Annotated in this window: 47 protein-coding genes (1 of these 47 cut by a window edge); 17 read left to right on the top strand and 30 right to left on the bottom strand. The window is 68.3% G+C overall.

What is annotated here, in order from left to right; genetic code table 11:
• Positions 1–312: 312 nt before the first annotated feature.
• The 4 genes from MKL20_RS17170 to MKL20_RS17155 all read right to left on the bottom strand — a co-directional run bounded on the left by MKL20_RS17170 (position 313) and on the right by MKL20_RS17155 (position 4,072).
• On the bottom strand, positions 313–1,362 hold the full coding sequence (locus MKL20_RS17170) for an HlyD family secretion protein (protein WP_244037674.1): 1,050 nt from the start codon (positions 1,360–1,362) through the stop codon (positions 313–315).
• Positions 1,363–1,557, bottom strand: coding sequence for a DUF1656 domain-containing protein (locus MKL20_RS17165; RefSeq protein ID WP_243970523.1), 195 nt, complete (start codon positions 1,555–1,557; stop codon positions 1,363–1,365).
• Between the two features lie 23 nt (positions 1,558–1,580).
• Positions 1,581–3,620: an FUSC family protein gene (locus MKL20_RS17160; protein ID WP_244037673.1), complete on the bottom strand. Its 2,040-nt coding sequence runs from the start codon at positions 3,618–3,620 to the stop codon at positions 1,581–1,583.
• 152 nt (positions 3,621–3,772) lie between these two features.
• Positions 3,773–4,072 carry a hypothetical protein gene (locus MKL20_RS17155; protein ID WP_244037672.1) on the bottom strand — a complete coding sequence of 100 codons (300 nt, stop codon included), beginning with the start codon at positions 4,070–4,072 and terminating at the stop codon, positions 3,773–3,775.
• 235 nt (positions 4,073–4,307) lie between these two features.
• Here MKL20_RS17155 and MKL20_RS17150 point away from each other — a divergent pair, with 235 nt between their 5' ends.
• A complete protein-coding gene (locus MKL20_RS17150; protein WP_243970516.1) occupies positions 4,308–4,943 on the top strand; it encodes a glutathione S-transferase N-terminal domain-containing protein in 636 nt (211 codons plus the stop codon).
• 3 nt (positions 4,944–4,946) lie between these two features.
• On the opposite strand, the gene MKL20_RS17145 is transcribed toward MKL20_RS17150, so the two are convergent.
• Positions 4,947–5,411: a DUF2147 domain-containing protein gene (locus MKL20_RS17145; protein WP_244037671.1), complete on the bottom strand. Its 465-nt coding sequence runs from the start codon at positions 5,409–5,411 to the stop codon at positions 4,947–4,949.
• 268 nt (positions 5,412–5,679) lie between these two features.
• On the opposite strand from MKL20_RS17145, the gene MKL20_RS17140 reads away from it, so the two are divergent.
• The 3 genes from MKL20_RS17140 (at position 5,680) to MKL20_RS17130 (ending at position 7,221) form a co-directional block, all read left to right on the top strand.
• Entirely contained in the window at positions 5,680–6,093 is a 414-nt protein-coding gene (locus MKL20_RS17140) for a helix-turn-helix domain-containing protein (RefSeq protein ID WP_244037670.1), read from the top strand.
• A 170-nt stretch (positions 6,094–6,263) separates the two neighbouring features.
• Positions 6,264–6,686 (top strand): nucleoside-diphosphate kinase, encoded by a 423-nt coding sequence (gene ndk, locus MKL20_RS17135; RefSeq protein ID WP_244037669.1) that lies wholly within the window; start codon positions 6,264–6,266, stop codon positions 6,684–6,686.
• 169 nt (positions 6,687–6,855) lie between these two features.
• On the top strand, positions 6,856–7,221 hold the full coding sequence (locus tag MKL20_RS17130; RefSeq protein ID WP_243970512.1) for a hypothetical protein: 366 nt from the start codon (positions 6,856–6,858) through the stop codon (positions 7,219–7,221).
• 58 nt (positions 7,222–7,279) lie between these two features.
• On the opposite strand, the gene purN is transcribed toward MKL20_RS17130, so the two are convergent.
• Positions 7,280–7,930, bottom strand: coding sequence for a phosphoribosylglycinamide formyltransferase (purN, locus tag MKL20_RS17125; RefSeq protein WP_244037668.1), 651 nt, complete (start codon positions 7,928–7,930; stop codon positions 7,280–7,282).
• Positions 7,930–8,997, bottom strand: coding sequence for a phosphoribosylformylglycinamidine cyclo-ligase (gene purM / locus MKL20_RS17120; protein ID WP_243970508.1), 1,068 nt, complete (start codon positions 8,995–8,997; stop codon positions 7,930–7,932). Before purM ends, purN begins: the two co-directional genes overlap by 1 nt.
• Before the next feature lie 156 nt (positions 8,998–9,153).
• On the opposite strand from purM, the gene MKL20_RS17115 reads away from it, so the two are divergent.
• The 5 genes from MKL20_RS17115 to MKL20_RS17095 all read left to right on the top strand — a co-directional run bounded on the left by MKL20_RS17115 (position 9,154) and on the right by MKL20_RS17095 (position 18,145).
• Complete coding sequence (locus MKL20_RS17115) at positions 9,154–10,284, top strand: AI-2E family transporter (protein ID WP_244037667.1); 1,131 nt, start codon at positions 9,154–9,156, stop codon at positions 10,282–10,284.
• A 20-nt stretch (positions 10,285–10,304) separates the two neighbouring features.
• A complete protein-coding gene (locus MKL20_RS17110) occupies positions 10,305–11,015 on the top strand; it encodes a hypothetical protein (RefSeq protein WP_243970503.1) in 711 nt (236 codons plus the stop codon).
• Positions 11,016–11,106: 91 nt separating this feature from the next.
• Positions 11,107–13,668: an RNA degradosome polyphosphate kinase gene (locus tag MKL20_RS17105; RefSeq protein ID WP_244037666.1), complete on the top strand. Its 2,562-nt coding sequence runs from the start codon at positions 11,107–11,109 to the stop codon at positions 13,666–13,668.
• Between the two features lie 270 nt (positions 13,669–13,938).
• Positions 13,939–15,492, top strand: a complete 1,554-nt coding sequence (locus MKL20_RS17100; protein WP_244037665.1) for a Ppx/GppA family phosphatase — start codon at positions 13,939–13,941, stop codon at positions 15,490–15,492.
• Positions 15,493–16,048: 556 nt separating this feature from the next.
• Positions 16,049–18,145, top strand: a complete 2,097-nt coding sequence (locus MKL20_RS17095) for a methyl-accepting chemotaxis protein (RefSeq protein WP_244037664.1) — start codon at positions 16,049–16,051, stop codon at positions 18,143–18,145.
• 56 nt (positions 18,146–18,201) lie between these two features.
• On the opposite strand, the gene MKL20_RS17090 is transcribed toward MKL20_RS17095, so the two are convergent.
• Positions 18,202–20,529, bottom strand: coding sequence for an NADP-dependent malic enzyme (locus MKL20_RS17090; RefSeq protein ID WP_279594807.1), 2,328 nt, complete (start codon positions 20,527–20,529; stop codon positions 18,202–18,204).
• Between the two features lie 78 nt (positions 20,530–20,607).
• Between MKL20_RS17090 and MKL20_RS17085 the strand changes: the two genes are divergently transcribed.
• Complete coding sequence (locus MKL20_RS17085) at positions 20,608–21,285, top strand: CatB-related O-acetyltransferase (protein WP_279594818.1); 678 nt, start codon at positions 20,608–20,610, stop codon at positions 21,283–21,285.
• The gene (locus MKL20_RS17080; protein WP_007564388.1) at positions 21,282–21,536 is read left to right on the top strand and encodes a DUF3297 family protein; all 255 of its coding nucleotides are present in this window, start codon (positions 21,282–21,284) and stop codon (positions 21,534–21,536) included. Before MKL20_RS17085 ends, MKL20_RS17080 begins: the two co-directional genes overlap by 4 nt.
• Positions 21,537–21,549: 13 nt before the next feature.
• On the opposite strand, the gene MKL20_RS17075 is transcribed toward MKL20_RS17080, so the two are convergent.
• From MKL20_RS17075 to aspS, 6 genes are all read right to left on the bottom strand, one after another.
• A complete protein-coding gene (locus MKL20_RS17075) occupies positions 21,550–21,945 on the bottom strand; it encodes a hypothetical protein (RefSeq protein WP_244037662.1) in 396 nt (131 codons plus the stop codon).
• 284 nt (positions 21,946–22,229) lie between these two features.
• Entirely contained in the window at positions 22,230–23,291 is a 1,062-nt protein-coding gene (locus tag MKL20_RS17070; RefSeq protein ID WP_244037661.1) for a hypothetical protein, read from the bottom strand.
• 63 nt (positions 23,292–23,354) lie between these two features.
• Positions 23,355–23,693: a hypothetical protein gene (locus MKL20_RS17065; protein ID WP_244037660.1), complete on the bottom strand. Its 339-nt coding sequence runs from the start codon at positions 23,691–23,693 to the stop codon at positions 23,355–23,357.
• Positions 23,690–24,766: an acyltransferase family protein gene (locus tag MKL20_RS17060; protein ID WP_244037659.1), complete on the bottom strand. Its 1,077-nt coding sequence runs from the start codon at positions 24,764–24,766 to the stop codon at positions 23,690–23,692. The genes MKL20_RS17065 and MKL20_RS17060 overlap by 4 nt, the downstream gene beginning before the upstream one ends.
• On the bottom strand, positions 24,766–25,635 hold the full coding sequence (locus MKL20_RS17055) for a glycosyltransferase family 2 protein (protein WP_244037658.1): 870 nt from the start codon (positions 25,633–25,635) through the stop codon (positions 24,766–24,768). The genes MKL20_RS17060 and MKL20_RS17055 overlap by 1 nt, the downstream gene beginning before the upstream one ends.
• Before the next feature lie 22 nt (positions 25,636–25,657).
• Positions 25,658–27,502 (bottom strand): aspartate--tRNA ligase, encoded by a 1,845-nt coding sequence (gene aspS, locus MKL20_RS17050; protein WP_244037657.1) that lies wholly within the window; start codon positions 27,500–27,502, stop codon positions 25,658–25,660.
• Positions 27,503–27,779: 277 nt separating this feature from the next.
• Between aspS and MKL20_RS33265 the strand changes: the two genes are divergently transcribed.
• The 6 genes from MKL20_RS33265 to xoxJ all read left to right on the top strand — a co-directional run bounded on the left by MKL20_RS33265 (position 27,780) and on the right by xoxJ (position 34,007).
• Positions 27,780–28,049: a hypothetical protein gene (locus MKL20_RS33265; RefSeq protein ID WP_409568161.1), complete on the top strand. Its 270-nt coding sequence runs from the start codon at positions 27,780–27,782 to the stop codon at positions 28,047–28,049.
• A gap of 75 nt (positions 28,050–28,124) precedes the next feature.
• Complete coding sequence (rnd, locus tag MKL20_RS17040; RefSeq protein WP_244037656.1) at positions 28,125–29,312, top strand: ribonuclease D; 1,188 nt, start codon at positions 28,125–28,127, stop codon at positions 29,310–29,312.
• A 220-nt stretch (positions 29,313–29,532) separates the two neighbouring features.
• Entirely contained in the window at positions 29,533–29,820 is a 288-nt protein-coding gene (locus tag MKL20_RS17035; RefSeq protein ID WP_244037655.1) for a hypothetical protein, read from the top strand.
• Between the two features lie 792 nt (positions 29,821–30,612).
• On the top strand, positions 30,613–32,418 hold the full coding sequence (gene xoxF1, locus MKL20_RS17030) for a lanthanide-dependent methanol dehydrogenase XoxF1 (protein WP_243970476.1): 1,806 nt from the start codon (positions 30,613–30,615) through the stop codon (positions 32,416–32,418).
• 132 nt (positions 32,419–32,550) lie between these two features.
• Complete coding sequence (locus MKL20_RS17025; protein WP_279594806.1) at positions 32,551–33,162, top strand: c-type cytochrome, methanol metabolism-related; 612 nt, start codon at positions 32,551–32,553, stop codon at positions 33,160–33,162.
• Positions 33,162–34,007, top strand: a complete 846-nt coding sequence (xoxJ, locus tag MKL20_RS17020) for a rare earth element methanol dehydrogenase accessory protein XoxJ (protein ID WP_244037654.1) — start codon at positions 33,162–33,164, stop codon at positions 34,005–34,007. The genes MKL20_RS17025 and xoxJ overlap by 1 nt, the downstream gene beginning before the upstream one ends.
• Before the next feature lie 118 nt (positions 34,008–34,125).
• Here the strand turns inward: xoxJ and folK are convergent, their stop codons facing one another.
• The 16 genes from folK to MKL20_RS16940 form a co-directional block, all read right to left on the bottom strand.
• The gene (folK, locus tag MKL20_RS17015) at positions 34,126–34,596 is read right to left on the bottom strand and encodes a 2-amino-4-hydroxy-6-hydroxymethyldihydropteridine diphosphokinase (RefSeq protein WP_244037653.1); all 471 of its coding nucleotides are present in this window, start codon (positions 34,594–34,596) and stop codon (positions 34,126–34,128) included.
• A complete protein-coding gene (gene folB / locus MKL20_RS17010) occupies positions 34,593–34,976 on the bottom strand; it encodes a dihydroneopterin aldolase (protein ID WP_244037652.1) in 384 nt (127 codons plus the stop codon). The genes folK and folB overlap by 4 nt, the downstream gene beginning before the upstream one ends.
• Positions 34,973–35,809, bottom strand: coding sequence for a dihydropteroate synthase (gene folP / locus MKL20_RS17005; protein ID WP_244037651.1), 837 nt, complete (start codon positions 35,807–35,809; stop codon positions 34,973–34,975). Before folP ends, folB begins: the two co-directional genes overlap by 4 nt.
• Positions 35,810–35,948: 139 nt before the next feature.
• A complete protein-coding gene (locus MKL20_RS17000; protein ID WP_244037650.1) occupies positions 35,949–36,311 on the bottom strand; it encodes a hypothetical protein in 363 nt (120 codons plus the stop codon).
• Positions 36,292–36,960 (bottom strand): hypothetical protein, encoded by a 669-nt coding sequence (locus MKL20_RS16995; RefSeq protein WP_279594816.1) that lies wholly within the window; start codon positions 36,958–36,960, stop codon positions 36,292–36,294. Before MKL20_RS16995 ends, MKL20_RS17000 begins: the two co-directional genes overlap by 20 nt.
• 41 nt (positions 36,961–37,001) lie before the next feature.
• Positions 37,002–38,147: a pyrroloquinoline quinone biosynthesis protein PqqE gene (pqqE, locus tag MKL20_RS16990; protein ID WP_244037648.1), complete on the bottom strand. Its 1,146-nt coding sequence runs from the start codon at positions 38,145–38,147 to the stop codon at positions 37,002–37,004.
• Positions 38,144–39,241 carry a pyrroloquinoline-quinone synthase PqqC gene (pqqC, locus tag MKL20_RS16985; protein WP_244037647.1) on the bottom strand — a complete coding sequence of 366 codons (1,098 nt, stop codon included), beginning with the start codon at positions 39,239–39,241 and terminating at the stop codon, positions 38,144–38,146. The genes pqqE and pqqC overlap by 4 nt, the downstream gene beginning before the upstream one ends.
• A 181-nt stretch (positions 39,242–39,422) precedes the next feature.
• Positions 39,423–40,322 (bottom strand): pyrroloquinoline quinone biosynthesis protein PqqB, encoded by a 900-nt coding sequence (gene pqqB / locus MKL20_RS16980; protein WP_244037646.1) that lies wholly within the window; start codon positions 40,320–40,322, stop codon positions 39,423–39,425.
• 49 nt (positions 40,323–40,371) lie between these two features.
• Positions 40,372–40,461 carry a pyrroloquinoline quinone precursor peptide PqqA gene (gene pqqA / locus MKL20_RS16975; RefSeq protein ID WP_007564431.1) on the bottom strand — a complete coding sequence of 30 codons (90 nt, stop codon included), beginning with the start codon at positions 40,459–40,461 and terminating at the stop codon, positions 40,372–40,374.
• A 221-nt stretch (positions 40,462–40,682) separates the two neighbouring features.
• Positions 40,683–41,387: a response regulator transcription factor gene (locus MKL20_RS16970; RefSeq protein WP_244037645.1), complete on the bottom strand. Its 705-nt coding sequence runs from the start codon at positions 41,385–41,387 to the stop codon at positions 40,683–40,685.
• Positions 41,384–43,018, bottom strand: coding sequence for a sensor histidine kinase (locus tag MKL20_RS16965; RefSeq protein ID WP_244037644.1), 1,635 nt, complete (start codon positions 43,016–43,018; stop codon positions 41,384–41,386). The genes MKL20_RS16970 and MKL20_RS16965 overlap by 4 nt, the downstream gene beginning before the upstream one ends.
• Before the next feature lie 46 nt (positions 43,019–43,064).
• Positions 43,065–43,271: a hypothetical protein gene (locus MKL20_RS16960; protein ID WP_244037643.1), complete on the bottom strand. Its 207-nt coding sequence runs from the start codon at positions 43,269–43,271 to the stop codon at positions 43,065–43,067.
• 84 nt (positions 43,272–43,355) lie between these two features.
• Positions 43,356–44,150 carry a formylmethanofuran dehydrogenase subunit C gene (locus MKL20_RS16955; RefSeq protein ID WP_244037642.1) on the bottom strand — a complete coding sequence of 265 codons (795 nt, stop codon included), beginning with the start codon at positions 44,148–44,150 and terminating at the stop codon, positions 43,356–43,358.
• A 3-nt stretch (positions 44,151–44,153) separates the two neighbouring features.
• Positions 44,154–45,101: a formylmethanofuran--tetrahydromethanopterin N-formyltransferase gene (fhcD, locus tag MKL20_RS16950; RefSeq protein ID WP_244037641.1), complete on the bottom strand. Its 948-nt coding sequence runs from the start codon at positions 45,099–45,101 to the stop codon at positions 44,154–44,156.
• Between the two features lie 264 nt (positions 45,102–45,365).
• Positions 45,366–46,997, bottom strand: coding sequence for a formylmethanofuran dehydrogenase subunit A (locus tag MKL20_RS16945; protein ID WP_244037640.1), 1,632 nt, complete (start codon positions 46,995–46,997; stop codon positions 45,366–45,368).
• Positions 46,991–47,701, bottom strand: the 3' portion of a protein-coding gene (locus MKL20_RS16940; protein WP_244037639.1) for a formyltransferase. It continues 369 nt past the right edge of the window; only the last 711 of its 1,080 coding nucleotides appear in the window; its start codon lies off the right edge, out of view; its stop codon occupies positions 46,991–46,993. The genes MKL20_RS16945 and MKL20_RS16940 overlap by 7 nt, the downstream gene beginning before the upstream one ends.

Raw genomic sequence — 47,701 nt, 5'->3', positions numbered from 1 at the left:
CCAGGCCCGCGGCAAGACCCACAAGCAGGCCCTCATCGCCTGCGCCCGAAAGCTGCTCATCTACGCCAACACCGTCCTCGGCCGCGGCACGCCATGGCGTGCCGCGGCCGAGCCCGCATAACGGTTGCTCAGGATGAGGGGGTTGGGTTGGATGATCGTCGCTCAGGGCCGGACCGAGGTTTTTGTCGGCTCAGCCTACCGTGTTTCAAGGCAGCGCCGTGTACCGCGGATCGGAACCAGGACGATGCACTAGACCATTGATTTTGCATCATCTTATTCCGAAAACCGGAGCCCGCCCTTCGGGATGACGTTCTAACGCGCCTTGGTCTGGTCGCCTGTCGGCGAGCTCGAGAAGGCGAAGAGGCGCTGTCGCAGATCCGTGAACCACACCGGCATCGGTGCTCGCCCGTCGCCCACCACCACGGTCGCGGTCATGCCGGCTACGAGCGGCACGTCGTCCGGCTTGTGGTCGATGCGGACGCGCACGGGGACGCGCTGGGCCAGCCGCACCCAGGTGTAGACGGGGTTCACGTCCGGCAGCCCCTGCGTGCTCGCAGCGGCGTTGGCCGTCGAGATGCCGAGCGTGATGCTCTCCACCGTCCCGGTTAGGTGCGGCCCGTAGCCCATCAGCTTGATGTCGGCCGAGGCGCCGACATGGATGTTGGCCATCTTGGTCTCCTCGAAATAGCCGTCGATCCAGAACGAATCCGTGTCGACGATGCTGATGTTCGAGGTGCCGGTGCGGGCATAATCGCCGATCCGCATCAGGAGGTTGGTCACCCGGCCGTTGACCGTGGACTTCACCTGGGTCCGCTCAAGGTTGACCTTGGCCTGCCGCAGTTGCGCCTGCGCGCTCTCCAGCGACGCCTCGGCGATCTTGGCGGTCCCGGCGAATTGCTGCTTCTCCTCGATCGAGGTCGAGACGGTGGTGAGCGCCTGGCGCCGGGCCGATTGCGCGTTCTTCACCTGCAGATCGGCTTCGCGGTTCTTCACCTCGGCATCGGCCGAGGTGACCGCGACCTCGAAATCGACCGGGTCGATCACGTAGAGCAGGTCGCCTTTGTGGACGAGTTGGTTGTCCTGGACGCGCAGGTCGACGATCTGCCCGGAGACCTGCGGAGCGATGTTGGCGACCTGCACGCGAACGCTGCCGTCCCGGGTCCAGGGCGCGGCGACGTAGAACTCCCAGACGAACACCGCCGCCACGAAGGCGAAGAGCAGGATCAAGCCGGTGGCGGCCAGGCGAAAGACCTTGGCTGCGCGGCCCCGGCGTGCCGTGAGCGGCGGCGGATTGGCCCGGCTCTGCGTCTCCTCGCGGGAAACGGCCTTGGGATCGTCCTCGTCGGCGGTGGTGGCGGGCATCTAGATGAACGCGATCAGGAGGGCGAGGACGCAGACGTAGATGCCGGCCTCGGCGAGCGGGGCGTTGGCGACGTAACGGCTGAAGCGGATTTGGGCGAAGACCCGGCGCAGGATCAGGAGGATCACGAAGGCGGCGAGCGCATAGGCGACGAACGAAGAGATCAGCACCCCGCCGATGTGAATGTCTTGGTACATGCCGACCCGAACCAACCCCTGCGTTAGAACAATGCGATGTCGAGTCGGCGCAAGAATCGCCGATGGCGTGCGATGGTCCGCGCCGCCGTCACCAGATCGCTGGCCGCCCGCGCCGTGGTGAGCCGCACATCCCGGTCCTGCCGCGAGGCTGCCCGGATGAGATCCCGGGCGCCGGTCTCGAGGGCCCGGTCGTCTCCCTCGGCCAGGGCAGCTCGGCCCCGCTGGATCGCCTCTCGCAGCGGGTCGATCGACCAGAGCCGGCGCAATTCGGCATGGGCACGGGCCGCCGCAGCCTCGAGCCGGGCCAGCGCGAAGGCGTGCGAGAGACTCGCCCGGCGCACTGCGCCGCTGCCCGAGCTGTAGCCGGCGAACTGGAACAGGCGGTCGGCGTTCAGGCTGGTGCGGGTGGTCGCGTCGCCGCCTTGGCCGACCAGGGCATCGGCCAGGGCGTGCCGGGCCGAATCGAGCGCGTAGACCCGCTGCCGTTCGGCCGTCACCGGCAGCAGCAGGCGGACCACGATCGACAGGATGATGGCGGCGACCACCACCAGGAAGGCATTCAGCAGGAAGGTTTGCGCGTCGTAGCTCTGCGGGTTGGCCGGACCGAGGAGCACGGGGAAGAACACGATCAGGATGAAGCCGATGCCGAAGGTCTTCGGATTCAGCGACAGGAAGCAGCCGAAGAAGATCACCGGCGCCATCACGATGGCCAGCATCGGGAAACCCTGGACCCCGTCGAGGAACACGAACCGGGCGATGCCCGCGAAAGTCGCGGCCAGGGTCATCCCGATCATTACGCCGTTGGAGAACTTTTTCGGGTCGGGCGTCACCGAGGACAGGGCCGCGGTGGCGGCGACCTGCACGAGCGCGAAGGACGCCTGCGGCAAGCCGAGCGCCACGAAGGCCGCTGCGGTAACCGCGAAGCCGACCGCCACCCGCAGGGCGCCGCGCAGCGCCACCGGGAAGTCGCGATGTGTCGGCAGGTTCGCGTCGCGCAGGGGCTGATGGCCGTCGGCCACCGCCCGGATCCCGTCCTGCGCGAAGGTCGCCGCACAGACGACGTCGAGGGCGCGCTGGAGCACCACGACCTCGTCGAGGGGCCGATCGCCGTCGCGGATCGCGGCATCGACCAGGTCGCGCATCCGCGCGTCGTCCGCGTCGAGCGAATCCGGGTCGGGGTCCTCGACGACGCGACGGCAGATCTGGAGCGCCTCCTCCACCGCGGCGCTGCGGGTGCGCAGGCAGGCGGCGGCTGCCGCGACCGCGCGGATCGCCGCCGCCAGGACGTAGAGCGCAGCGATGCAGCTGCGCGCGCCGGCGGCCCGCCAAGGGCCGTCGTCGAGTTCGCCGGCGATGGCGCTGGCATCGGCCCGCATCGGCGCGACGGTGCGGATCAGCGCGGCAGTGCGGGATGCGCCGAGATCGCCCTTGTCCAGGGTCTCGCGCGCATACGCGCGGGTGTCGTCCCAGGCCTTGCCGAGCTGGGGCAGCAGCGTCCGCCACGTGCTCGGAGAGGCGAGGGCATCGTTGATGAAGGTGATCACGAGGATGCCGAGCACGATCACGGCCACCCGGGAGACCGCGGCGTCGAAGGTGCCCTGCGGCTCGTCGATCTGGCCCAGCGCAATGATGGCCACCGTGTAGCCCGACAGCATCGCCCCGTAGGCCCGCGTATCCTGGAGGTACTGTGCGGTGAATACGCACAGGCCCATCCAGACCGTGAACGAGACCAGCAGCAGGACCCGGTCCTGCCCGAACAGCGCCATGAACACGATCGACACGGCGGCGCCGATCAACGTTCCAAGCAGGCGGTAGACGGCCTTCGAGATCGCTTGACCGCGCTTCGGCTGAGCCAGGATCGCCACGCAGGTCGCCGCCGACGAGGCGCTGTCGAGCTGCAGCCAGAAGGCGGCAGCGAGCGCCAGCATCATGGCGATCCAGATCCGCAGGGCGAAGGCCCAGGCGGCAGGCTTGGGCACCCAGGCGTCCAAGAAGCCGATCAGACGGTCGATGACAGAGGCAGAGGACCGATGCGCGTCTGTGGTGGCCGAGGCGTCAGCCATGCCGTGGGCGAACCCGTGCAATCCGGCCTGGACCTCGCACGCAAGCCGTAGACGGCCAGGACGCCTGCCGATCCGTCATATCCGCGCCGATTCCCGCTCGCGCCTGTTCCAGCTTCGGAAACGAACGAGAAGCGCGACGGTTCGCCTCAAAGTCAGGCTTTGTCGCCGCCTTTCAAGCGCTTGTTGCAGCTGCTCCAGAATTGCGGCCACTTGGGACCTTGTGCAGCCTTCTGCGTATCGGTGAGCCCGCGCCATTGTGCGCCGCACGTCTTCTGCCGCTCCCGGGCAGCGCTCTGCCCGGGGCTCGGTGCCTTGGCCGCGGGCGCGGCCGGCGCGGCGGCTGGCGCCTCACCGGCGGTCGGTGCCTGCCCGGGTGTCTCCTTCGCAAGGAGCGGCTGGGCCATGAGAAGCGGCGCGGCGAACACCGCGATCCGCATAAGACGGTCGATCATCGAGAATCCCCCCGGAATCGCAACGGTTCCGGGTCGCGATCTCACCGCGCCCTCACGCTGCGCACAAGAGCGCAGCGGCATTCGCCAACAGCCGATAGTCGCCTTCTCAGAAACGCGAGGCGTGCGCGTGCGGCACCCTTGAGCGTGGCCGGGAAATCGTCTTCACTGCCGGGAGTGTCCGAGATCGGCGGGGGATCGCCGCGCCGCCGTGCGATCGGTCGAGGAGCAGATCACGATGGCAGCGGTGTCCGGGCAGCCGATCGACGTCCATACCTGGAGCACGCCGAACGGCTGGAAGATTCCAGTGATGCTCGAAGAGTGCGGGCTGCCGTACCGCGTGGTTCCGGTCAACATCGGCAAGAACGAGCAATTCGCGCCCGACTTCCTGGCGATCTCACCGAACAACAAGATCCCGGCGATCGTCGATCCGGACGGGCCGGATGGGCGGCCGATCACGGTGTTCGAATCCGGCGCGATCCTGCAATATCTCGGGCGCAAGACCGGGCAGTTCTATCCGAAGGACGAGCGTGCCCGGGTGGCGGTGGACGAGTGGCTGTTCTGGCAGGTGGCGGGGTTCGGCCCGATGCTCGGCCAGACGCACCACTTCAAGATCTACGCCCCCGAGAAGGTGCCTTACGCGATCGAGCGCTTCACCGCGGAAGCCAACCGTCTCTACGGCGTCCTGGAGCGTCGGCTGGAGGGCCGCGACTATCTCGCGGGCGATTATTCCATCGCCGACATCGCGACGCTGACCTGGGCGAAGCTCAACTTCAAGCAGGGCGTCGACATCGCCGCTCTGCCGAACGTGTCGCGCTGGCTGGAAACCGTTTTGGCGAGGCCGGCCGTCCAGCGCGGCCTCGCGGCGATCTGAGCGTCAGTTCTTGTTGGCGGCCTGCTGGTTCACGTCCGGCACTCGGGTCCAGGTCTGGGAGCCGCACAGCACCTTGAGCATGCAGCCCGAGACGCTGAGTTCGGCCTCGCTCTCGCGCTCGAGGCTGACGGTGTAAATCTTGCCCTCCTCGACGTTGTAGAGTTCGCCGGTGAACTTCTCCTCGTCGGGCTTCAGGCCGTCGATGAGCTGCAGGCCGATCACCGGGCGGCTGCGCTTCTTCGGATCGGGATTCTTCAGGTCGGTCTTCGCGGCGCCGTTCTCGGCGGTCGGCGCTTTCAGCCAGACGACCTTGCCGCAGACGAGCTTCTGACCGGGGCCGCAGCGGTCGATCCGGATCTTGGCGCGGCCATCCCCGGTGAGCCAAGTACCGGACGGATCCTTCCCGGTATCGGCGGCGGCGGCCGACAGGCCGGCGAGGAGGAGGGTGGCGCTGAGGGCGAGGCGCATGGTTCGTCTCCGAGTTTAGGGCACCGAGGGCGCCTGAGAGGTGGACGAAATCGGCTTGGGTCGAGAGAGCCGTCGCAATCAGGCGATTTTTCGGCGGTGTTGCGGCGGAGCCACGGCCGCGCTTGTTTCGCCTGTTGGCAAAAGCGCCCAACGGTGGACAACTGAGACGCGGAGACGTCGTGCACGACGCAGAACGCTGCGGTTCTCGCGATGCGGCCGCACAATGGGATGCTGGGACACGGCGCAGCGGCACAAGGAAGCCGAAGCGATGATGGACGATGCAAAGCCCGGCACCCCCGTACCGCTCGCCGACATCCTGGCCGAGTTCTCCACCGAAGATCAGGCCGAGATCCACGCCCATGCGGACCAGCTCATCCAGGAAAGCCGAACCCTCGCGCAGTTTCGGCGCGACGTGGGGCTGACGCAGGCCGAGTTGGCGCAGGCGCTGGAGACCTCTCAAGCCTACGTCGCCAAGCTCGAACGAAACCCGTCCGCCGACATGCAGGTCTCGACGATCGCCCGTATCGCGTCCGCGCTCGGCGGAGAGGTCAGGATCGTCGTCAGCCTGCCCGGAAAGCCGGATGCGACCTTCGCCATCCCGACGCCAGGCCCGCGCAAGACGGCGGGTGCCACGAAGAAGGCCTCGAAGCCGACCGCCAAAGTTCGCATCGCGACCGTCTGATCGTCCGCCCTCGTCGCGGGGCACGAGCCCGGTCCGGCCGACTGCGCGGCTTGAGGCCCGGTAGGCCGCCCGCTATAAGCCTGCCGCGGAAGCGAAATTTTCGCGCCTGAGATGCGCCCGTCACCCCGGCGCGCACCCTCCGCCTTTTCCACAGACAGACCGGACAGACCATGGCCACCGAGCGCACCTTCTCGATCCTCAAGCCCGATGCCACCCGGCGCAACCTGACCGGCGCCGTGAACGCGGCGATCGAGGAGGCGGGCCTGCGCATCGTCGGCCAGCGCCGCATCCGCCTGACCCAGGAGCAGGCCGAGAAGTTCTACGAGGTCCACAAGGAGCGCCCGTTCTTCGGCGAGCTCGTCAGCTTCATGACCTCCGGCCCCGTGGTGGTGCAGGTGCTTGAGGGCGAGAACGCTGTCGCCAAGTACCGCGAAGTCATGGGCGCCACGAACCCGGCCCAGGCCGCCGAGGGCACGATCCGCAAGCGGTTCGCCGAGTCGGTCGGCGAGAACACCGTGCACGGTTCGGACAGCGCCGAGAACGCCAAGCTCGAGATCGCGCAGTTCTTCAAGGATTCCGATATCGCCGCCTGAGGCGGAGACCCGGGTGGCGGGTCGGGCACACCGGCTCGCCATCCTGGCGCGGCGTACCCGGCGGCGCGGCAAATGCCGCCGGGTGTGTCCGGACCGTCATTGACGGATCGAAGCCCGAGAGCGACCAACGGCCAAGGTTATTCAACCTCAGCTCTGGACCGCCAAGACCATGACGATGCGCCGCCTGCCCCTGCTGATCGCGACCGGTCTGATCGCGATCGGCGCGACCGCCGCCCTCGCGGGCGGATCCTCGGCCCCGTTCCAGCAGTACGAGCCGGATCCCGCGCTCAAGACCGCCACCAAGGCCAATCTCGAAGGCCGTGTGCGCCACGCCTGCACGATCGTCCAGGCCCGCCTGACCAGCGCCCCCGAAGCCTCCCTGGAACGCCCCTGCGGCTGCTACGCCAAGCAGACCCTGCGCAGCCTCGACGAATCCGAGATCGAGGCCTACCGGGCCACCGGCTATTTCAACGATTCCGCCCGCGCCAAGGCGCTGTCTGCGCTGGACAGCTGCAAGCTGCAGCGGCCGGTCTGATCATTCCCGGGGCGCTGCCCCGGACCCTGCCGAAGGGACTTGTCCCTTCGGGATCTCCTTACAGACTGAACAGGACGCCCTCAGGCGCGGTGTCGGCGATGACGACGCGATCACCTTCGAGGCGAGCGCGTCCGCCGGCCACGAGGGCCAGCACCGCCGGGTAGAGCCGGCGTTCCTGGACGATCACCCGGTCGGCGAGGCTGTCCGGATCGTCGCCCTGGCGCACCGGGATCGCGGCCTGCGCCACGATCGGCCCGGCATCGAGCTCCGGCACCACGAAATGGACCGTGCAGCCGTGCAGCCGCACGCCGGCGTCGAGCGCCTGCTGATGCGTGTGCGTGCCCTTGAACAGGGGCAGGAGCGAGGGATGGATGTTGAGCATCCGCCCCGCCCAGCCGGCCACGAAGCCCGGCGTGAAGATCCGCATGAAGCCGGCCAGGCACACGAGATCGATATCGGCCGCCCGTAATTCGGCGTCGAGGGCGGCATCGAAGCTGGCGCGATCCGAAAAACCTTTGTGATCGATCGCCCGAGCCGGGATCCCGGCCTCGGCCGCCCGCGCGAGGCCGGCGGCGTCCGGGCGGTTCGACAGCACCAGGACGATCTCGGCCGGATAGGCCGGATCCTGCGCAGCCTCGATCAGCGCGACCATGTTCGAGCCGCGCCCCGAGATCAGGACCGCGACGCGGGTCTTCCTGGAAGTCGCCATCAGAGCGCGAGGCGTCCGCGGAAAGTCACGGGCTCAGATCCGCGCGCGGTGATCCGGCCGAGGCGCACCGGTGCCTCGCCCGCCCGGGTCAGGGCCTCGTCGACGTCGTCCACCGACTCCGCGGCGGCGATCACCACCATGCCGATCCCGCAATTGAAGGTCCGCAGCATCTCCGCCTCGGCGACGCCGCCCTCGCGGGCGAGCCAGCCGAACACCGGAGGCGGGGTGATGGCGTCGAGGTCGATGGCAATGCCGACATCGTCCGGCAGCACCCGGGGCAGGTTGTCGGGGAAACCGCCGCCGGTGATGTGGGCCAGCGCGCGGATACCGTCGGTGGCCTCCAGCGCGGCGAGGAGCGGCTTCACGTAGATCCGGGTCGGCTCCAGCAGGGCATCGCCGAGACTGCGCGACGGATCGAACGGCGCCGGGGCGTCCCAGCCGAGGCCGGTCTTGGCGACGATCCGGCGGACCAGCGAGAAGCCGTTGGAATGGACCCCGGAGGAGGGGAGCCCGAGCACCACGTCACCCGGCCGAATGCCGGGCTTCGGCAGGAGCGTGCCACGCTCGGCCGCGCCCACCGAGAAGCCGGCGAGGTCGTAATCCGAGCCGTCGTAGAGGCCCGGCATCTCGGCGGTCTCACCGCCGATCAGCGCGCAGCCCGCCTGCCGGCAGCCCTCGGCGATGCCGCGCACGATGTCGGCGCCGACGCCGGGCACCAGCTTGCCGGTGGCGTAATAATCCAAAAAGAACAGCGGCTCGGCGCCCTGAACCACGAGGTCGTTGACGCACATCGCCACGAGGTCGATGCCGATTGTGTCGTGCCGTCCGGTCTCGATGGCGATCTTGACCTTGGTCCCGACGCCGTCATTGGCCGCCACCAGGATCGGATCGCGGAATCCCGCAGCCTTCAGATCGAACAGGCCCCCGAATCCGCCGATCTCGGCATCCGCCCCCGGCCGCCGCGTCGAGCGCACCAGCGGCTTGATCGTCTCGACCATGGCATTGCCGGCGTCGATATCGACGCCCGCCTGCGCGTAGGTCAGTCCCTGTCCACCCTTGGCCGTCATGCCAGCGTCGTCCCGGTCATCATCGGGTCCGCTCTAGCGGCTTCCAGCGCGTCGCGCGAGTCGGCAGCGTCGGGGCTTGATCGCGAGGCTTGATCGGCACAAGCCCGATGCCCACTCTGCGACAGGGCGTCGTAGGCAGCGTCGGGGGGCGAGATCATGCGCGCACGGGCTGTCATCGGATTGGGCGCCCTCGTCGCGCTGAGCCTCCTCGTCTACCTGCTCCGGGAGGTGATGCTGCCCTTCGTGGCCGGCATTGCGCTCGCGTACCTGCTCGATCCCCTGGCCGACCGGCTGGAGCGCCTGGGCCTCGGCCGCCTGGCCGCGAGCCTCCTGATCCTGGCGCTATTCGTCCTGGCACTGATCGTGTCGCTGCTGATCCTGATTCCGCTGACCGCCAACCAGATGGCCGGCCTGGTCAACGCGCTGCCCGGCATGGTCTCGCGGCTCCAGGGGATCATCGCCGAACGCGCCGGCCCGGTCCTGGAGCGGGTCGGCGGCGACAACGTGCTGACCGAGCTGCAATCCTCGGTCGGCACCCTGGCGACCCAGGGCGGCGCCTGGCTCCTCGCCTTCCTCAAGTCGATCTGGTCGGGCAGCCAGGCCCTGATCTCGATCGCCTCGCTGTTGGTCGTGACCCCGGTGGTCGCCTTCTACATCCTGGTCGACTGGGATCGGATGATGGCGGCCCTGGACAGCTGGGTGCCGCCCCGGCACCGGGCCACCGTGCGCGACCTCGCCCGGCAGATCGACGGCGCGATCACCGGCTTCGTGCGCGGGCAGACCCTGGTCTGCCTGATCCTCGGCAGCTTCTACGCGGTCGGGCTCTGGCTGGTCGGGCTGAATTTCGGCGTGCTGATCGGCCTGATCGCCGGCTTCCTGACCTTCATCCCGTATGTCGGCACGCTCACCGGCTTCCTGCTCTCGGTCGGCGTCGCGCTGGTGCAGTTCTGGCCGTCCTCCGACTGGCTGCATCTCGGGCTGACGGTAGGCGTGTTCCTGGTCGGCCAGTTCCTCGAAGGCAACGTCATCGCGCCCAAGCTCGTCGGCGAATCCACCGGCCTGCACCCGGTCTGGCTGATGTTCGCGCTGCTGGCCTTCGGGACCCTGTTCGGCTTCGTCGGCCTGCTGCTCGCGGTGCCGGTGGCGGCCTCGATCGGCGTGCTCGTGCGCTTCGCCCTGGCGCGCTATCTCCAGAGCCGCCTGTACCATGCCGAGCAGCCGGTGCTGATCGACCTGAACGACGAGGCCGGTCGGACCTTGACGGCCACCGGTACCCGGTCATCCTGACCGACCCATTTGAGCAACCTATGCGCGAGAACGCACCACCCCGGCAGCTGGCCTTCGATCTGCCGCTCGATCCCCGCTACGGCCGCGAGGACTTTTTGGTCGGGCCGGCGAACGAGGCGGCCTACGCCCTGGTCGAGGCCTGGCCGGACTGGCCCGACAGCGTGCTCGTGCTGATCGGCCCCTCTGGCAGCGGCAAGAGCCACCTCGCGGCGATCTGGGCGGAGCGGGCCCATGCCTGGACGGTGACGGCGGCCGAGGTCGGGGCGGACACGGTCCAGCACCTCGTGTCGAACGGGGCTCTGGTCGTCGAGGACATCGACCGGGACGCGGGCCGGGACGAATCCGCCCTGTTCCACCTGCTCAACCGCGCCCGCGAGCTGGCCTGCCCGGTCCTGCTGACCAGCGCGGCCGGGATCGATGCGCTCGGGCTGGCGACGCCCGATCTGCGCTCGCGGCTTCGCCTCGCGCCCAGCATCGCCATCGACGCGCCGGACGATGCGCTGCTGCGCGCCGTCCTGGTCAAGCTGTTCGTGGACCGGCAATTGGTGGTCGATCTCAGCGTGATCGAGGCGCTGGCCCTGCGGATCGACCGGTCCCTCGGCCGGGCCCGCGATCTGGTCGCCGAGCTGGACCGGGACGCCCTCGGGCGTGGACGGCGGATCAGCCGACCGCTGGCGCTGGCCGTGCTACGACGCATGGGCTTCGACGACGAGGCCGACGCGGACGCATAAAATCGGTACCCGGCGGCCGTCACGAAAGCGTCGTGAAAGCTACGGGTGTAGAATGCTAAACGCGCCGCGATCGGCAGGGACAGGAATCGGAATGGAATCGACGCAGAAGCCCATGGACCGCGACGCCGCCGACGAGGCCGCGGAGCCCCGTCGGCCCGACGCGACCGATCCGGCACCGCGCCGCACCGCCGTCAGGCGCGCGCCGGCCAGGGCCACGGCTGCCAAGAGCGTCGCCGCTCCAAGCGAGACCCCGAGCACGGCGGCGGAAAGCGTGCCGGCTCCGAGCGCGCGTGCCCGGAATACGGCCGCCAAAAGCCCGATCGGCAAGAGCCCAATCGCCAAGAGCGCGATCCCCGCCAGCGCGACCGCGTCGGGCGCGACGACGGCGAGTGCGGCTGCCGCTGCCCCCGGTGCTGTTGCGGCGGCGGTCGACACCGCCGATGAATGGCCCGCCGTGCCGACCGCGCCGGCAGAGCAGCCGGCGGGTGCAGCCCGCGAGCCCGTAGTCGAGGCCGGGCGCTCGCTCCGTCATTCGCCCGAGCGGTTCGTGAACCGCGAGCTGTCCTGGCTCCAGTTCAACCGCCGGGTCTTGGAAGAGGCGTTTAACCCGAACCATCCGCTGCTGGAGCGCCTGCGCTTCCTGTCGATCTCGGCGAACAATCTCGACGAGTTCTTCATGGTCCGCGTGGCCGGCCTGATCGATCAGGTCCGGGCCGGACTGACGCTCCCGTCCCAGGACGGGCTGACGCCGTCCGAGCAGCTGAACCGGATCGGCATCGAGGTCGCGCGGCTCGCCGCCGACCAGCAGGCCCGCTGGCGCCAGCTGCGCGAGGAACTGCAAGCCTCCGAGATCGAGATCGTCGAGCCCGCGGCTCTCACCGCCGAGCAGGCCGCCTGGCTGGAAGAGTATTTCCTCAACCACGTCTCGCCGGTCCTGACGCCGCTGGCGATCGATCCGGCCCATCCGTTCCCGTTCATCCCCAATCTCGGCACCACTATCGCGCTGGCGCTGGTGCGGCCGCGCGACGGCCGCCTGCTGCGCGCCCTGATCCGCGTGCCCGGCGTCATCGACCGGTTCGTGCGCCTGCCCACCAGCGAGAGCGAGACCGCCGCGCGCCTGATCTCGATCGAGCAGGTGATCGGCCTATTCACGGGGCGGCTGTTCCCTGGCTACCTGGTCAAGAGCAGCGGCGCGTTCCGGGTGGTGCGGGATTCGGATCTCGAGATCGAGGAGGAGGCCGAGGATCTCGTCCTGCATTTCGAGACCGCGCTGAAGCAGCGCCGCCGGGGCGTCGTGATCCGGCTCGAAGTCGAAGCGGGGATGTCGGAGGATCTCCGCAGCTTCGTGGCCGACGAGCTCGAAATCTCCGCCGACGCGATCTTCCTGATCGAGGGCATGCTCGCCCTCAACGAACTGTCCCAGATCGTCGGCATCGACCGGCCGGACCTGAAGTTCAAGCCGTACAATCCCCGCTTCCCCGAGCGCATCCGCGAGAGCGGCGGCGACGTGTTCGCGGCGATCCGGCAGAAGGACTTCATCGTCCACCACCCCTACGAATCGTTCGATTCGGTCGTGCAGTTCCTGGCGCAGGCCGCCCGGGACCCGAACGTGGTGGCGATCAAGCAGACGCTCTACCGGACCTCGTCGAACTCGCCGATCGTCGCGGCGCTGGCTGAGGCCGCCGAGCTCGGCAAGTCGGTCACCGCCCTGGTCGAGCTGAAGGCGCGGTTCGACGAGGAGGCCAATATCCGCTGGGCGCGCAACCTGGAGAAGGCCGGCGCGCAGGTGGTGTTCGGCTTCGTCGAGCTGAAGACCCACGCCAAGCTGTCGCTGGTGGTCCGGCGCGAAGGCGACAAGCTCGTCACCTACTGCCATGTCGGCACCGGCAATTATCACCCGATCACGGCGCGGGTTTACACGGACCTGTCGTTCTTCACGGCGGATCCGGCGATCGCCCGGGACGTGTCGCGGATCTTCAACTTCATCACCGGCTACGCCGAGCCGGCCGAGCTGGAACGGATGTCGGTCTCGCCGCTGACGCTGAAGAACCGGCTGCTGGAGAACATCGAGGCCGAGGTCGCCCACGCCAAGGCTGGCCGGCCGGCGGCGATCTGGATCAAGTGCAACTCGCTGGTCGACGCGCAGATCATCGACGCGCTATACGATGCGTCCTCCGCGGGGGTGCAGATCGATTGCGTGGTGCGTGGCATCTGCTGCCTGCGCCCGAGCATCCCGGGGCTGTCCGAGACGATCCGCGTCAAGTCGATCGTCGGGCGCTTCCTGGAGCATGGCCGGATCTACGCCTTCGGCAACGGCGTCGGGCTGCCGCATCCGAAGGCCACCATCTACATCTCGTCGGCCGACCTGATGAGCCGTAACCTCGACCGCCGGGTCGAGGCGCTGCTGCCGATCACCAACCCGACAGTCCACCAGCAGGTCCTCGACCAGATCATGCTGGCCAATCTCCTGGACAACCGCCAGAGTTGGCGTCTGCTCGCCTCCGGCGGCTGCGAGCGGATTCAGCCCTCGGAGGGGGAGGAGCCGTTCAACGCGCACAAGTACTTCATGACGAACCCGAGTCTTTCCGGCCGCGGCAAGGCGTCGAAGAAGTCGAGCCCCCGTGCTCTGAGCCGCCGGGCGCAGCGCGGCTAAGTGCGCCGACAGATGCGCAGGAAACTCGACAGGTTTCGCAAACGTGTTGTGCAGTTCTGCGTGAGGACTCTGCGCCCGGCCGGACAGCCGGGCGGCCGAAACGTTGCCCTGCCGGTCCGATTGGGCTTAGAGCATTCGCCGACGCCAAGGATTTCGGTTCGGCCGCAAGCGCATCGCATCATCGACCTGGAGCCGAGTTCGGTTGCGGCTCCGGATTGCACGCGCGGCTTGCCGGTCCGGCCGGCCACGCCCCATCAAGGACTCGGACGTTTGGGCAGCCCTCGCGCCAACCTCACCCTCGCGCATTCCGCGGACAGGCCGTCGCGCGACCTGCGGCCGCCGGTGGCGATCATCGATATCGGCTCGAACTCGGTCCGGCTGGTCGCCTATGACGGTCTGAGCCGCGCGCCGACGCCGCTCTACAACGAGAAGGTCCTGTGCGGCCTGGGCCGCAACGTCCTGACCACCGGCCGGCTCAACGAGGACGCAGTCAACCGTGCGCTGACCGCCCTGGGCCGCTTCCGGGTGCTGTGTGAGACGATGCGCGTCGGCCGGGTGTTCGTGCTGGCGACCGCGGCGGCCCGGGACGCCGAGAACGGCCCCGACTTCCTGCGCGCAGCGGAAGCCGCCTGCGGCCAGGAGATCCAGCTCCTGTCGGGTCGCCGGGAGGCGGAATTGTCCGCCATGGGCGTGATCTCGGGCTTCCACGCGCCGAACGGCGTCGTCGGCGACATGGGTGGCGGATCCCTCGAACTGGTGGACGTGCGCGGCACCGTGGTCGGGCAGGGCGTGACCATGCCGCTCGGCGGCCTCGCTTTGCAGGACCTGTCCGGCGGATCGATCAAGAAGGCCGCCAAGATCGTGCGTGAGCACATGCGCAAGGCCGAGCCGCAGCTCGAGACCCTGCGCGGGCGGACGTTCTACGCGGTCGGCGGCACCTGGCGCGCCCTGGCGCGGCTGCACCAGGCGGCGCGCGGCTATCCCGTCCACGTGATGCACGGCTACTCTGTCGAGCCCACCGACGAGATGAGCTTCCTCCAGATCGTCGAGCAGACGGAGGTCGGGCTGCTCCCGGACTTGGATACGATCTCCGAGGCGCGGCGCCCGCTCCTGGCCTACGGCGCGGTGGTCCTCGAAGAGATCATCCGGGTCGGGCGCCCGCGGGAGATCGCGATCTCGGCCTCGGGGGTGCGGGAGGGGCTGCTGTTCGAGCAGCTCGACCGCGATACGCGCCTGATCGATCCGCTTCTCGCCTCTGCGGCGGAGTTCAACGCCCTGCGCGCCCGCTCGCCCCGCCACGGGGAGGAGTTGATCGCCTGGACGGACCGGTTCGTGGCGACGCTCGACGGCCCCGAGACGGCGGACGAGCGTCGCCTGCGCCATGCGGGCTGTCTCCTTTCGGATGTCGGCTGGCGAGCCCATCCCGATTACCGTGACGAGCAGAGCATCGCGGCGATCCAGAACGCCGCCTTCGTGGGGGTGGATCACCCCGGGCGGGCCTATCTCGCCCTGTCGGTGTCGCTGCGCCATAGCGGCGTAGCCCCGGAAAAGGCCAACCCGATTCTCCGGAGCATCGCCGGTCCGCGCCTGTTCGAGCGGGCGCGTCTCCTCGGCGCGCTGCTGCGCGTCGCCTTCCCGATCTCGGCCGGCATGGACTGCGCGCTCACACGCGCGCCGCTCGTCGTCGAGGACGGCCGCGCTACCCTGCGGATGCCGCAGGATTGGGCCGCCCTCGCCAGCGACCGGCTGCTGAACCGGGTCCGCGGTCTCGGCCGCGTGGTCGGGCTGGACGGACGGATCGAGATCGGCGGCACCGCCGACTGATTTTTTTCTGCGGACGGGGTCGATCGGCGTTTCTCACGCTTGTGGGCAAGCGCAGTCGCGGCAGCGCGTCGTCAGGCCCCCCGGACGCTGGACGCGGAGCAGCCGCATCGCCTCGGCCTGCGAAGCACCTTGCCCGCAGCGGCCGATCGCTTGCGGATTGCCGGTGCATACGCGGCATACCAGCCGTCGATGGTCAGGGGCACAGGCCTTCGTCGCCCGACATGACACGCGGCAAGGCGGGGGAGGATCGAAGTTCGCCTTCGGTCTCGCGCGACGCATCGCGTCGCGGCGGCTTCGAATGGCACAAGTCCGCGGCCGGTCCGCGGGAACATATTTAAAATTAAAAACTTTCTTTTCAAGGCACGACGCTGCTCAAACAACTCTTAAAAATAATACGCCGCCTCATCATCAACTATAGATTTACTCAATAATACCGAGTCGGATTACCGCCACCAAAAGATATTACCTCGTCAATCTCGATGAAAACCGATGCATCCCATTTCGGGTTCAGGTATCAAAACTCTCAACGGCCGCAAGTGGCCACCGGAGTTTGACCATGCGCTGGCTCGGACGAGTCTCGATCAAGACGCTTCTGTGCTTGGTGATCGGCGCGCTGGCGCTGATGTTGCTGAGCTATACGACGAGCGCGCTCATCAATGCGCGCGAGCAGGCCGGACAAGCCGATCGAGCCGTCACCCTGGCCCATGCGAGCCGGCGCCTGCTCAAGACGATCCTGCCCGTGCGGATCGAGCGCGGCTCGACCCTCGCCCTGGGCGGCCAGGAACCGGCCGGGCCGGACACGCTGTCGGTGATCGCAACGAACCGGAAGGCGATAGAAGAAAGCTTCGACAGGGCGCAGGTGCTCCTCCGCGAACAGGATGTTCCCGCGGTGACGGCGACGGTCGGGCGCCTGAACGCCGCGCACGAGGCCCTGAATGCGTTGCGTCCCCGCATCGACGCGGCCCTGCGCCTCCCGAAAGCGCAACGCGATGCGGCGCTCCTGCCCGCCACGCTCACTGCGTTCCAGGAATTCCTGGACGCGCTGACCGTCACGACAGACGCCGTCGATAGCGCCATCCCCCGGTCGGACGAGATTCTGCAGCGCTATCTGGTCCTCAAGCGTGCGGCCTGGGCGACGCGGGTCGCGATCGGGAACGTCGCCCTCCGGGTGCAAGGTTCGCTGGCGGCTGGAACGTCCTGGACGCTTCCCGAGACCGTGGCCGCCGCCGAGGAGCGGGCGCGCCTCCAGAGCGCCTGGACCAGCACCCGTGAAGCCGCGACCGACGTGTCCGACAAAGTCCAGGCCGCCTTCCGGAAGGCGAGCGCCGAGAATTTCGAGGGATCGGCCGCGGACATCTCCAAAGCCGTGTTCGATGCGCTCAGCCAACGGACGACGCCGAGCATCACCTTCCAGGACTATCGGCAACGCAACACCGGCGCGCAGGCGGCCATCGTCGATCTCGCCTACGTCTCCCTCGACGAGATGATCGCGCGCGCCGAACGCCTGGCCGGTGAGGCGCGCGGCATCCTGATCCGCAACGTCGGCGCGTTGGCGGCGGTCATCCTGCTCGTCAGCCTCGGCCTGATCGTCGTCTTCGGCGGCGTGCTGTGGCCGATCCGGACGATCTCGGCGACGATGCGGGCCTTGGCCGAGGGCGACGCGTCCGTCGAAGTCCCGGTCGGGGTGTATCGGAACGAGTTCGGCCCCATGGCGGCGGCCGTGCAGGTGTTCAAGGACAACCTGATCCGCAACCGGCAGCTCGAATCCGAAGCGACGCAGGCGCGTCTTGCCGCCGAAGCGCAGCGCAAGGCCGGCATGCGCCAGATGGCCGAGAGTTTCGAGCAGGCGGTCGGTGGCATCATCGGCCAGGTCTCGTCTTCGGCGACCGAGTTGCAGGCCACCGCCCAGACCCTGACCGCCACGGCGACCCAGACGGCGAGCCAGTCCACCACGGTGGCCGCCGCCGCCGAGGAGGCCGCCAGCAACGTCAACACGGTCGCCGCCGCCTCCGAAGAACTCGGCTCCTCGGTCCAGGAGATCGGCCGGCAGGTGGACGGGTCCGCCAAGCTCGCCCAGGGCGCGGTCGCCGAGGCCGGGCAGACCGGTGCGTTGGTGCAGGAGCTGAGCAGCGCCGTGGCGCGGATCGGCGACGTCGTCGGGTTGATTTCTTCGATCGCCGGTCAGACCAACCTGCTGGCGCTCAACGCCACCATCGAGGCGGCTCGCGCCGGGGATGCCGGCCGCGGCTTCGCGGTGGTGGCCTCGGAGGTGAAGGCTTTGGCCGAGCAGACCGCCAAGGCGACGGAAGAAATCTCGGGTCAGATCGCCCGGGTCCAGGCCTCGACCGGTCAGGCGGTGACGGCGATCGGCTCGATCACCGCACGCATCCAGGAGATCAACGGCGTGGCCACGAGCATCGCCGCGGCGGTGGAGCAGCAGGGCGCGGCGACGCAGGAGATCGTGCGCAATGTCGGTCAGGCGGCAGCCGGCACCGGCGAGGTGACCAGCAACATCACCGGCGTTGCCGAGGCGGCAGAAGCGACCGGGAAGGCGGCAAGCCAGGTGCTTGGCGCGGCCACGGACCTGTCGCGCCAGTCCGAGCATCTCACGGCCGAGGTCGCGCGCTTCCTCGACACCGTCCGGGCGGCCTGAGACCACCGCCCCGCCTGTCCCGGCAGCTTAGAACTGCCGGGACAGGCGATTTTACCTCACTCCGAGATCATGCCGACGCCGGCCTCGCCGCCGGGGAGCGGGGCCGGCTCGGATTGCGCCTCGACCACGGCCGCGGCCGTGACGTTGACGATGCCGCGGGCGGTCACCGAGGGCGTCAGGATGTGGGCGGGCTTGGCTGGGCCGATCAGCAGCGGCCCCACGGGCAGCGCATCCGCCAGGACCTTGGCGAACTGGAACGCGATGTTGGCCGCGTCGAGATTCGGGAAGATCAGCACGTTGGCCGCCCCCTTGAGGCGCGAGCCCGGCAGCACCCGGTCGCGGACCAGCTCGGAGAGGGCCGAATCCGCCTGCATCTCGCCGTCCACCATCAGCTCCGGATCGCGCGCCTGGAGGATCCCCAGCGCCTCGCGCATCTTCATCGCCGAGGGCGAATCCGACTGTCCGAAATCCGAGTGGCTGAGCAGCGCGATCTTAGGCGTGAGGCCGAAGCGGCTGACATGGCCGGCGCAAGCCTGGGCGACCTCGGCGATCTCCTCCGCGGTGGGATTCTGCCGGACATGGGTGTCGGCCAGGAAGTACGCGCCCTCGCTGGTCACGATCAGGCTCATGGCGGCGCATTGCGTGATGCCGGGGGCGAGCCCGATCACGTCGCGGATGATCCGCAGCCGGGTCTCGAACCGGCCCTCCAGGCCGCAGATCAGCGCGTCGGCCTCGCCGCGCCGCACCGCGATGGCGCCGATCACGGTGTTGTTGGTCCGCACCAGGGTGCGGGCCGCATCCGGGGTGATGCCGCGCCGGCCGGCGACGTCCAGGTAGGTCTGGACGTAGGCGCGGTAGCGGGGATCGTCCTCGGGGTCGATCAGCTCGAAGTCGCGGCCCTCCTGGATCGACAGGCCGAAGCGCTTGAGCCGCGACTCGACCACCCGCGGCCGACCGACTAGGATCGGGAACGCGACCTTGTCTTCCACGATGGCCTGGACGGCACGCAGCACCCGCTCGTCCTCGCCCTCGGCATAGATCACGCGCTTGGGCGCGGCCTTCGCCTTGGAGAACAGCGGCTTCATGATCAGGCCGGACCGGTGCACGAACCGGTCGAGGCTCTCGACATAGGCGTCGAAATCCTTGAGCGGCCGGCCGGCCACGCCGGAATCCATCGCGGCCTTGGCGACCGCCGGGGCGATGCGCACGATCAGGCGCGGGTCGAACGGGCTCGGGATCAGCGATTCCGGGCCGAACGGCCGGGCCTCGCCGTCATAGGCGCGAGCGACCACGTCGGAGGGGGTCTCGCGGGCGAGTGCCGCGATCGCCTTCACGGCGGCCAGCTTCATCGCCTCGTTGATGCTGGTCGCGCCGACATCGAGCGCGCCGCGGAAGATGTAGGGGAAGCACAGGACGTTGTTGACCTGGTTCGGGAAATCCGAGCGCCCGGTGCAGATCATCGCGTCGGGGCGCTTCGCCTGGGCGAGATCCGGCATGATCTCCGGGTAGGGATTGGCCAGAGCCATGATCAGCGGTTTGTCCGCCATCTTCTCCAGGAGCTCGGGCTTCAGCACCCCGCCGGCCGAGAGGCCGATGAACACGTCCGCCCCCGGGATCACCTCGGCCAGCGTGCGCGCCTCGGTCTCCTGGGCGTAGATGTCCTTCCAGCGGTCCATCAGCTCGGGGCGGCCCTTGTAGACCACGCCCTTGATGTCGGTCAGCGTGATGTTCTCCCGGGTCGCGCCCAGCGACACGAGCAGGTTGAGGCAGGCGAGCGCCGCCGCGCCGGCCCCGGAGGTGACGATGCGGACGTCAGAGAGGGTCTTGCCGGCGAGTTCGAGGGCGTTGAGCACGGCGGCGGCCACGATGATCGCGGTGCCGTGCTGGTCGTCGTGGAAGACCGGGATGTTCATCCGCGCCCGGCACTGCTCCTCGACCTCGAAGCACTCCGGCGCCTTGATGTCTTCCAGGTTGATGCCGCCGAAGGTCGGCTCGAGGGCACAGACCACGTCGACGAGCTTGGACACGTCGTTCTGGTCGACCTCGATGTCGAACACGTCGATCCCGGCGAACTTCTTGAACAGGACCGCCTTGCCCTCCATCACGGGTTTCGAGGCGAGCGGGCCGATATTGCCCAGGCCCAGCACCGCGGTGCCGTTGGTGAGCACCGCCACGAGGTTCTGGCGGATCGTCAGTTCGGCGGCCTGCTGCGGGTCGTCGTGGATCGCCATGCAGGCGACGCCGACGCCCGGCGTGTAGGCGAGCGCCAGGTCGCGCTGGTTGCCGAGCGGCTTGGTCGCCTGGATCTCCAGCTTCCCGGGCTGCGGCAGGCGGTGGTAGACGAGCGCCCCGGCCTTGAGGTCCTCGGACATGTTATCGGCCATCGCTCACCTTCCAGCTCGCCCGCTTTCCCGGAGACGACGCGGTCGCACACCGCGCCGGATCCCATCGTGAGGGGTCTGTTGCACCGGCTGCGCAGGGGGCGCAACCCGCATAACGAGACCCGGATCCACCTCGCCGCGCTGGCGAGGGCCTACGGTTTCTCCATAGGCTCTTATTCGTACGGGCGTCCAAAAGTGCGCTTCCCGGAGAGCGGCCGTCGCCTGACGATCGGCCGCTATTGTTCCATCGCCGACAAGGTCGAGATCCTGCTGGGCGGCGACCACCGGCTCGACTGGGCCTCGACCTACCCCTTCGCGGCGATGCGCGGGCTGTTCCCGGACGCGAGCGCGCCGGAGGATTACCATGCGTCGCGCGGTGACGTGGTGATCGGGCACGATGTCTGGCTCGGCTCCGGGTGCATGATCCTGTCGGGCGTCACAATCGGGCACGGCGCCGTGGTCGCGGCCCGGGCGGTGGTGACCCGCGACGTGCCGGCCTACGCGGTGGTCGCCGGCAACCCGGCCCGGGTGGTGCGCAGGCGCTTCGACGAGGCCACCGTGGCGGCGCTCGTGGCGACGGCTTGGTGGGACCTGCCGCACGATGCGGTGACGCGCCTCGTGCCATTGCTGCAGAGCGGGCGGATCGCCGACCTGCTCGCGGCGTTGCGCGCCGACGCGGATTCCCGTACCGGCGAGCCCTTCTCCCCCCCGGATGCCCGCGGGGCCGCACACGAAACCGACCCGAGACCCGGACGATGACCGACACGCCCCCCGACCGCCTGGCCGCGAACCCGAACAGCCCGTTCTACGACGAGAAGATGCTGGAGCGCGGCGTCGGCGTGCGGTTCAAGGGCGTCGATAAGACCAACGTCGAGGAATATTGCGTCAGCGAGGGCTGGGTCCGCCTTTCCGCCGGCAAGACCCTCGACCGGGCCGGCAACCCGATGACGGTGAAGCTGAAGGGCACCGTCGAGCCCTATTTCCGCGAGCCCGAGACCGGCGAGGCTTGAGGCGCCCTATGCCTCACAACTCCAGGGGGAACGGGGTCGGCTCCCAGTAACGCTCCAATTCCGTACCCTGGACGTTGGCGGCCTCCCAGCCGTGCAGGATGCGCGCGAGAGCAGGCCGGTCGCCGGCGTGCAGGGGCTCGGCAACGGCTTCGAGTTGCTCCCGCAACCAGCGCTGCCGCGGGACTGGATGGCCCGGTAAGTTCCGATGCCAAAGATCCTGCTGATGCCAGATCTTGCGCGCGGCATCGAGTTCACCCATCGCGATATGGACGAGCATCAGATCTTCGGGTGGTTCGTGCAGCGGACTGTATGTCTCGGGCGGGAGGGTCGCGTAGGATTCCACTGTCTCGTAGTATGACAGTTTTGGCATCGCCGTCGTCTCGATGGCTTCGATAAGGTCGGAGACCATCGTCGGATCGGACCAATGCCAGAACCTATCTGCCGACGTATTTGGCCGACTCAGATTTTCGTAAATGGTCCCTAGCGCAAGATAGTGAAATATTCTGTAGACGAAGAGCGGTGTCACCGACCATCTTGGCCAACAGCAGTTCGCATCTGAGGATCGTTCTACGAAGATACCGCAAGCCAAATGATGGACGGGCGTTTTGCATAAAAAGCGAATGCTCGTCATTTTATAACTTGGATGACGATTAATCAGATCTCGAAAAATCGGATTAACTTGGCGCGCGTTTGTCATAGCTTCGGCTTTATCATAATCATAATATACCTATAGCCTAGACCGAAACGTTTTCGAACAGCGCTTATGATATCGATAGCACGGGTAGGCCTCAAGTCGGCATTCCCCGTTTTGTGGTCGTAGACGCACACCGTCGAAAGCTGAGTTCGCTCCAGTAAGTCGAGACGCAAAGAACCTTTTGCGCCAGAATTTTGATCAACGCCCGTTGCAGGATCGTATGACGTTTCTGCAACGAAATTCGGATCTTTCCGACCATTGACGATCTTGGCGATCCGCGCATGAACCTTATTTCCGAAGTCCTGCGCGGTCTTGTAATCACCGGACGCTCGCACCTCAGCTGCGACCGAATCGGCAAGAGCCTGTACCTCCCGGTTCCGCGGGCAAATCTGGTCCAGCTCGGTCTGGCCGATTGCACCGACCCATATGGCTCGTGCGTCCTCCGCGTCTCCCAGGACGTACTCACTCGCGGGCGCAGCGAACACGGCCCTTTCGCCGTCGCGATCTCGCCCGGCAAGCACCGAGAAAAGCGTTCCCGCCGCCTCCAGGGTTCGCCAGATCCGCTGCCCGAGCTTGCCCGGCAGGCCCCGCGCCGGCTGGACGAACGCCTCGGGCTCGGCCCCGTCCGCGGTCAGCGTGCTCCGGCCCAGGATCTCGCCGGTCTCGCCGTCACGGATGGTCTGAGTCAGGCCCGAGGTCTCGAAGATTGTGCGCGTTCCGTCGGGCGCGGTGACGGTGTGCTGCGCATCCCAGTCCGCGCGGGCGTTGGCCCGGATGCGAATCGAAAGGACGCGCGACCCGTCCTCGGTCATGGCCTCCTCGGTCCGGGTCACCGCCTGGCCGCCCGAATTCACCGACATCCAACGCGCACCGCCGGACAGGGCGGAAACCCAACGGCCGCCGTCAGGCTGGCCAGCAGGAGCCCGCGGTTGATCGGGCCGGTACTTGCGGGCGAGCCTCCTCTCGACACGGATGAACGCGAGTTCGACCGCGATCCCGGCAAGCTCCGAGCGGAGCGCGGCAACGTCCCGGTCATGTCCTTGGGTGGTTGATCGCGGCATCGGCCAAGCCCCATCTAACGGACTAAAAGCCTACACACCGCGCCACAAATTGTCAATTAAATCCTATTGTTCGGTGTCGTGCTCCGCAGGGACATCGCCAGTCACCACCACGTGTCTCGCCGCGATCGCCGATAAATAATTCCGCTTGGCTGCCGCGATCAGGGCCTCGATCTGCGCGGCGCTTCGCGCTTCCCGAATGACGAGGCTGGTGGCGACCTCGGGATGGGTTCGACGCTGCCTTGGGCGTCGCGCATGGTTCGAGAGGCGGAGCGTGGCGCGCTCGCCCTGGCTTGCGAAATAGAGGCTGTCGCCGCGTTCGTTCCGGGCGACGATGGCGAAGCCCTCGGCCTCCAGAAGCCGCGCGGCTAGAGCCAGAGCGGCCGATGGGGGCAGGGTGCTCATGGTCCCGCAGGCTCGATCGTGCCGAGGCTGCGCCGGCCAAGCGCTCGCGCCTTCAGCGCCAGCGCCGGCCGCTCGATCACGTACCAGGACAGGGCCGCCACCGGCAGCGTCAGCGCGAGAGCAGGAGCGAGCAGAGCGAGGCCGGACGGGTCAGGGCACAGGGCGTGCAGGCTCTGCTGGATCGGCCAGCCGTAGAGATAGATTCCGTAGGACAGGTCGGCCTTGGGATCGAACAGGCTGCGCGCCATCGGCCCGAGCGCCAGCCACACGGAGCCGTAGGCTTCGGCCAGGAACAGCAGGGTTGGGTAGGCCGGCGTCCGGGCGAGGACGACGGCTGACACAGTCAGGCAGGCGAGGGCGGCTGCCGAAACCCGCAGGCGGTCACGCCAGAGATACAGGCACGCCCCGGCCGAAAAGATCAGCGGCAGCCGCAACGCCGTCTCCAGCCCCTTTGGCAACTCGGTGCCACGCAAAGCTATGGCGGCCGTCAGGGCGACGGCGAGCCCTGCAACGATCAGGAGCGCCGGGATCCGCCGCCGAAGGAGGCCGCAGAGGGCGGCGACCATCACGCCGAGGTAGCAAAAAACCTCGTATTTCAGGGTCCAGATCGTGCCGAGCGGCGCCCGATACGGGTTGGCCTCGAAGACACCGGGCAGGGCGGCGTTGCTCTTGAAGGTCGTCAGGGTGCCGCGCACGAACGACCAGAGGCCGGGATCGCGCAGGTATTCGGCCAGCGGCAGGCGCGACATCGCGGGCCCGAGGAGCAGGGAAACCACCAGGGTCGCCGCGACGAAGCCGGGGAGGATCCGCAAGGTCCGGGCGAGGGCGTAGTCGCGGATCCCGCGCCGGTCGCAGCTCATGGTGACCAGGAAGCCGGAGACCGCGAAGAAGCCGTTCACCGCGTGCTCGCCCAGCGTGTAGCCGGTGAGCCGGGCCAGCGGCTCGTCGCCGGCGGCGCCGGTGGCGACGCTGAAGGCGTGCGAGACGACCACCGCCAGGGCCAAAGCCAGGCGCAGGCCGGTGAACCCGTTGCGGCCGCGCTCAAGGGCGGCGGCGATCGTGGGTCCGGCCATCAGCGCAGGCCTTCGCGCGCCAGGGCGTCCTGCCCGCGCAGGAAGGCGAGGGCGCCGGAAGCGGAGCCGCCGTAGCGCTCGAGACCCGACCGGCGCAGGACCAGGGCCGAGAGCGCGGCCTTCGGCAGGTTGGTCATGAGGTGGGACACGCTCGGATCCGGCAGGCCGTATTTGCGGCTGACATAGGCCCGCGACCAGGCCTGGTGCCAGCGCGACCGGAACACGCGCCCCGGCTCCGACGCCGAGGAACGGCCGCGTCCGTGCAGCGCCTCCGCAGCGTGGACATGGACGAGGGCGCGCCCGGCATCGGCGACCCGCCGGCACAGGTCGTCGTCCTCGTAGAACAGGAAGATGTTTTCGTCGAAGCCGCCGAGGTCGAGGAACAGGGCGCGCTCGATCATCAGGCAGGCCCCGGACAGGAACGGTGCGCAGGCATCGCCCCCGGGCAGCGACAGGCGGCCGCCCGGATTGGCGAGATACGGCGCGAGCAGCGAGCGTGCCTGGTAGAAGAAGCGCCCGTCCGGCTCGACCAGCCGCGGCGCGAAGAGGCCTGCATCCGGCCAGGCCCGGGCGGCGTCCAGCAGGGCGTCGACCGACCCGGGGCGCAGGACCACGTCCGGGTTGACGATCAGGACCCGATCCGCCGTCTCGGCCGCCGCCACACCGATGTTGTTGGCGCGGCCGTAGCCCTGGTTGCGGGCGTTGCGGATCACCCGCGCGCCCGCTGCCTCGGCGACCGCCACGGAGGCGTCGCGGCTCGCGTTATCGATCACGATCGCCGGGACGTGCTGGCCGGCCAGGGCCGCGAGGCAGGCCGGCAGCACGTCGGCGCTGTCATGAGAGACGACGACCGCGACGAGGCCGACCATCGCGGATCGGCCCGTCCGGACCTTACGCCTTCTTCTCCGGCAGGTTCAGGCGGATATGCAGCTCGCGCAGCTGCTTGGGCGTCGCCTCGGAGGGGGCGCCCATCATCAGGTCCTCGGCGCGCTGGTTCATCGGGAACAGCACCACCTCGCGGATGTTCGGCTCGTTGCACAGGAGCATGACGATGCGGTCGACTCCCGGGGCGATGCCACCGTGCGGCGGGGCGCCCATGCGCAGGGCGTTCAGCATGCCGCCGAACTTCTGCTCCAGCACCTCGCGGCCGTAGCCCGCGATGGCGAAGGCCTTCTCCATCACGTCGGGGCGATGGTTCCGGATCGCGCCGGAGGACAGCTCGATGCCGTTGCAGACGATGTCATACTGGAACGCCTTGATACCCAAGATTCTTTTTGTGACTTCGCCGTCCTGGCCCTCTGTGGCCAGGGCATCGAGGTCGAGTGCCAAAAAGTCCTCGCGGTCGATGTTCGGCATCGAGAACGGGTTGTGGGAGAAGTCGATCCGCTTCTCCTCCTCGCTCCACTCGTACATCGGGAAGTCGGTGATCCAGCAGAACGCGTACTGGTCCTTGTCGCACAGGCCCAGCTCGTCCCCGATGCGGATGCGGGCCTTGCCGGCGAGCGCCGCCGCCTTGGCCTCGGTCCCTGCCGAGAAGAACACCGCGTCGCCGGCCTTCGCGCCGGTCTTTTGGGCGATCAGGGCCTGGACCTCGGCCGGGATGAACTTGGCGATCGGCCCCTTGCCGGTGAGCTGGCCGCCGTCGTCCTCGAACACCACGTAGCCGAGCCCCGGCGCGCCCTCGGAGCGGGCCCAATCGTTGAGCTTGTCGAAGAACGAGCGCGACTGCGCGGCCGCCCCCGTCGCCGGGATCGCCCGGACCACGCCGCCGGACGCGATCACACCCTTGAACGCCTTGAACGCCACGTCGTCCCGGGCGAACTCGTCGGTGACGTCGGCGATGATGAGGGGATTGCGAAGATCCGGCTTGTCGACGCCGTATTTCAGCATCGAATCCGCGAAGGTGATGCGCGGGAAGTCCTTGGTGACGCGCTTGCCCTCGGCGAACTCTTCGAACACCCCGCGCAGGACCGGCTCCACCGCCTGGAACACGTCTTCCTGAGTGACGAAGCTCATCTCGATATCGAGCTGGTAGAACTCGCCGGGCGAGCGGTCGGCCCGGGCGTCCTCGTCGCGGAAGCAGGGGGCGATCTGGAAGTAGCGGTCGAAGCCGGCGATCATCGTCAGCTGCTTGAACTGCTGCGGCGCCTGCGGGAGGGCGTAGAACTTTCCGGGATGGACCCGGGACGGCACCAGGTAATCGCGCGCGCCTTCCGGCGAGGACGCGGTCAGGATCGGGGTCTGGAATTCAAAGAAACCGCCGTCGCGCATCCGGCGGCGGAGCGCGTCGATGATCGCCCCGCGCTTCATGATGTTGGCGTGGAGCTTGTCCCGGCGCAGGTCGAGGAAGCGGTAGCGCAGCCGCGTCTCCTCCGGATATTCCAGGTCGCCGAAGACCGGCAGCGGCAATTCACCCGCCGGGCCGAGCACTTCGAGGTCATCGATATAGACCTCGACCGCCCCGGTCGGCAGCTCGGCGTTCTCGGTGCCGGCGGGCCGGGTGCGCACGCGGCCGTCGATCCGCACCACCCATTCCGAGCGCGCGACCTCGGCCGCCTTAAAGGCTGGCGAGTCGGAATCGACCACGCACTGGGTCAGCCCGTAATGGTCCCGCAGGTCGATGAACAACACGCCGCCATGGTCGCGGATGCGGTGGCACCAGCCGGAGAGCCGGACGGTCTGTCCGACATCGGACGGGCGGAGCGCCCCGCAGGTGTGGGAACGGTAACGGTGCATGACGGGCTTCTTCTCTGGGAAGGCCGGCACCATTCACGCGAGGCCCCCCAAGTCAAGCATGGGCGGCCGGAATCCGGTGGCGGATCGGGCCGCGGATCTACTGGAACGGACGGCCAATCCCCATATGATGTCCATGAGCCACAACGCTTTTTCCGTTTCCCCGGGCCGTCCCGCCCGGCCCGTCGAAAGCCCGCCCAGCGCTTGGCGCACGCTACCCCTGGATGGCCGTTTCGATCTAGTCTACGAGGATGCCAACGGGGCCTGGAGCAACCGCTCCTTGGCGGCGCGCGAACTGAAGCTCGGGCCCGGCCGGACGCTTCTGGGCGGCATCGACGCCCGCCGGGGCGGCTATCGCGGCTTCCGGGTCGACCGGATCCGCCGTCTCACCGACGGAGCCACGGGCGAGCGCATCGAGGCCGGCATCCTCGACCGGCTGCTCGCGCGTGCCGAGGCCCAGCGCCGGGCAGACGCCCTACGCATCCGCCGCCAGACCCACGCACGCCGGCGCGCGACTCGACCAAGCGCCGCGGCGACGCAGACAATGTGAAACAACCATGTGAAACATGGGGACCTTCGCGCGGGCGGCTCCCCATGACGGCGGCGGTTGCGTATAGCCGGATTCATGGACCTGATCACGACCACCGCCGCGCTGCACGACATCTGCGCCCGCCTCGCCGAGCAACCCTTCGTGACCGTCGACACGGAGTTCATGCGCGAGACGACGTATTATCCGAAACTGTGCCTGATCCAGATCGCGGCGCCGGACGGCACCGGTGTCTTGGTCGATCCCCTGGCAGCCGGGATCGACCTGCAGCCGTTCATCGACCTGATGGCCGACGAGCGGACCGTGAAGGTGTTCCACTCGGCCCGCCAGGATCTCGAGATCATCTGGCTGATGGGTGGGATCCTGCCGCAGCCCTTCTTCGACACCCAGGTCGCCGCCATGGTTTGCGGCTACGGTGACTCCGTGTCGTACGAGCAGCTCGTCAACGACGTGGCCAAGGCCAAGATCGACAAGTCCTCGCGCTTCACCGACTGGTCGCGCCGTCCGCTCTCGGAGGCCCAGCTCAGCTACGCCCTGTCGGATGTCACGCATCTGGTGAAGGTCTACGAGGTCCTCGTCGCCGAGCTGCTGCGCACGGATCGCGGCGCCTGGCTCGACGAGGAGATGGCGGTGCTCACCTCGCCGGAGACCTACCGGGCCGATCCCGCGCAGGCCTGGCGGCGTCTGTCCGGCCGGATGCGCAAGCCCCGGGAGATCGCCGTGCTGATGGAGGTGGCCGCCTGGCGCGAGAGCGAGGCGCAGACCCGCAACGTCCCGCGCGGGCGGGTGCTGAAGGACGAGGCGGTGATCGACGTCGCCTCGGCGGCGCCGCGCAACGCAGAGGCTCTGGGCCGGCTGCGCACGATCCCCGCCGGGTTCGAGCGGTCGCGCACGGGCGCCGACATCCTGGCGGCGGTGGAGCGCGGCCTGACCCGGGACACCACCGATATCCGGATGCCCGAGCGGATGCGCCGGAGCGGTGGCAACGGCGCCATCGTGGAATTGCTGAAGGTGCTGCTCAAGGCGGTCTGCGAATCCGAGGCGGTCGCGCCCAAGATCATTGCCACGGTCGATGACCTCGAAGCGATCGCGGATGACGACACCGCCGAGGTCCCGGCGCTGCAGGGCTGGCGCCGGAGCCTGTTCGGCGACAAGGCGCTCGCCCTGAAGCAGGGACGCTTGGCACTCTCGGTGGAGAGCGGACGGATCGTCGTCCGTGACCTGGAGCCGACGCCGCCGGAGGATAGGCCGGCCGCCGTGCAATAGGAGCCTGCCCGAACCGGATGGATCCGGATCACGCGGTTCAATCCTTCTGGTTCCGTCGCAAGCGATGCGGCGCCGTCCATCGACGGCACATGTTCCGCCCAATGATCCCGTGCGGAATCCGATTTGCGCGCCGGTACGGTTACGAGGACGTGACACGTTCCGGCGGCAGGATTAAGTGGCAATGGTCTTTGCCACTTAATCCTGCCGCCGCGTCCCGCGTATGTTCGAGCCGAACGAGATCCTCACGACTCTGACCGGACGCGGCCTCGTCTCGGCCGAAGGCTGCGGAACCGTGCGGGTGCGCTACCGGGTCGTGGTCGAGCGCCGGGAGGGCGGGCTCCATGCCTACGGCGATCTCCACGGCAGCCATGCCGGCTTGCGGCCGATCTGGCTGGAACCGGATGCACAACTCCGGCTGAAGACCGGCCGCCGACTCGATATCTCTCTGACGGATCTGGTCGGCGACACCGCCGAATTCGAGAGTACGGGTGATATCGGAGCGCTGTGAGCGTTCCTCCGGCTTGGTACCGGCAGTCGCATCGCGGCCGGGCTTCTCGCCGGCTGCGCCTCCGGCGCAACGCAAGCCCCGCGGCGGCCAAGCCCGCTCAGTTTGAGAATACGGTCCCGGCCCGCTCTAAGCTCCAAAGCCCACCGGACCGGCTGTGCGATCCAGAACGATTCCATAATCACGGACACGCGAGAACGCTTCCAATCGCGCGTCTCCGGGGCTGTTCACGAGCCGTGCGGCGAGAGGGCGCACAAGACTTAACTGCAAAGAGCTCCGCTTTTCTGACTGCGCGCGCCGTTTCGCAGCGCAATCGAGCGGGCGCTGGGCTGGGCGGCCGATCCGCACAGCGGCGAAGCAACCCCCGCGGCATGATCATAATCAAACGACTTATCCGCGGCGACCGTGCAAGTCTTGCATGACAACAGTCACGGCCGCGTGAGCATTCGAGAAACAGCTCCTGCCACGTTTGTGCAGCGCAGCATTTTTTCTTTGCGACGCAATGACATTTTAGGCCGCTCTGTCACGCGAAAAGAAGCTTTCACCGTGTGGTCAGGACCCGAGAACTGCGAGTTGACGGCGCTCAAAAATCTCTTAAGGTCCGTTCAAGCTTCGGTTTCGAGGGGGCCGCCTCAGGGATGGCGGCTCCTGGCTACGGAATCTTTTGATCTCCTCAAGTCCGCGACGCCCGCTACCGAAGCGTCCATCCCTGTCGCAAACAGTCAGGTCGGGGTCCGAGCGACGCCACTCTCTCAGTGCGTCTGAACGACTCTTAAAGACTTGTCGGAGGAACCCATGAGAGCGGTACATCTCCTCGCGCTTGGCGCAGGTGTCGCGGTCGCCGCCGCGCCGGCACTGGCCAACGAAAGCGTTCTGAAGAGCATCGCCAACCCGGCGGAACAAGCGCTTCAGACGGTCGACTACGGCAACACTCGGTATTCGAAGCTCGATCAGATCACCTCGGCGAACGTGAAGAACCTCCAGGTCGCCTGGACCTTCTCGACCGGCGTGCTGCGCGGCCACGAGGGCTCGCCGCTCGTGATCGGCAACATGATGTACGTCCACACGCCGTTCCCGAACATCGTGTACGCCCTCGACCTCGACCACGAGGCGAAGATCGTCTGGAAGTACGAGCCGAAGCAGGATCCGTCCGTGATCCCGGTCATGTGCTGTGACACGGTCAACCGCGGCCTCGCCTATGCCGACGGCACCATCCTGCTGCACCAGGCCGACACCACCCTCGTGTCGCTCGACGCCAAGACCGGCAAGGTGAACTGGTCGGTCGTCAACGGCGACCCGAAGAAGGGCGAGACCAACACCGCCACGGTTCTGCCCGTGAAGGACAAGGTCATCGTCGGCATCTCCGGCGGCGAGTTCGGCGTGCAGTGCCACGTCACCGCCTACGACCTGAAGACCGGCAAGAAGGTGTGGCGCGGCTACTCGGTCGGCCCGGACGACCAGATGCTGGTCGACCCGGAGAAGACCACCTCGCTAGGCAAGCCGGTCGGCAAGGATTCTTCGCTGAAGACCTGGGAAGGCGATCAGTGGAAGACCGGCGGCGGCTGCACCTGGGGCTGGTTCTCGTACGATCCCAAGCTCGACCTGATGTATTACGGCTCGGGCAACCCCTCGACCTGGAACCCCAAGCAGCGTCCGGGCGACAACAAGTGGTCGATGACCATCTGGGCGCGTAACCCGGATACCGGCGTCGCCAAGTGGGTCTACCAGATGACCCCGCACGACGAGTGGGACTACGACGGCATCAACGAGATGATCCTCACGGATCAGAAGGTTGACGGCAAGGAGCAGCCGCTCCTGACCCACTTCGACCGTAACGGCTTCGGCTATACGCTGAACCGCGCCGACGGCTCCCTCCTCGTCGCCGAGAAGTTCGATCCGGCCGTCAACTGGGCGTCCAAGGTCGATATGGACAAGGGTTCGAAGAACTTCGGTCGGCCGCTGGTCGTGTCGAAGTTCTCGACCGAGCAGAACGGTGAGGACACCAACTCCAAGGGTATCTGCCCGGCGGCCCTCGGCACCAAGGATCAGCAGCCTGCTGCCTTCTCGCCGAAGACCAACCTGTTCTACGTGCCCACCAACCACGTCTGCATGGACTACGAGCCGTTCCGGGTGACCTACACCCCGGGCCAGCCCTACGTCGGTGCGACCCTCTCGATGTACCCGGCCCCGAACTCGCACGGCGGCATGGGTAACTTCATCGCCTGGGACGGCGTCAACGGTAAGATCAAGTGGTCCAATGCCGAGCAGTTCTCGGTGTGGTCCGGTGCTCTCGCCACCGCCGGTGACGTGGTGTTCTACGGAACCCTCGAAGGTTACCTGAAGGCCGTCGACGACAAGACCGGCAAGGAGCTGTTCAAGTTCAAGACGCCGTCGGGCATCATCGGCAACGTGATGACCTACCAGCTCAAGGGCAAGCAGTACGTGGGCGTCCTGTCGGGCGTCGGCGGCTGGGCCGGCATCGGCCTCGCGGCCGGCCTGACCGACCCGAACGCCGGTCTCGGCGCGGTGGGCGGCTACGCAGCCCTCTCGCAGTACACCAACCTCGGCGGTCAGCTGACCGTCTTCGCTCTGCCGAACTAATCGGCCGCAGGGTTTAGGTGTCGAAATGGTGCCGGCGCGGGTTTCCGCGCCGGCATCGTTATGATTAGAATTTGTCGTAAGAGGCTACGGCTCGATGCGAGACGAAGGGCCTCGCTCCAGGGAGACTACGCGTTGCACAACCTCAGCAACATCGTCACGCGGCCGTTCTTGGCCGCCCTCGCCCTAGCGACCGTGTCCGCGGTTGCCGTACATGCTGAGGATGCCAAGCCTGCCGATCCGGCGCTCGCCAATTCGCTCAACGCGAACGACAAGACCGCCGAGCAGGACCCCGCGCTGCTCAAGAAGAACGCTGCCGTTAAGGTCGAGGACGGCAAGTATGTCGATGCCGATGGCCACCCGACGTACCACATCACCGACGATGGCAAGAAGCTCGACTGGTACACCTACTCGGGTTACCGCCGCTATCATGCCGAGTGCCACGTCTGCCACGGTCCCGACGGCATGGGCTCGACCTATGCGCCGGCCCTGAAGGATTCGCTGAAGCACCTCTCGTACGAGGAGTTCATCGGCATCCTGGTGGGCGGCAAGCAGGACGTGAGCGCCTCCGAGCAGAAGGTCATGCCGGCGTTCGGCGATAACAAGAACGTCATGTGCTATTCGGACGACCTCTACACCTACCTCAAGGCACGCGCCGACGGCGCGGTCGGTCGCGTCCGTCCCTCCGAGCACGAGGACAAGCCCGAGACTGCCCGGAAGGCCGAGAAGGAGTGCATGGGCAGCTGATGGCGCCCTTGCTCCGGACGTTCGCCCTCTGCGCCCTGTCGATGACGGTGGCGCAGGGGGCTGCCGCGCAGCACCTGCCGGACACGGTGACCACCGATGTCCTGCGGGTCTGCGGCGATCCCGGCAACATGCCGTTCTCCGAGCGCAAGGATGACGGCTTCGAAAACAAGATCGCGGCGATCATCGCCGACGAGCTGAAGGTCAAGCTCCGCTATTACTGGCTGACCCAAGGGCCGGGCTTCGTGCGCAACACGCTCGGCACGGGCCTATGCGACCTGATCATCGGTCAGGCCTTCGGTAGCGACCTTGTCCAGACCACCAACCCCTATTACCGCTCGTCCTACACGCTGGTCACCCGCGCGGGTGAACTCGATGGCATCACCGCCCTCGACGACCCCCGGCTCAAGGGCAAGGCCATCGGGGTCATCGCCGGCACGCCGCCCGTGAACCGGATGGGCGATCTCGGCTTGGTCTCGACCATGAAGGCGTATGCGCCCTACCAACTCGACCCGTCGCGCAAGTTCCAGACGGTGGGCGCCGAGATCATCGGGGCGCTCGCCGCCAAGGCGATCGACGCGGCCGTGCTGTGGGGACCCGCCGCCGGCTGGCTCGCGAAGCAATCGGGGGCGCCGATGACGGTCGTTCCCCTGCTCAAGGAGCCGGCGCGTCCGCCGATGGCCTACCGGATCGCCATGGGCGTGCGGCTGGGCGAGAACGATTGGAAGCGGTCGCTCAATACGGTGCTGCGCAAGCGGAAGGCCGATATCGACACGGTGCTGCGCGACTACGACGTGCCCCTCCTCGACGACGAGGAGAACAAGCTCACCGAACCCAGCGAACGCTGAAGAAACGGGTTCCCAAAGGGCTCAGCCCTTTGGCGGGGTTCGGAGGCGGAGCCCCCGAGAGACCAGGGCTCCGCCCTGGACCCGCAAAAGGTCGAAGACCTTTTGAAACCAGGACTTTCTAGATCCGCTCGATGCCGGCTTGGTCGAGCTTCGCCAGGGCGTCGGCCACGCGCTCGCCGCCGATGACGAGGTCCGGTGCGATCTCGGCCAAGGGCACCAGCACGAAGGCGCGCTCCCGCACGTGGCGGTGCGGAAGCACCAGTCGCGCGTCGTCGACCATCGCGCCCTCGTAAGCCAGCACGTCGATATCGATCACCCGAGGACCCCAGCGCTCCTCGCGGATCCGCCCGAGCGTGTGCTCGACGGACAGGCACGCATCGAGCAGCCCGTGCGGATCAAGATCCGTATCCACGGCGACCGCGCCGTTGAGGAACCAGGGCTGGTCGGTCTTGCCCCAGGGCGGCGTGCGATAGTCCGCCGACCGGGCGACGAAGGTGATACCGGGCGTCGCGGCAAGCCCCGCGACCGCGCGGTCGAGCATCGCGGCCATGTCGCCGATATTGCTGCCGATCCCGAGATAGGCCCTCACGCGCGCTGTTCCCGCCGACGCGTGATCGCGACGCTGACCCCGTCGAGGATCGCCGGAACCGGCGCGCTCGGCTTGTCGATCCGCACCGTGATCGTTTCCACGGGCGCGAAGCGATCGAGGATGGTGGCGGCGATGGCCTCGGCCAGGGCCTCGATCAGGTTGAAGCGGCGCTCGGTGGCGATCTCGACGGCGATCTGGGTCAGGTCCGCGTAGCTCACCGTATGGGCGACATCGTCGGAGCGGCCGGCCGGCGCGAGATCGAGCCCCGCCTCCAGCGAGATGTAGAAGCGCTGGCCGAGCACGGCCTCCTCGGGCAGCAAACCGTGGCGCCCGAACACCGCGATGCGTGCGACTTCGATCCGGTCCAGCTGGCTGGTCATCGGGCCTCCAGCCGCATCACGGCGTCGACCACCCGCATGGCGTCGATATGGGCAGCGACATCATGCACCCGCACGATGTCGGCCCCCAGCGTCGCCGCCAGGGCGTGGGCGGCGAGCGACCCGTAGAGCCGGTCGGCGGGCCGGGTCTCGCGGTCGTGCAGGCGCCCAAGCAGCGACTTGCGCGAGACGCCGACCAGAACCGGAAAGCCGAGAGCCCGGATCTCGGGCAGGCGCCGCAGCGCCTCCAGATGCTGCGACCAGGTCTTGCCGAAGCCCACCCCCGGATCGAGCACGATGTCGCCCTCCGGGATGCCGGCGCGGCGGGCGATGTCGAGGGAGCGCTCGAAGAAGGCCCGCATGTCGGCGACGATGTCGAGTTCCGCGTCGATAGTCTCGCGGTTGTGCATGATCACCACCGGGGCGCCATGTGCGGCCGCGACCGCGGCGATGTCGGGCTCGCGCTGCAGGCCCCAGATATCGTTGACGATACGGGCCCCGGCTTCGAGGGCGAGGCGGGCCGTGGACGCCTTGTAGGTGTCGATCGAGATCGGCACGGAAAGCCGGGGCGCCAGAGCCCGGATCACCGGCAGGACGCGGGCCTGCTCGTCCTCGGCAGGCACCGGAACGTGGCCGGGCCGGGTCGATTCACCGCCGATATCGAGGATTGCGGCACCCTCGGCCACCAGCCGTTCAGCCCGCGACACGGCTTCGGCCTCGCCGGAGAACAGGCCGCCGTCCGAGAAGGAATCCGGCGTGACGTTCAGGATGCCCATCACCAGCGTGCGGGCCCCGAGGCCGGGCAGCAGGTCGGACAGGCTGGGGGAGGGGGGCACGGATCGGGTCCCGTTCGCGGGTGCGGTTCGGGACCCGGTGTGATCGAAACGACGGGCCAGCGCAACGCCGGCCGTCATCACCGAAGCATGCTGATTTCGGAAAACCGAATTCCACTGTTCCGCAGCATGCTTTGGGTCATCAGCCGCGATAGCAGCGGATCTCGGCTTCGGCCTGGGCGCGGCGCAGATCCGCGACCTTGTCGTCGAAGATCTTGGTGGACTTGAACTCGTTCGCGCGGTTGCCGATGCCCTGGCGCATGGACAGGACCGTGCTCGCCTGAACGTACTTGTCGTAGGGCAGGATCGCGGCGAGCTGGTCGAGCGAGCAGGAGCAGCGCTGCATGCTCTCGCGGGTCTGGCCGTTGGCCGCCATGCAGCCGAAGACGTAATCGACCCGCGCATCGGTGGGATAATCGTTATCCTCGGCTGCCCAGCCGGCCAAGCCCGACAGGGTGAGGGCGAGGGCGGCCAGCGCGCCGCGTTCAGCCAGCTTTCTGATCATAGCTCAGCTTCTCCTCGAGCAATTCGCCGCCCTCGGCGTTCTTCGACGACGCCTCGATGGAGACGATCTCGCCGGGTACCTCCGGGGCGGTGATGAAGGTGTAGATCATCTTGTCCAGGCCGCGCATGCGCTGTTCCATGGCGTCCTTGGCGAAGGGCTGGATCTCGACCCGCCAGCCATCGACCTCGCGCCCGCCCACCGAAACCTTGGTCGGCGTCACGGTCGCCGCCTCGCGCAGACCCTTGCGGATCGCGAGCTTCAGGTAGCGCGGATTGGCTTCCAGCACCTTCGCCAGCGACCGGAGGTGGTTCTCCAGGAAGAGCGAGACCACCGGGTTGCCGCTCATGTCCTCGAACGGACCGGCCGGTACGCGGTTCAGGCCGGAGAACATGGCCACGCGGATGTCGCGGGCCTCCGGGCTCTTCCCGGGCTCCAGCGTGAGCGTGACCGTATCCGACAGGGGCGGTCCGAACGGTCCCTTGGCGATGCCGGACCGGCGCAGATAATCGTAAGTGATCGTCGAGCCGGGGCCCGCGTTCTTCATGTGCGGCTGCTCGAACAGCAGGTCGGCCGCACTGGGCGGGGCCGCCGCATTGACCGAGGTGACCGCAGCCGCGGGCTTGGGCGCCTCTTCGGCGAGCGCCGGCATCGCGGCCAGCACCAGCGCGACGGCTGTCGTGGCGAGAAGCTTCACGAGTTGACGTCCTCCTTGAACGGCGACCGGACGTTGCTGCCGATCGTCCGGTACACATAATCCGGCGGGGTCTCGGCCGCCTCTTCGACGGCGAGCGCCCGCACCTTGGCGTGGAGCGGCGAGAGCGAGCACGCGGGGTCGGTCGCCGCGGCATCGCCGGCCAGCGCCAGGGCCTGGCAGCGGCAGCCGCCCCAATCCTTCTCGCGCCGATCACAGGAGCGACAGGGCTCCTGCATCCAGTCGGTGCCGCGATAGGCGGTGAAGGCCGGCGAATCCCGCCAGATCTCGCCGAGCGAATGCTCGGTGACGTGCCAGAACTCCAGCCCTGGAATCGTCTCGGCCGCGTGACAGGGCAGGACCTTGCCCTGGGGCGTGACGTTCATCAGCTTGCGGCCCCAGCCGCCGGCGCAGGCCTTCGGGTACTTCGCGTAATAGTCCGGCACGACGAGGTCGATGACGAGTTGGCCCTTGAGCCGCTCGCGCGCCGCCTCGACGATCCGGATCGAAGCATCGACCTGCGCCTTGTCGGGCATCAGGGCGGCGCGGTTGACGTAGGCCCAGCCGTAATACTGCGTGTGCGCCACTTCGAGGCGCTTGGCGCCCATCTTCACGGCCAGGTCGATGAAGCCCTCGACCTCGTGGATGTTGCCGCGGTGGATCACGGAATTCAGCGTCAGCGGCAGCCCGAGTTCGACCACCTTGGCGGCGAATTTGAATTTCTGCGGCTGCGCATTCTTCAAACCGCCGATCCGTTCGGCGTTCTGGGCGTCGACACCCTGGACCGAGAGCTGCACGTGGTCGAGCCCGACATCGTACAACGCCTGGAGCTTGCCCAGTGCACCGCCGACCCCGGAAGTGATCAGGTTCGAGTAGAGGCCGAGATCCGCGCAGGTCTTGGTGATCTCGACGATGTCGTTGCGTGCCGTCGGCTCGCCACCCGACAGGTGGACGTGGAGGACGCCGAGGCCCGACGCCTCCGTGAGGACGCGCTGCCACGTCGCCGTGTCGAGCTCGCCGGACCGGCGGTCGAGCTCCAGCGGGTTGGAGCAGTAGGGACAGCGCAGGGGGCAGCGATGGGTCAGCTCCGCGAGCAGACCCACCGGCGCCGGCACGTCCGGCCGGTTCGGCGTCAGTGCGTTCATCGCTCCAGGACCCGTTTCTCCGCCAGGCCGTCCAGCATCACGAGGATGTCGGCCTCGATGGCCCGCGGGTCGGCCGCATAGGTCCGGCCCAGCTCGTCGGCGATCGCCGCGACGGTGCGGTTGCCATCCACGAGCTTCAGCACCGCGACGGCGTTGTCGTCGAGATCGAAAGTCCGCTCGGGGGCGAGCAGGACGTGTTTGCCGCGGGTCTCGTCATGACGCAGCCGCACGCCGCGCGGCAGGCGCGGCCGGTCGTCCGCCACCATCTTGCGCACGCCGGCACCCGCCTGAGGGGCCGGCGCCTCAGCGACGAGGCCGGTCCCCGGTGTCCAGGCATCCGGCGGGATCATCCCGGGGGCGACATAGGCGAAGTACAGGGCGTCGAGCTGCGTCCAGAGCACGTTGCACTTGAAGGTCAGCGCGTCCATGGCCTGGCGCTGCAGCTCGGGCGTCGTCGCGTGCGTCTTCACATAGTCGAGGGCGAAGTCGGCGTCGCGCGGCGCCTGGGTCAAGCGCTTGTCGAAATAAGCGAGCGTGTCCTTCGTGATGAAGTCGTAGTTCTTCAGCATCCCGGCGACGCGCTCGGAAATGATGGTCGGCGAGAACATCTCGGTCAGCGACGACGCGATCGCCTCCAGCAGGCTCTTCTCGGCGACGAAATGGACATAGGCCTCCACGGAGAACTTCGTCGCCGACAGGATGCCCCGGGTCGAGAGCACGTAATCGCGATCGAAGCCGACGCCTTCGGCCAGTTTCAGCCAGCGCTCGATGCCGCCGTCGCCCGGATGGTCGCCGTCATGGTCGACGATGCGCTGACGCCAGATCCGCCGCAGGGACGCGTCGGTCATCCGTGCGAGCACGGCGGCGTCCTTCACCGGGATCATCGCCTGGTAATAGTATCGGTTGAGTGCCCAGGCCCGGACCTGGTCCTTCGAAAGCTTGCCGTCGTGCAGGAGCCGGTGGAACGGATGCAGGATGTGGTACCGGCGCGCGCCGATGTCGCGCAAAGCCGCCTCGAGCTCGTCCGGGCTCAGAAGGCGCTGGCTGTCGGCGGCGTCGGGGGTTGGCGAGGGGGTCGGGAAGACTGCGTTCATGGCGTTTCCGGGATCCGTTCTCGGGTCGCGTTTCCTGTACTCCGATCCCGCCCTCGTTGAGAGCCTCGTCCCGATAGCCGGAGACCGTCTTTCAGAACGCGGCCCCGGCGGGGCGAATGTCCGGGCTCGGAGTCGATATAGTGCCGGCGCGGTCTGCACCCAACGGCCGGTCGAACATGTCTCAGAGGGCCAGGCTCAGCCCGTCATGCGCCACGGTCCAGCCCGCCGCCTCGACATCGGCCCGTTCGGGCGAGCCCTCGACCAGGACCGGGTTGGTGTTGTTGATGTGGACGAAGACCCGACGCCCGATGGCGGTGCCGGCCAGCGCATCGATCGAACCGTTTTCGCCCCGCATCGGGACATGGCCCATGCGCCAACCGGTTTTGGTGCCGACACCGGCGCGGATCATGTCGTCGTCGTACAGGACGGTGCCGTCGAACAGCAGAGCGTCCACGCCGGCGATCCGGTCGCGCAGGCCGTTCGTCACCCGGGCGCAGCCGGGGATGTAGGCCAGGCGACGGCCATTCGCCTCGATCAGGGCGCCCACGGTGGTTTCGGTCTCGGCGCCGATCTCCATCGTCTCGTCTTCGAGCCAGAGCGGCACCTTGCCGGGCACAGCAAACAGCGTGACGGACAGGCCGGGCAGCGGTTCGAAACGCTGGTCCATGGCAACCGCCTGCCGGGCGACGACACCCTCGGCCATCACGTCGAACACCCGGTTGGAATTGACGGAATCGAGGATGCCGCGGGTCGCGTAGAGCGTGTAGGGCTGGCCCTCGCGCAGGGTCAGCAGACCCGCCACGTGGTCGACGTCCCCGTTGGTCAGGAGCACGGACCGGATCGGCGAGTGGCGCAGGCCCTCGCGGGGGTGCATCTGCGGATTGTCGAAGAACTGTTGCCGGATGTCCGGCGACGCGTTGATCAGCAGCCAGTCGGACCCGTCCGCCGAGACCGCGATGCTGGACTGGGTCCTCGGCCGCACACGGTCGGGCTCGGACCGCGCCAAGGTGCAGTTGGAGCAGCGGCAATTCCATTGCGGGAGGCCGCCGCCGGCCGCGGAGCCGAGGATCACGATGCGCATGGTGCGGCTCCCGCGATCCCCGGCCGCTGGAAACTTAGTTGCGAGACGCTCAGTTGAACGTGTCGATCTCGGCCGACTCGTAGCTCGTCACTTCCATGCCAACGCAGATTTCGGACACAACGGGGGCAGCCCACTTCATGGTGTTTCTCCTTGGCGGTTCCTCACCGAGCGTCACGGGTTCCTAAGAAACCTCTAAGACACTGATGGCGCTCTGGTTTCCGGCGCGCCTTCGATATCGGCGATTCAGCGGTGGTCTTCAAGCACTAACTTGCCGGATCCTCCCAAATTTTTCGTGAGACTCCACCTAAAAGCCCAGATACGTCCGAGAAACGTTACCGGGTTCGACTTAAGTACAATCGTTTATTGGCGGAAGTCCGGACCGCGCAGCTCCAGCATGAAGCCCTTGCCGCGGACAGTGACCAATCCCGGCCCGCCGTAGCGGACGAAGTCGGCCATCTTGGAGCGGAGATAGCCGATATAGACGTCGACCACGTTGAGCGAGAGGCCGCCCTGGCTGGCCCAGAGCCGGTCGAAGATGTCGGCCCGGGACACCGGCTTGCCGATGCTCTCCATCAGCATGGCGAGCAGGTCGGCCTCCCGCGGAGTCAGCCGCGCGCTGGCCTCGCCGCAGCTCGCCTGGCGGGTGTCGAGATCGAGCAGGAGCCGGCCGGCGGTGATGCGCGAGCGCGGCGCCTCGGCCTGCTCGCGCCGCATCAGGTGAGTGCGCAGGCGCGCCACCAACTCGTCGAACACGAAGGGCTTGATGATGTAGTCGTCGGCGCCGAGCGCCAGCCCCTCGGCCCGGTCGCGGATCTCGTCGCGGGCGGACAGGAACAGGATCGCCCCCGGGAAGCCGCCCTCGCGCAGCGACCGGCAGACATCGTGGCCTGACCCGTCGGGCAGGTTGATGTCGAGGAGAACCGCACTTGGTGCCGGATCGTGCGCGGCCTTCAGCGCCTCATCCACGCAGGCCGCGGTGCCGACCTCGAACCCCTCGGCTTCCAGGCCGCGGGCCAACAGGCCCCGGATGTCGATATCATCCTCGACGATCAGGATCCGCGTCATGCGGCCGACTCCCTCACCTGCGCGCCGCCGGCCGCATCCCCGGCCGTGCCCGTTTCCCATGCCGGATCGAGCGCCGGAATGTCCAGGCTGACCCGGGCGCCGCGCCCGTCCGGACCGGCGCCGAGGCGGATCGTGCCGCCATGCTGCTCGACGATCCAGCGTGCCAGCGCGAGGCCGATGCCGAATCCGGTCTCATCCGGGCTCGGCCCCGCCCCGCGCCGGAAACGCTCGAACAACTCGGCCTCCGAGGCGCCGAAACCCGGCCCGTCATCGGTCACGGTGATCCGGGCGAGGGCACCTGGCTTGGCCGACAGCGCGACCTCGACCCGGCTCAGGCCCTTGGCGTGGCGCAGCGCGTTGTCCACGAGGCTCTCGACGGTCTGGCGGATCCACTCCCGGTCGGCCAGGCATTCCACGTCCTGGCTGCCGGGCTCGAGGCTCAGGGCAACCCGGCGGCGGGCGGCCTCGGACGCCATGTTGTCGACCGCTTCGGCCAGCACCGAGGCGAGCCCGAGGGGACGCTTGTCGAATTCGATCTCGCCGGATTCGGAGCGGGCGACGCGCAGCAGGTCCTCGACGCGCAGTTTCAGCCGCTGCGCGCGCTTGCGGATCGTGGCGAAGACCGGCCCCGGATCGGCGCCCCGGGAGGCACCGCGGAGCGCTAGGTCGCATTCGCCCAAGATGACGGTGAGCGGCGTGCGCAGCTCGTGGCTGACATCGGCGAAGAAGCGCCGGCGCGAGCGATCGACGGCTTCGAGCCGCGCATTGGCGGCACGCAAATCGGCGGTGCGGGCCGCCACCGTATCCTCCAGCGCCGCCCGGTCGGCCGCGACCCGCGACTCCCGGCGGGCGAGCCGCGCGGCCATGCGGTTGACGTTGGTCATGAGCAGGCCGAGCTCGTCCCGGGTCGCCACCGAGAGGCGCGTGTCGAGCGCCCCGTGGCCGATGGCACTCGCCGCGCGCCGGACCTCCTCGATCCGGGCCAGGGTCGGACGGGTGACGCCGCGATAGAGCACGGCCAGCAGAACCAGGGCGGCCGCCACCGCCGCCGCCGCGGCCACGCGCAGGCGCGCCGACAGGGCCCGGGCCTGTTCGGACCCGAGCGCCATGCTGCGCCGCTCGGCCTCGATCAGGAACGACAGCGGCTGGCCGGTCATCGCCCCAAAACCGTTGAGCGCCCCCTTGATCGCATCCTGGCGCTTGTCGGATTCGGTCTGCCGGTTGATCCGGGCCACCTGCCGGTCGAGCACGACCCGGGCCGCGCGCAGTTGCGCCATCGGGCGTGTGCGTGCGGCGTATTGCATGCGATCGGCCGGGTCGTCGCTCGGCGGAAAGCTCCTGGCCAGCGCCTCGTCGACCGTGGCCAGGGCCCGGTCGGCATTGTCGCGCGCGATCGCCATGGCCTCGGGCTGCCCATCAGGATTGCCCACGGTCTCCACCGCGGCCAAGCCGAACTGGGTCAGGCGGCCGGACAACTCGGCCAGCAATTCGAGGCGCCGCTGCGCCTCCAGGGTGCGGTCGACGGTGCGCTCGGCGGCCGCGATCGAGGCCAGCGCCGCGATGGCCGCCAGCATCACCACGATGGCGGTGCCACCGAGCAGCAGCGCGAAGCGAAGCTTCAGCGAGCGCATCGGTTGCGCCCCGCCGAGAACCTCCGCCCGCAATCGCGGGACGCGCTCACAGATCCTTCGGCACGCTGCCGCGCGCGGCGCAGCGCCAGCGTTCGACGTGCCAGTCCGGATGGGACGCCTGCCAGGTCGCCAGCGCGCTCTGCGAATGGCGCAGGCAGATGAACGGGTTCAAGCCCTCGTAGGACATCTCGATCCGGTCCTCGCGGCAGGTCGAGGGCTGGGCGACGAGGCAGATCGACAGAAGCAGGAGCATGGGCGTCTCCCCAGATTGCCGGCCTCGTGCGGGCCGGCTTGGGCAGAGCATATGCCGCACGCGGCCGCTCTGCCCAGGGCGGCGTCAGGACGCGACCCAGATCTCACCCTTGGCAATGGTCGCGAGATCGCCGGAATAGCGCCGCAGCGGCCGGTCGAGCAGCGCGGCATGCTCGGCACTGAGGCCCGCCAGGGTCTTGCCGAGGAGACGCAGGAACACGAGGTCGTGCGTCCCGGTCTCCACGAAGGTCGGCGAAAGCCGCCCGTGTGAACCGAGCAGCAGGGTACCGCGGCGCATGCCGTAGCCCGGATGGTCGCCCACCGCGAGCGCCGCCAGCGTGCCGGCGATCATGCGGGAGCCGGCATAGGCCCCCGCCCGCCCGGCCAGGATGATTCCGCGCCGCATCCGATCGCCGAGATGGGCGCCGGCCGTCCCGCGGATGATCAGCGTCGCGCCGTCGAGACCGGCCTTGGCCGCGTAGACCGCCCCGCCGGCATAGTCGCCGGCATCGCCGTCGACGGTGATGGTGCCGCCGGTGGCGCCGGCGCCGGCATAGGGGCCGGCATGGCCGGTCACGGTCAGGCTGCCGCCGGCCATGCCTTCGCCGAGGCGCTGGCCGACATCGCCGGTGACGCGGATCGCGCCCTCGGACAGGGAAGCGCCGACCCGGTCGAGGCGCTCATGGCCGCCCGCGATGGTCAGAGTGTCGGAGCCGTCCAGCGACACCGAGAAGCAGTCGCCGAGACGCACGCCGGTGCGGGTCGTCCCGACCTCCAGGCGCTCGGCCTCAGCCTGCGACAGGCGGCTCAGCGCCAGCGGGTTGATGTTCAAGAAATCGAGCCGCTCGGGCGGCGTTTCGCGCAGGGTGAGGGTGCTCAAGGCTCAGCCCTCCGTCTTGACGTCGTCCCGCGCGAGCAGGTCGCGCAGGTGATAATGGTGGCGGCCGAGATTGCCGCCGTAATTGCCCGCCGTGACGGCGATCAGCCCGTGTTTGGCGCCGATCTCGGTGGCGGCGTGGAGTCCAGCGCGCATGGAGTCGGACACACCCTGCGAAGTCAGGGCATCGATCACAATCTCCAGCACCACACCGCAGTCAGCGGGGAGCGCCGAGCCGGCCCGGCCCTTCAGGGTCGGGCAATAGGCGTCGTTGGTGGAGGCCATCATGCCCTTGGTCCGGCCACCGACCTTCGAGCCCGAGCGGACGATGCCGCCCGGGAACGGCAGGATCGCACCCGGCACCGCCTTGGCGGCCTCCACGGCCGCCTCTGCGACGATCAGCGTCTCGGAGTGGGTGCGGCCGAGGAATAGTAGGTTGCCGCCGCCGACCGCGCCATCCACGGCCCGGACCGAATCCTCGCAGAGGAACTCGCCGTCCATCACCGGGATGCGCCAGTAGCGCCGGGCCTTGCCGGAGGCGTCGGGCAGGCGCTTGGCGATGGCGAAGCCGTCACCAAAGTATCGGATCGCGCCGCCGAGCTTGATCTTGTTCGGACCATCGACCCCGGCGAAGCAGGCGGTGCCCGGGCAGGTCAGGATGCACTGGCCGACCCGCTTGATCAGCTGCTCCTTGAGGCCGTTCGGCTCGAAGCCGAACAGCAGGATGCGCACGCCGGGCCGCCCGTCCGGAGTCTCCTCCGGGCCCAGCACGGCATCGATGCCGGCCTCGGCGCCGCAGCCGATCACCGACGTGGCGAAGCCCGTCATGGTGGTGGCCGCGATCATGGCCCACTTGGCGGTGTCGTTGGTGACGACGATGGCGGTCCCGGCCACGTCGAACGCCTCCGCGAAGGTGTCGACGATCGGGATGCCGTTGAGGCTGAGCTCAGACATTGTTTTGGGACTTCCGCGACAGCCCGAACCTTCTCCCGAGATAAATCTCGGGCCTGTTCAAGACCGATGGCCCGCTGAGATTTTCACAGATCGACTCACCAGAACCGCGACCTGCCCCCTCTCCCGTGCGGGAGAGGGTTGGGGTGAGGGATAAGGTCTTTCCGGTGAGGTCGCACCCCTCACCCTGTCCCTCTCCCGCAGGGGAGAGGGGACCCCCGCCACGTCCGGCAGCATATGCAGCGGGAAACGGGCCGGTCGCGGCTGTCAAACCCGGCATGGCACCGCCTCGAAGGTGTCCGCATCCGCGTCGAACGCCGCATCCGGCACTGCGAAGCTGTCGAGCCCCGCGCCGAACCGGTCGGACAGGTAGGCGTCGGCACGCTTGGCCATCGCCGGATCGGACTCGACCGAGAGCGACAGTGTCCGGCCGGCGCGCCACTCGACCACCTCGCCATCCTCGACGATCGGCACGCCGTCCTTGAGGACGAGCTTGGCGGCGGTGAACATCGCGGTGCGGTTGGTATCGTCGCGATAGACCGCAACGTCGGCGCAGGCGCCCGGCCGCAGGTGGCCGCGGTCGGCGAGGCCCAGGAGCTTGGCCGGACCGGACCGGGTCAGCTGGGCGATCTCCGAGAGGGTGTATTCCCGCTCCAGGCCCGGCAGGCCGGACCGCTCGCCGACGATGCCCGGCAGGGTCGCGATCTCGCGGTCGCGCTCGGACTTGTCCATCAGCAGGTGGATGATGCGCGGATACTGCGTGAACGGGCCGCCGTTGGGATGGTCGGTGGTGAGGATCGTGCGCTCGGGATCGGTGGAGAGCAGCATGATCTCCAGGCCGATCGCCCATTGCAGCGAACTGGTCGGGCCGCGCGGCCGGTACAGGAACGGCACCACGCCGCCGCCCTCGGCGTCGCCGGCATTCAGAACCCACTTCTTCGGGTTGGCGCCCTTGCGGCCGGCGAACTGGCGCAGGATGTCAAGCGACACCGTCACGGTCTGGCCGAACACCACCTGCCCGATATCGAGGGTCGCGTTCGGGTTGTCGGCGATCGCCTGCGCGATCCGCTCGGCGGCGGAGCGGAAGCCGCCGCCCTCGGTGGCGCCGTAGGCGTAGAACTGCGCGTGGGCGAAGTGGATGCGCCGGCCCTCGGCCGCCTCCAGGGTCTCGACGAACGAATCGTCCGCCCCGGGCAGGCCGAGATTGTTGCAGTGGACGTGCAGCGGATGCGGCGCGCCGATCGCCTCGACCGCGTCGAGGAGCGAGCCCATGATCTGCCGGGTCGAGAGGCCGTAGACCGGGATCTCCTCATCCAGCGACAGGCGCAACGCCCCGTCCTTGAAGGCGGAGGCACCGCCGGCATTGATGCACTTCACGCCCAGCCCGCGCGAGGTGGCGACCGAGAGCGCCACGAGATCGCGCACGGCGTTGCCACCCTGGCGCTCACGCAACAGCTGCAGCAGTTGGTCGTCGTTGCCCATCACGGTCAGGGCGCCGCGATCCAGCAGCGGGATGTCGGCGAGTTCGAGCTGGGTCGCCAGCGCGTGGGTCGGCGGCATCGCCGGCTCGACCGCGGTGGTGTAGCCCATCCGCGCATAGGTCGAGCCGATCCAGCCCGCGGCCCCGCCGGCATGGGCGAAGGGATGCCCCTCGGGCGACGCCTCGCTCACGTAAAGGTCGGGCAGGAGCAGGCGCGACGTGATCACGTTGCCGCCCGCGATGTGCGAATGCACCTCGACGCCGCCGGCCATCACGACGCAGCCGGAGGCGTCGATCACCCTATCGGGCTGCCGGCCCGCCGGATCGACGATGCGGCCGTCCTCGATCCAGACATCGCCGACGGCATCGCGGGACGCGGTCGGATCGACGACGCGCCCGCCCCGGATCACGCTCAGCATGCGGGCTCACTCCTCGACGCGGCGCGACCTTCGGCCAGGCGATCCTTCAGGGCGCCCAGCACCGACGCGGCTGACGGCAGATCCGTCGGCGCCGTGGCCGGCCAGTAGGTCAGCGCGGCGCGCTGCTCGTTCCACAAGACGCCGCCCAGGTCGCGGCCGGGGCGGCCGACCGCGATCACCACGTCGGCGAAAGAAGCTTCGGCCTCGGCGACCAGCCCCACGGACGGTACCGCGGCCAGCCAGTCGGGACGGGGCACCGGCAGGGCGGCGAGCCAGATCACGGCATCGACCTCGCCGGCGGCGACCTGCCGGGCGACATCGAAGCGCCAGGGATCGTGTTCCGGGACGCGGCGGCCGAACCCGCTGCGCGGCGCCTGCCCGGTTAGCCAGGCGGCCACCGGCACGACGGCGCGGTCCTGGTCCGCACCCGACACCGCGAGTGTGAAGCAGCGCGTAGTGTCGTTCAGCTCCATGGCGAAGGTCTGGAGCATCTCCACGCCGAGCTCACCGAGTTCGGCCGGATCGTATAGCAGGACGCCGTATTGCGCGGCGGTGAGCTGCGCCAGGAGCTTGGCCTGCGGCGTGTCACCGGCGAGATGGCCTTTTCCGTAGGCGCGCAATTCTGCGACCGCCTCCGCCAAGCCGCCCTCGGCGGGGTGGGAGAACGTTGCCTTGGCGCCATCGGCCCCGGCGCCGAGTGCCAG

Source organism: Methylobacterium sp. E-066 (assembly GCF_022829635.1).
In the GTDB taxonomy this organism is placed as follows: domain Bacteria; phylum Pseudomonadota; class Alphaproteobacteria; order Rhizobiales; family Beijerinckiaceae; genus Methylobacterium.
The sequence above is the reverse complement of the archived record's forward strand: the minus strand, read 5'-3'. Positions and strand labels throughout refer to the sequence as shown.

Excerpts from the sequence above, each read along its gene's own strand:
- MKL20_RS17105 (WP_244037666.1), top strand. The coding sequence starts at position 11,107 with ATGGAATCGACGCAGAAGCCCATGGACCGCGACGCCGCCGACGAGGCC.
- pqqC (WP_244037647.1), bottom strand. The coding sequence starts at position 39,241 with ATGAACGCAGTCTTCCCGACCCCCTCGCCAACCCCCGACGCCGCCGAC.
- MKL20_RS17000 (WP_244037650.1), bottom strand. The coding sequence starts at position 36,311 with ATGATCAGAAAGCTGGCTGAACGCGGCGCGCTGGCCGCCCTCGCCCTC.
- ndk (WP_244037669.1), top strand. The coding sequence starts at position 6,264 with ATGGCCACCGAGCGCACCTTCTCGATCCTCAAGCCCGATGCCACCCGG.
- MKL20_RS16965 (WP_244037644.1), bottom strand. The coding sequence starts at position 43,018 with ATGCGCTCGCTGAAGCTTCGCTTCGCGCTGCTGCTCGGTGGCACCGCC.
- purM (WP_243970508.1), bottom strand. The coding sequence starts at position 8,997 with ATGACGGCCAAGGGTGGACAGGGACTGACCTACGCGCAGGCGGGCGTC.
- MKL20_RS17130 (WP_243970512.1), top strand. The coding sequence starts at position 6,856 with ATGACGATGCGCCGCCTGCCCCTGCTGATCGCGACCGGTCTGATCGCG.
- MKL20_RS17165 (WP_243970523.1), bottom strand. The coding sequence starts at position 1,557 with ATGTACCAAGACATTCACATCGGCGGGGTGCTGATCTCTTCGTTCGTC.
- MKL20_RS17055 (WP_244037658.1), bottom strand. The coding sequence starts at position 25,635 with ATGGTCGGCCTCGTCGCGGTCGTCGTCTCTCATGACAGCGCCGACGTG.
- pqqE (WP_244037648.1), bottom strand. The coding sequence starts at position 38,147 with ATGAACGCACTGACGCCGAACCGGCCGGACGTGCCGGCGCCGGTGGGT.
- fhcD (WP_244037641.1), bottom strand. The coding sequence starts at position 45,101 with ATGTCTGAGCTCAGCCTCAACGGCATCCCGATCGTCGACACCTTCGCG.
- MKL20_RS17070 (WP_244037661.1), bottom strand. The coding sequence starts at position 23,291 with ATGCCGCGATCAACCACCCAAGGACATGACCGGGACGTTGCCGCGCTC.
- MKL20_RS17110 (WP_243970503.1), top strand. The coding sequence starts at position 10,305 with ATGCGCGAGAACGCACCACCCCGGCAGCTGGCCTTCGATCTGCCGCTC.
- MKL20_RS17115 (WP_244037667.1), top strand. The coding sequence starts at position 9,154 with ATGCGCGCACGGGCTGTCATCGGATTGGGCGCCCTCGTCGCGCTGAGC.
- MKL20_RS16995 (WP_279594816.1), bottom strand. The coding sequence starts at position 36,960 with ATGCCGGCGCTCGCCGAAGAGGCGCCCAAGCCCGCGGCTGCGGTCACC.
- MKL20_RS17095 (WP_244037664.1), top strand. The coding sequence starts at position 16,049 with ATGCGCTGGCTCGGACGAGTCTCGATCAAGACGCTTCTGTGCTTGGTG.
- MKL20_RS17080 (WP_007564388.1), top strand. The coding sequence starts at position 21,282 with ATGACCGACACGCCCCCCGACCGCCTGGCCGCGAACCCGAACAGCCCG.
- MKL20_RS17170 (WP_244037674.1), bottom strand. The coding sequence starts at position 1,362 with ATGCCCGCCACCACCGCCGACGAGGACGATCCCAAGGCCGTTTCCCGC.
- MKL20_RS17075 (WP_244037662.1), bottom strand. The coding sequence starts at position 21,945 with ATGGTCTCCGACCTTATCGAAGCCATCGAGACGACGGCGATGCCAAAA.
- MKL20_RS17160 (WP_244037673.1), bottom strand. The coding sequence starts at position 3,620 with ATGGCTGACGCCTCGGCCACCACAGACGCGCATCGGTCCTCTGCCTCT.
- MKL20_RS17155 (WP_244037672.1), bottom strand. The coding sequence starts at position 4,072 with ATGATCGACCGTCTTATGCGGATCGCGGTGTTCGCCGCGCCGCTTCTC.
- folB (WP_244037652.1), bottom strand. The coding sequence starts at position 34,976 with ATGACCAGCCAGCTGGACCGGATCGAAGTCGCACGCATCGCGGTGTTC.
- pqqA (WP_007564431.1), bottom strand. The coding sequence starts at position 40,461 with ATGAAGTGGGCTGCCCCCGTTGTGTCCGAAATCTGCGTTGGCATGGAA.
- MKL20_RS16945 (WP_244037640.1), bottom strand. The coding sequence starts at position 46,997 with ATGCTGAGCGTGATCCGGGGCGGGCGCGTCGTCGATCCGACCGCGTCC.
- purN (WP_244037668.1), bottom strand. The coding sequence starts at position 7,930 with ATGGCGACTTCCAGGAAGACCCGCGTCGCGGTCCTGATCTCGGGGCGC.
- MKL20_RS16960 (WP_244037643.1), bottom strand. The coding sequence starts at position 43,271 with ATGCTCCTGCTTCTGTCGATCTGCCTCGTCGCCCAGCCCTCGACCTGC.
- MKL20_RS17145 (WP_244037671.1), bottom strand. The coding sequence starts at position 5,411 with ATGCGCCTCGCCCTCAGCGCCACCCTCCTCCTCGCCGGCCTGTCGGCC.
- rnd (WP_244037656.1), top strand. The coding sequence starts at position 28,125 with ATGGACCTGATCACGACCACCGCCGCGCTGCACGACATCTGCGCCCGC.
- MKL20_RS17150 (WP_243970516.1), top strand. The coding sequence starts at position 4,308 with ATGGCAGCGGTGTCCGGGCAGCCGATCGACGTCCATACCTGGAGCACG.
- MKL20_RS17035 (WP_244037655.1), top strand. The coding sequence starts at position 29,533 with ATGTTCGAGCCGAACGAGATCCTCACGACTCTGACCGGACGCGGCCTC.
- aspS (WP_244037657.1), bottom strand. The coding sequence starts at position 27,502 with ATGCACCGTTACCGTTCCCACACCTGCGGGGCGCTCCGCCCGTCCGAT.
- MKL20_RS16970 (WP_244037645.1), bottom strand. The coding sequence starts at position 41,387 with ATGACGCGGATCCTGATCGTCGAGGATGATATCGACATCCGGGGCCTG.
- MKL20_RS17090 (WP_279594807.1), bottom strand. The coding sequence starts at position 20,529 with ATGGCCGATAACATGTCCGAGGACCTCAAGGCCGGGGCGCTCGTCTAC.
- xoxF1 (WP_243970476.1), top strand. The coding sequence starts at position 30,613 with ATGAGAGCGGTACATCTCCTCGCGCTTGGCGCAGGTGTCGCGGTCGCC.
- xoxJ (WP_244037654.1), top strand. The coding sequence starts at position 33,162 with ATGGCGCCCTTGCTCCGGACGTTCGCCCTCTGCGCCCTGTCGATGACG.
- MKL20_RS17060 (WP_244037659.1), bottom strand. The coding sequence starts at position 24,766 with ATGGCCGGACCCACGATCGCCGCCGCCCTTGAGCGCGGCCGCAACGGG.
- MKL20_RS17140 (WP_244037670.1), top strand. The coding sequence starts at position 5,680 with ATGATGGACGATGCAAAGCCCGGCACCCCCGTACCGCTCGCCGACATC.
- MKL20_RS17065 (WP_244037660.1), bottom strand. The coding sequence starts at position 23,693 with ATGAGCACCCTGCCCCCATCGGCCGCTCTGGCTCTAGCCGCGCGGCTT.
- pqqB (WP_244037646.1), bottom strand. The coding sequence starts at position 40,322 with ATGCGCATCGTGATCCTCGGCTCCGCGGCCGGCGGCGGCCTCCCGCAA.